This window comes from Actinopolymorpha sp. B9G3, assembly GCF_040120725.1.
Taxonomy (GTDB): domain Bacteria; phylum Actinomycetota; class Actinomycetes; order Propionibacteriales; family Actinopolymorphaceae; genus Thermasporomyces.
This window is the reverse complement of the sequence record NZ_JBEEAB010000005.1, coordinates 1-56,383: the sequence shown is the minus strand read 5'-3', so window position 1 is coordinate 56,383 and position 56,383 is coordinate 1. Positions and strand designations below refer to the sequence as shown.

Sequence of the window (56,383 nt, the reverse complement as noted above, 5' to 3'; positions counted from 1 at the left end):
CCCTGCATCGAGCAGGACCGAGGCGTAGAGGTTGAGTTCGCGTACATCGCGGGACGGATGCTTCGGCCTCCGTCGTCACGTAGCGTGAGGTGTGTGCTCCGCCGGTTGAAGACGTACCAGCTCGGCGTGGACCTCGTTGTCGCGGCGCTGTTCGCAGTGGTCGTCGCGTGGCCTGAGCTTGTGGTGGGGCGCACTGTGTCGTACAACGGGGTCGGCACAGCCATGGTCGTCGTGCTCATGGCCGCCGCGGTCGCGCTTCGTCGCCTTTCGCCGGGGATCGCGCTCGCGGTCGCGTGGGCCGGGGCGATCGTGCAGATGGGCTTCGGCCGGCCGCCGAGCCCCACCGACGTCGCGATCTTCGCCGTCCTCTACACGACTGCCGCCTACGGGTCCAGGGTCGTGTTCTGGCTCGGCTTCGCCTCAGCGATCACGGGCGCCGGCGTCATCACGGCGTACTTGTTCGGCGAACCGATCCTCACTGGCGAGCGGCGGTCGATCATCACGACCGCGGTGGCGTCCCTGTTCGCCGCGATGTTCGCACTCCTGCTGGCATGGACGGCCGGGGCGCTGGTGCGCACCGCGCTGCGTGCGCAGGAGAACCGCGTCGCGCAGCTGAGGGCCGAGGCGGAGGCCGTCGCCGAGCAGGAGCGCGTGCGCATCGCGCGCGACATGCACGACGTCGTCGCGCATTCGCTCGCTGTCGTCGTCGCCCAGGCTGATGGGGCGCGGTATGCCGCAGTATCCGACGCCTCGGTGGCGCGCAATGCCCTCGGCACGATCTCGACGACCGCACGCGCGGCGCTTGCCGACGTGCGGCTCCTCCTCACCCAGCTGCGGCACAGCCAGGCCGAGGGGCCGCAACCGACGCTTGCCGACCTCGAGCAGCTGTACGCGCAGCTGCGTGCGGCCGGCGTCGAGCTCCGGCTCGATGTCGACCCCGCGCCGCAGCGCAGACCGCCGGCGTCGATACAGCTCGCGGTGTACCGCATCCTGCAGGAGGCGCTCACCAACGCGCTGCAGCACGGCGGTACAGGACCGGTCGATGTGCGGCTCGCCTGGCACGCCAGTCACGTCGACTTCGAGGTCCACAACGCCCTGCGACCCGGTACGACGGCCACTCAGCCGCAGGAGCTGGAGAACCGCAGCGCCGGTGACCGGACGCGCGGGCACGGCGTCATCGGCATGCGGGAGCGCGCGCAGCTCGTCGGAGGGCGGCTGGACGCCATCACACAGGACGGCGCCTTCGTCGTGCGGGCAACCCTCCCGATCGGAGGCGGGTCGTGAACGCGATCAGCGCGATCAGGGTGGTGCTCGTCGACGATCAGGCGCTGTTCCGCGCCGGCATCCGGATGCTCGTCGACTCGCAGCCCGACCTCGAGGTCGTCGGGGAGGCGTCCCACGGCCGCGAGGCGATCGATGTCGTGCGCGTCGCGAAGCCCGACGTCGTGCTGATGGACATCCGGATGCCTGTGCTCGACGGCGTCGCCGCGACCGCCGAGCTCCTGCGCGAACCCGTTCCGGCCCGCATCGTCATGCTCACGACGTTCGACCTCGACGAGGCCGCGGCTCGCGCGATTCGGCAAGGTGCGAGCGGGTTTCTGCTGAAAGACGCCGACCCCGAATTCCTGCTCGCGGCGATCCGTACGGTGCACGCCGGATCGGCCGTCATCGCGGCATCGGCCACCCGTGAGCTGTTCGCGCACTTCGCGGATGCCGCACCGCGGCCCGTCCCGCGCGAGTACGGGGAGCTCACCAACCGGGAGCGCGAGATCTTCGCGCTCGCCGCCCGCGGCCTGTCCAACGCCGAGATCGCGGCGCGCGAGTTCCTGTCCGAGGCGACCGTCAAGACGCACATCAGCCGCATCCTCACCAAGCTCGGCCTGCGCGACCGCGTGCAGCTCGTCGTCTTCGCGTTCGAGCACGGACTTGCCTAGCCCGGTGGCGCAGAACGCACTCACGTGGCAGGCGAATCATCCTGAGGATGTACGCGAGTACCTCTGCCGGCAGACGCGCCGGGTGCCGGACGGCCCATAGCGTCGAAGGCATGGAACTGACATCGACCGGCTTCGGCCTCGCGTCCCGGGTACGGCATCTCACGAAGATCTACGGCTCCGGCGAGAGCGAGGTGCGCGCGCTCGACGACGTCAGCGTCGGCATCCGCCGCGGCGAGTTCACCGCCGTCATGGGACCGTCCGGATCGGGCAAGTCGACCCTCATGCACGTCATGGCCGGACTGGACGCCCCGACTCGTGGGCGCGCGTGGATCGGCGACACCGAGATCACGGACCTGTCCGATCTCGACCTGACGATCCTGCGTCGTCGCCGGGTCGGGTTCGTCTTCCAGACGTTCAACCTCGTCCCGACGCTCGACGCGCGGGCCAACATCCTGCTGCCGTTCGACCTCGACGGCCGCCGGCCCACGGCGCTCGAGGAAGCGCGCATCGACGGTCTCGTCAAGACTCTCGGCCTGCACGAGCGGCTGCACCATCGTCCGCACGAGCTCTCCGGAGGTCAGCAGCAGCGCGTCGCGATTGCCCGCGCCCTCGCAACGGCACCCGACCTCGTCTTCGCCGACGAGCCGACCGGCAACCTCGACTCGCGCTCGGGCCGCGAGGTGCTCGCGCTGCTGCGGGCCGCGTGCCGCGAGCACGGCCAGTCGATCGCGATGGTGACCCACGACGCGGTGGCCGCCTCGCACGCCGACCGCGTGCTGTTCCTCGGCGACGGCCGCATCGTCGCCGACAAGCCTCGCCAGACCGCCGAGGAGCTTTCGGCGTTCATGCTCGCGACCGAGCTCGGCACGGCCTCCGTCGCCGCGCCCGCTGCCTCCGGCGCGGCCGAGGGGGTGTCGGCATGAGCGCCGCGACGGCAGATGTCCAGAGCCCGCCGCGGCGGCGGGTGACCCCGCCGCTCCCGTGGCTGCGCGAGCGCGGCATGGGCGCGTCGATCCTCGTCGCGGCGATCTCGAGCGCGTTCGGCGTCCTGCTCATCTCGGCGACAGGGTTCATCGCCGCCATGCTGGAGGCGGACCCCTACATCGGCGACAGCGGGACGCTTGCCTTCGTCCTAAGCTTTCTGACGCTGATCCTGCTGGGTGTCGCCGTGTACGTCGCGGCGATCGTGACGGCCAACACGTTCTCGACCATCGTCGCCGGACGCACTCGGCGCATCGCGCTCCTCCGTTTGATCGGGGCGTCGGCGCGGGCGCAGCGCGCGGAGGTCGCGCGCCAGGGTCTCGTCGTCGGAGCGATCGGCGCGTTCGCGGGGCTCGTCGGCGGCACCGCGCTCGCGGCGGCAGGCGTCGCTCTCGGAACCGTGCAGCCGAGACTGGAGGGCGTCCAGTACGCGGTCGTCCAGCCTGCCCTCCTGGTCCCCGCCGCGGTCGTGACCCTCACGACGTGGGCTGCGGCCTGGGCGGGTTCGCGCCGCGTGCTCACGGTCACGCCGCTGGAGGCCCTCGGCGGGTCGGTCGAAAGCTCCCACGGCGATCTCGTACGCCGCAAGGGCCGCAACGCGGCGGCGATCGCGCTGTTCGTGACCGGCGGCGTGCTGCTCGCGGTGGGAATCCTCACCGGACTCTTCACGCCACTGGGCGTCGTGGTGGCATTCTTCGGCGGCATCCTGTCATTCACCGGACTCTCACTCTGCGCGACGCTCGTCATGCCCCCCGTGCTGCGACTCGTCGGCCGCGCGTTCGGCAGATCGGCAACGGCACGCCTGGCCGCCGAAAACGCGCTGCGCTACCCCGAACGGTCGAGCCGCATGGCGATCGGCGTCGTCATGGGCGTCACGCTCGTGACCATGTTCGCTGTCGCGACCGACTCGGCCAAAGGCGTGCTGGCGGCGGCCGCGGGCGGCGAGCTGTCACCCGCGCTCGCGGCGCCGCTCGACACGTTCGCGGCCATCATGATGGCCCTGGTCGCCGTGTCGGCCGTCATCGCCGGCGTCGGACTCGTCAATCTCCTCACCCTCGGCGTCATCCAACGCCGGCGCGAGCTCGGCCTGCTGCGCGCACTCGGCCTCTCGGGCGGCCAGGTACGACGCGTCGTTCTCCTCGAAGCCGCGCACATCACCATCGCCGCGCTCGGCACGGGCCTCCTCCTCGGCATCGCGTACGGATGGGCCGGGGCGCAATCGCTCCTCGGATTCATCCGGGTCGACCCGGACCAGCCGTTCACCAGCAGCCTCGTCGCCCCAGCCCTACCACTCTGGCCGACGGTCACCATCATCGCGGCGACCGCAGTCCTGACCCTCATCGCCGCCGTCGTACCGACCCGAATCGCCACCGGCGTCACACCGGTCCAGGCGCTCGCCGAATAGAACACCAGCACCACGTCATCGGCCACCTCGACATCCCACCTGGCCGGACGGACCGCCGCGCAGTGTCAGCACTTCCCGTAAGCCCATTACCCATGGTCGCCCAGGCGCTGGGCTTCCACCACGAACCGCTACCCGGGCGGCACTCGAGGCTGCCCGCTCTGGAGCCGTCATGCCAGGATCGAACAGGAGTACTGACCCGGCCTCCCTTCCCCTCGCCTCTGCCAACGAGATGATCAGCGGAATCGGCATGACGCCGATCGAAGCAGTCCTGGTCGTGGGCGCACTCGCGCTGGTGTTGGCCCGCTGGCTGCCGCCTCGATTCCGGCGCCGAGTCGCGACCGGCGCCGCAGCGGTGTCGTCGGCGTCGGCGGTAGTGCTCGCGGTAGTCGGCCTTCGCTGGCAGATGGTCCCGGTGCTGGTGGCGGTCGTGGTAGTGCTGCCGTTCACGGCCCGGACCATGAGGGGGAAGCCCGGCGGTCGGCGGGTCCGCTGGTGGCTGGCCGGACCGGGTTCGGCGGCCTGCGTCCTGGCGATCGTCGCCGGCGTGGGCGCGGCGATCGCCTTCCCCATCCCGGACTTCCCCACGCCGACCGGCAGGTACGCGGTCGGCACCGCCGTCGTCGAATGGACCGATCCCGATCGGCCCGAGACGTGGACGACCGATGCCGACGATGTGCGCGCGCTGCAGGCCCAGATCTGGTACCCGGCCGAGGCGAGCCCGGACGAGGTGGAGCGAGCGCCCTACCTGGGCCGCTCGGAGGCCGAGGCGAACGCCGTCGCCGAGGGCGTCGGAGCCTTTCTCGGGATCCCCCGGTTCGTCTTCGACGGCCAGGTGATGGCCCGCACCAACTCGGTGCCCGACGCGCCGGTCGCCTCCGGCAACAGACGGTTGCCGGTGGTGCTGTTCGCACCGGGCGGGGGCATGGGACGTTTCACGAACACCGCCTGGGCCGAGGAGTTGGCCAGCCACGGCTACGTGGTCGCCGCGCTCGACCACCCCTACGTCTCGGCCGCGGTCAGGTTCGCCGGCGGCCGGACGGTTCGCTGGGCGGAGCAGTCTTTCAGCTCCGACGCCGAAGCCCGCCGGTTGAGCGAGGAGTTGGCGGCGGTGAAGGCCCGCGATCTCAATTCGGCCCTCACCCACCTCGGCCGCCTCGACAGCGGCGACGTGGAGAGCATCCTCGCCGGTCGGCTGGACACCGACCGGGCCGCGGTCGTCGGCATGTCAGCCGGCGTGGGCGGCGCTTTCCAAGCTGCCCGCACCGACGAGCGCTTCTCCGCGGTGATCGCCCTCGACGGCCGTCCGTACGACGGCAATCCCGGGCCCTATGACCAACCAGTGCTGGCGCTGACCAACCAGCTCGGACTGGACGACAATCCCACCTATCTCCCCGAGCTGGGGCGGGCGCTCGAGCGCAGCACGACGACCAGCTACCTGCTCACCATCCCCGGCACCACCCACCCGACCTTCACCGACGCGCCCCTGTGGATGCCGCCGGTACCGTCGCTGGTCGGCTCCCTCGGGCGCACCGAAGGCAACCGCATCATGACCGAGGTGACGATCGGCTTCCTCGACGCCGAGCTTCGCGACCAACCGACGGACCTTCCCGGCCTCTTCTCCGAGCATGGCTTCGCCGAGCACGGCGAGCTGACCGTCTACGACGCCGATGAGTAACGGTGGCACCACGGGAGCGAGCCGGGCTCGTCGTCGCCGCATCCTCGTTGTCTCGCTCGCTGTCGTCGGGGTGCTTCTGATAGCTGGCCAGCGACTCTGCCAGCCTCCTGTCCGGGTGCGAGGCCTGATGCCTCATGTCAAGATGCCCGCGTGCGGTGAGTCGTTGGCTCATCTGAAGGTGCCCGCGTCTGGGCGGGCATCTTGGTCTTGCTGAGGTAAATGTGGTTACTGGACGGCGTGCGGACCGGCGGCCCGCCCCGCCCCATGATCAAGGGGTTCCGAGCATGGCGGTGATCGAAGACGTTCGGGCGCTGGGCGCCGGGTTGGAGCGCTCTTACCAGGTGTACGTACGCAGCAGGTTGAAGTTCCGCGTCGGGCAGATCGTCTATGTGGCGTTCTCCCTCGACGAGAGCGTGATGGGCTTCGCGTACCCCAAGGAGGAGCGGGCCGCCCTCGTCGCGAGCGAGCCGCACAAGTTCCAGATGCCATCGGCGTCGGACATGCGCTTCAACTGGGTCCACGCTGAGCTGGCGGCACTGGACCCGACCGAGGCCCGCGAGCTGGTCCTCGACGCTTGGCGCATGGTCGTCCCCCACAAGCTCTCCCGCGCCTACGACCTCACCCATCCCAACGGCCCGGGCTGAGCCCGCACTCCGTGTGGGCGGGCGCGGTTGTTCGCCACGCCGATAAGAACACCCCCGAGGACTCGCTTGAGCGGGGCGGGGGCGAGCAGCAGCCCAGCGGCGACAGACCGGGGCACCGCGCCGAGGCGACGTCGAGGTCACCGGAACGTCTGGTCAGGGCGGCGACCACCCGCGCCCACTCCTCGTGGTGGGCCTGGGTGATCGCCTCCTCGACGTCGCTCACGCTCATTCCGGGGTCCCCGCGAAATCGTGGAGCGAAGCGGAGCGATTTCGTGGGGTGTTCACAGGAACGGCCGCACCTCGATCTTCCGATCGCAGACCTTCGACGCCTCGCTGGCGAGCTCGAGCGCCACATCCAGATCGGGGGCCTCCCACACCCAGACGCCGGCGAGGTACTCCTTCGACTCCACAAAAGGCCCGTCGCTGAACACCGCCTGCTCGCCCCGGTTGTCGATGACCGTGGCCGCGTCGGTGTCGGCGAGTCCGCCTGCGAAAACCCAGTAGCCCTCGGCGATCAGTCGTTCGTTGAACGCGCTGATTGCAGGCTGCCTGTCCGTGCTGCCGGGATTGCTCTTGTCATCGATCACGGAAACCAGGTACTGCATCTGAAGATCATCTCCTGTGGTGTCAATACAGCGTGGTTCGGTGGTCAGGGACTTCAGGCCGTTGCATACCGCGAGCGCCCGGCCGGTCGGTAGACCTGGATCGTCACGCCCGCCACGAGGTCATCGCGGAGAACGGTCGTGCCCTCCCAACGCGGGGCGGTGAGCGCGGTCGAGGCAACGTACTTGGGGGGCCTCGTTCAAGGCCACGCCGATGGGATGTGCGCGCATCTGGTCCGACGCGGCGCCGTTTCCCTGCATCACTCCGTCGATGGCGACCTGAGTCATGGTCGTCAGCTTCATGATCGCCGTTCCCTTTGCCTTGGCGCGCCGCCCCTGTGGGCGGCCTCACCCTGCTACGAACACCACCGCCCCGATCCGACACCCCTATACCGGACTTCTTTGAAGAGTTTCCGGGACGCCGGTCGTCATCGATCCGACAGCACGACAGTGTCGCGGCGACAGCGCTCCACCTCCTCAAGCGCCGGGCTCGATGGTCTGGAGGAGGAAACAAGATCCTCAGAGTGGATCTCCTGGTACGACGACCAGCTCGCCGCACTGCACAACGGCACCCCTTAGGACCGGACGACGTGCGGCTATGCACGACAGAGAGGCGCGCCGCGAGGCGCCGGCTACCGGGGAAGGATGTCGGTCGCGGGCGTTACTGTCACCGCTATGAGGCTGGAGATGATGATCGCCGAGGACGTCGAGCTCCGGTTGGTGACCGAAACCGACCCGGTGATGATGGCCGAGCTGGGTGGTCCACGCCCGCCAGAGGCCATCGAGCGCGCGCACACGAAGTCCGTCGCAATGGCCGCCGAGGGACGGTGCTGGCCGCTCAAAGTGATGCTGGACGGTTCGTCCTCGGCTGTCGGCTGGGTCGGGGTCTTTGAGTCCTCGCATGAGGGCGAGGAGATCGTCGAGATCGGGTGGATGGTCCTTCCCGAGTTCCAGAATCGAGGAATTGCCAGTCAGGCCGTGCGTTCCGTACTCGAGAAGGCGCGGCGAGAGCGGAAGTTCGGCCGGATCCATGCCTTCCCTGCAGTGAAGAATGCAGCGTCCACCAAGGTGTGTGAGAAGAACGGGTTCGCGAACCTCGGAGCGTGCGACCTCGATTTCGCGGGGCGCACGCTGCACTGTCACCACTGGTGGATCGATCTGTCCTGAGGCCAGGTCTCGCCTCGATAGCCAAGTCGTTCGTAGAACGGCGCCCACGTGTGCAGTCCGGCCGGCTTTCCAGGTATCTCACCCACTCCGCAGCCCACGCCCTGGCGGTGGGCTCGCCATCTGTTATGCCGACGCCGCGAGGTTCTTCTTCGTCTTCGCCAGGTCCACGAGGCCGTACGCAGCGAACAGCGGCTTGAGCGGTGCCCACTCCCCGAACCGGTAATCCGCTGACCGAACCATCCGGGATGCGAGGTCCGGCCGCTGGCGCTGAAGATAGAGTCGCGCCTTCTGCGCGTGGAGCGGATGGGAAACGAACTTGATGCGGTCGACGTCGCCGATGAGGGGAATGACGTTCTCGACGTTCTGCCACGTCGTACGCGACCGTTCCTCGACGACGACATCACCGGTGAATCCGCACTGCTCGGTTGCGTAACGAGCCATCACCGCCGCCTCGTGAGGTCCGCCGCAGAACACGAGTCGAGACGATGAGGCATGAGGATCGATCGAACGCAGACCCGCACGCACCCGCCAGCGGTTCAGCGCATTCGCGTTCTCGCTACTCGGATTGCGGTACCCCAGCACGACGATCGCCTCCGCTCCAGCCCGACCGGGACCCGTCAGACTGCGAGACGCCCGCCAGTGCACCACCTCCGCCCACAAGATCGCGACACCCGCGACGCCAATGACCGAGAGCAGAACGATCACATGTCCTCCCAGAATGGCCGCCGAAGAGCGACAACCATGCCGCGAGTATCTCGAGCACCCAGCCCGGCGGCGAGCCCGGCCTCGCGGCACATCTGTTGCGCGGAAGTCGAGCCTTGGCCAGGATGGGTGGCCACGGGCCCCGCCCGAGCCATGGAGGAAGTCGAATGAGCTACATCCCCGACGGTCGTGGCGCGCTGGCGCCCGGCCTGGCGATGCCTGACGTACCGGTGGCGATCGAGTTCTACCAGGCCGCATTCGGCGCGACCGTGGCCTCGACCTACACCGACGATCGCGGCGCGGTTCTCCATGCGGAGCTCGACATCGACGGGTCGCGACTGATCCTGGGTCCAGACAGCAAGACCAGTACGGTGGCCGACGATCACCCGAACATCTGCCTGTCGCTCTACGTTCCCGATGTCGATGCCACCGTCGAGCAGGCGTTGGCGGCGGGCGCGACGCTGAAGTCGGCACCTGGCGACCGGGCCTATGGAGTACGGGAAGCAGGACTTTTCGACCCGTTCGGCGTTCTCTGGTGGGTGTCCACCCCCCTTGCGGTCGGGTGAGGATGGCTACGCGTACATACGCGAGCGATCGACGAGAAGTGGTGTTACTGGATTCCGAACGCTGGCAGATCGTACGACCGGCGTACCCCCTCACCGAGGCACATGTGGCGTTGCGCCTCCGGAGCGGCAGTCCGAACGACCAACCGACGCCGGACGTCGCCGCCGATCTCGCTCATGTCTATCGGGCTGCGCAGGCTGGTCTCCATGCTGTCCTCGGGTGCGACGGGTTCGGGTTGAGTTTCGCCTGGTCGTGGGTCCCGTACGGGAGCGGCATCGGAGAGCCGGTCCCGGAGTCGGGCCAGCCCACCGTCCACGTCTTCGGCCGCAGCCGCGTAGAGCGAGTGAAGCCTGTCCGGGTGATGGCACTGCCTCTGCACGAACGCCCTGCGCCGATGTCGCCTGCAGAGCAGGAGGATCTGGACCGACGACTGAGCCCTGCGTTCGCGACGGCAGAACCGATACCACCGCCCGGTCCCGAGGTCGACCCCGCGACCTGCGACGGCTGCGTCCCATCCGTCGAACGAGAGCAGGAACTCTGGCGGGCCGATGGTGTTCGTGTCCTCAGGCCTCGCGCTCCGCTGGTGGAGGCAAGTGTGCTGGTGATGCCGCTCCGCCACGTCGTGAGTCCGGCAGCACTTCATCCGCAGGAGATCATGTCGTACGCAGAAAGGCTCCGAGAGGTACGCGCCGGCTTCGCCCACCGGCACGGGTCAACCGGACTGAGCTGTTTCCTCAACGATGGGCCCCGTGCCGGCCAGGAAACCCCGCACGTGCATGTCCACGTCTTCGGTCGGGCTGTCGACGAACCGCAGAACCCGTTCGAGGTGCTCGCTCGCCGGATCGGCGCACGGGGGACGCTCACCCGGTGGGGGCTCGGTCGCTAGATTCGGCGCTCATGGTCATCTCGCACGGCTCGTACGAACTCGACGACAGTCCTGAGCGGATCGATGTCGAGGGTTTGTGGGCGTTCCTGTCCACCGACGCCTACTGGGGCCGGTGGCGTACCCGCGAGGACGTCGAACGCCAACTCGCTTCCGCCTGGCGGGTGGTCGGTGCCTATACGCCGACGAACGCCCGAATGGTCGGTTTCGCACGGGCGATCTCCGACGGCGTGGCGTTCGCCTACCTGGCTGACGTCTACGTCCTGCCCGAGGTACGCGGCGACGGCCTCGGCAAGGAACTCGTGCGGACCATGATCGACCGTGGCCCGGGTGCACACTTCCGATGGGCGCTGCACACCGACGACGCCCACGGCCTCTATGCCCAGTTCGGCTTCAGCCCTCCTGACCAGAGGTATCTCGAGCGCCCCGACCGCCGCGTCGCGTCCCTCCCAGACTGACCGCGTTGCCCGGTCCGCGCTCGGCAGGGTAGGGTCACTGCCGTGCGATGGAGCTATTGGTTTAGCGAGCCGGCCCTGGATGGGCGCGGCAGCGACGCCATGCGCTGATCTTCAACCATCCAGAGCCGGCAGAGGCAGCGGTCCGCGAGGGCCCTGCCTCTTTTTGTTGCCCACCAGGCGAGCCGGCCCCAACGCCCAGACGGGGACGGCCCCCAGCCGAAAGGACGCCCTTCCCGTGTCGTCGACATCCGATCCCGCCCCACGCTCCGCAGCCGATCTGACCGATCCGGCCGATCCGGCCAATCCGGCCAATCCCACTCCAGCCAGTCCGGCCAATCCCGCTCCAGCCAGTCCGGCCAATCCCGCCGAAACCGCGGCCGGCGAGGCGGTGCGCGATCTTCGAATCAGCCAGTCCAGGCCGCTCCTCTCCCCCGCCCTGCTCCGCGACGAACTTCCACTGGACCGGGCCGGCTCGGCCGTGGTCGTCCGTGGTCGCCGGGAGGTCACCCGGATCCTGTCCGGTGACGACGACCGGCTGCTCGTCGTCGTAGGCCCCTGCTCGGTCCATGACCCCGCGGCCGCACTCGACTACGCGCGACGCCTCGCGGCCCTCACCACCGAACTCGCCGACGACCTCTGCGTCGTGATGCGGGTCTACTTCGAGAAGCCGCGGACGACCCTGGGCTGGAAGGGCCTCATCAACGACCCGGACCTCGATGGAAGCTACAACGTCAACAAGGGCTTGCGTACGGCCCGCAAGGTGCTTCTCGACGTGTTGTCGCTCGGTCTGCCGGCGGGGTGCGAGTTCCTCGACCCGATCATCCCGCAGTACATCGCCGACACGGTGAGCTGGGGCGCCATCGGTGCCAGGACGTCAGAGAGCCAGGTCCACCGCCACCTCGCGAGCGGGCTCTCCATGCCGGTGGGCTTCAAGAACTCCACCGGCGGCGACGTGCAAGGCGCGGTTGACGCGGCGGGAGCCGCGGGAGTCAGCCATGTCTTCACCGGAGTCACCGACGACGGCGTCGCGGCCATTCTCACCACACATGGGAATCCGGACTGTCACGTGATCCTGCGCGGCGGCCAGACCGGCCCCAACTACGACGCGGCGAACGTGGCCGATGCGCTGCTCCGGCTGGAGAAGGCGGGCCTTCCCGAACGCCTGGTCATCGACGCGAGCCACGGCAACAGTGGCAAGGACCACCTGCGCCAGCCGGTCGTCGCCAAGGCGGTCGCGGACCAGGTGGCCACCGGTCAGCACGGCATCGTCGGGATGATGCTGGAGAGCTTCCTCGAACCAGGCCGGCAGGACCTTCTCGAAGGCGACGCCGACCAGCTGACCTACGGCAAGAGCATCACCGATGCGTGCATGAGCTGGCAGGTGACCGAGGGCGTGCTTCGTGAACTCGCATCGTCGGTACGAAAGAGGCGAGCTGAAGGAAGCTGACCTCCGCCACCACAGATACCACCCACCCCGTGGGTGTCCGCCACCTTGTCGGTGGCGCGCGGCAGACTGCGCCACGACACCGAACTCCGACGGGGAGGAGACCTCGACGTGGGAAGGAACAGCCGCGACCGTAGGGCCGCCAAGCAGCGCGCGAGGCGGCGTCGATCCGGACGGGCCAGTGGTGAGGGGACGTCGCCGTTCGGCGACCCGTTGTGCGACTGTCCCCACTGCCGCGCCGACCTGCGGCCGGACGAGTTCGGGGCTGCTGGGCTCGGATCCGTGCGTGCGATGTCTCCTGGAGCAACGCCGACGCCTGAGGAGATCGAGCGGTGGGTGCTTGCCGCTGCCTACTCCGGCCGCGACAACGCGGAGATCTCCCGCCGAGTGGCGACGGACCTCGCCGCTCCCGGCGTAGAGGCCCGCCTGGTCGACACCGTGATCGGGTCCTGTCTGCTTCGCGGCGTTCGCGGGATGTGGGAGGGCGGCTGGCAACCTCGCGACGCCGCCGAGCTTGCCAGCCGCCGGCTCGACCCCCTGCAGCGTGACTACCTCACCGACGTGATCCTCGGCGAGACCCAGCGTTATGCCGAGTCCACGATCGATCCACGCTGGCGCGCCCAGCTCGACGAGTTGGGCGGGTCGCTGTGGTGGCGATCCGACCAGCCGCATCTCGACCAGTGGCGCACCCGTCAGGGCCGCGACCGTTCCACCGCCCTGCAGACGGCGATGACCGTGCTGGGCTTCTGCCTGACGCTGCCACGCACCACGAAGATCCTTCCCCTTCCAGGGGAGGCGTCCGTACGCTCCGAACGACCAGGGCGCGGCGAGGTCGACGACAAGGTCCTCGCCCGCATCCGGGCACTACTGGCCAAGGCCGAGTCGACGGAGTTCCCGGACGAAGCGGAAGCCTTGTCCAGCAAGGCGCAGGAGCTGATGACGAAGTTCTCGCTCGACCGGGCACTGCTCGACGCCGACGTCGACGGCGCCGGGCGAACGCCCGGCACTGGCAGTGCGAGCGCCCGGCGGATCTGGCTGGACGCACCGTATGTCAGCGCCAAGTCGTTGCTCGTCCACGTGGTCGCCACGGCAAACCGATCGCGCACCGTGGTCGAGGACAAGACCGGCTACGTCATCGTCGTCGGCGAGGAGGTCGACCTGGAGCTGGTCGAGATCCTCACGACGTCGCTGCTGTTGCAGGCCAACCGAGCGATGCTCGCTCATGGCAGCCAGGTGAGCAGGTTCGGCCGGTCGAGCACGCGTTCGTGGCGCCAGTCGTTCCTCGTGTCCTACTCCTCGCGCATCGGCGAGCGGTTGAACGAAGCGAATGCCGCCAGCCAGGCGACGGTCGATGCCGGGTCATCCGGCCGGCTCCTGCCTGTCCTCGCCGCCCGGGAACAGGAGGTCGAGGCCTTGTTCGGCGAGCTGTTCCCCCGCACCAGGGCGCGTTCGGTGTCGGTCTCCAACGCCGCCGGGTGGGCCGCCGGCAAGGTGGCCGCCGACCTCGCCAGCCTCGACGGTCGCTCCTCCCTCACCGGGTAGCCGGCGGCGGCCGAGCCGACTCCTTCACTGCCAGAAGACGCGGTCGACGACCGCCCGGGCCCGGCGCGTGACCCGCCGGTAGTCCTCGAGGAAGCGGCCAGCTTCGAGCGGCGCGTATCCCAGGACCCGGGAGACGGCCGCGAGGTCCCGGGGGTCGCGCGGCAGGGAGTCTGACGGCTGGTCCCGGACCAGCAGCACCGCGTTGCGGGCGCGGGTGGCGAGCCGCCAGGCCGACACGAGCGCCTCGGCGTCGGAGTTGTCGATCAGCTCGGCCGACGCGGCGGCCCGCAGCGCCTGGACGGTCCGAGTCGTCCGCAGCTCCGGCAGGCGGCCGGCGTGCCGCAACTGCAGCAGCTGTGCCGTCCACTCGACATCGGCCAGACCGCCGCGTCCGAGCTTGGTGTGGGTGGTCGGGTCGGCGCCACGTGGCAGGCGTTCGGCATCGACCCGAGCCTTGATCCGGAGGATCTCACGAGCGTCGCTTTCGGGGAGCCCAGCCGCTGGCCAGCGGATCGCGTCGATCAGCTCCACGAAGCGTCGGCGCAGTTCGGGGTCGCCGCAGATCGGCTCGGCACGCAGCAGTGCCTGCGCCTCCCAGACGTGGGACCAGCGGCGGTAGTACGCCGCGTACGACGGGAGCGTCCGCACCATCGGTCCCTGTCGTCCCTCTGGCCGCAGGTCGGCGTCCACGACCAGGGGCGGATCCGGTGCCGGCGACGCGAGCAGTCGGCGCAGCTCGGTGACAACGGCGGTCGCGGCTTCGGCGGCCTCCTGCTCGTCGGCGCCGGCGAGCGGCTCGTGGACGAACATCACGTCGGCGTCGCTGCCATAGCTCATCTCGTGGCCACCGAACCGGCCCATCGCGATCACAGCGAGCCGGGTCGGCAGCGACCTTCGGCGTTCGGCCTCGACCGCGCGGACCGCGACGGTCAGCCCGCCGACCAGGGTGGCCGTCGCGATGTCGGTGAGTGCTTCGCCCACGCCGTCGACATCGATCAGCCCGAGGACGTCGGCGGCGGCGATCCGGAAGAGCTCTCGTCGACGCACGTTACGCACGGCGCCGATCCCTGCCATGGGGTCGTCGTGGCGCCCGGCCGCCGCGAGGGTCTCCGTCTCGATCTGTTCCCGGCTTCGCGGGCGGAGGCTCTCGTCGTCGCCGAGCATGGCGACGGCCTCCGGCGCCCTGCGCAGGAGGTCGACGACGAACCTGCTCGTCGCGAGCACCCTGGCCATGCGTTCTGCCGTGATGCCCTCGTCGCGCAGCAGCCGCAGGTACCACGGGGTGGTGCCCAACGCGTCGGAGACCTGCCGGAACGCCAGCAGGCCCGCGTCGGGATCCGGTGCGTCGGCGAACCAGTGGAGCATCACCGGCAGCAGGGTGCGCTGGATCGAGGCCCGTCGGGACACCCCGGCGGTCAGGGCCTCGAGATGACGCAGCGCGGCTGCCGGATCGGAGAAGCCGAGCGCGGTGAGCCTGACGCGCGCGGCTTGCGGGGTGAGCCGGGCCTCTTCGCCGGGGATCCGTGCGACAGCGGCCAGCAGCGGCCGGTAGAAGAGCTTCTCGTGCAGGCGGTGTACCTCGCGCTTGTGCTGCTTCCAGACCCGGGTGAGCTCCGCGACCGGCTCGGCGAAGTAGCCCAACGAACGCCCGAGGGCGCGCAGCTCCCGCTCGTCCGCGGGCAGCAGGTGGGTACGCCGGAGCCGGGTCAGCTGGACGCGGTGTTCCAACGTACGCAGGAAGCGGTACGCATCGGCCAGGGCGGCACCGTCACCGCGTCCTACGTACCCGCCTTGGGTGAGAGCTTCGAGCGCGCACAGCGTGGACGGGCTGTGCAGAGTGGGATCCGCGCGGCCATGGACGAGCTGCAGCAGTTGGACGGCGAACTCCACGTCCCGCAGGCCACCCGGCCCGAGTTTGAGCTGACGGTCGAGCTCGGCCGCCGGGATGTGGTCGACGACCCGACGCCGCATCGCCTGGACGTCCTCGACGAAGCCTGGCCGGTCCGCGGCGCGCCACACCAGCGGCGTCACCGCGTCGATGTAGGACGCGCCCAGGTCCCGGTCACCCGCGACGGTCCGCGCCTTCAGCAGGGCCTGGAACTCCCAGGTCTTCGCCCACCGCTCGTAGTAGGCCAGGTGGCTCGCGACAGTGCGAACCAGCGGTCCGCTGCGGCCCTCGGGGCGAAGTGCCGCATCGACCGGCCAGAGCGTTCCTTCGGCCGTGTGGTCGGAGCAGATCTGGATGAGTTGGGACGCGAGCTGGGTGGCGGTACGCAGGGCGCCCACCTCCCCGTCCGGGCCAGGACCCGCGGGTCCCGGCGACGCCGGCTCGGCGACGAACAACACGTCGACATCGCTTGCGTAGTTGAGTTCGTGGCCGCCGCACTTGCCCATACCGATCACCGCCAACCGGCACGGCGCGGCACCCTCGGGCAGCCGGGCGCGCGCGATCGCGAGAGCCGCCTCCAGCGCGGCAGCGGCAAGGTCGGCAAGCTCGGCGGCCACATCGTCGACCGAGACCGTCATGGCCAGATCCCTGGCCGCGAGGCGCAGCAGCAGCCGGCGATACCCCACCCGCAGGGCGTCGGGGGCGGCCGGTCCGGCTTCGGCGGCAACCGGTTCGGCCGCGAACGGGTCGGCTCCGACGGCCTCCAGAAGTGCCACGCGCAACGCCGTCGCGGTCGGTCGGACCAGGTTCAGTTCGGGATCGGCGAGCTCACGCCAGTGCGCGGGATGTCGCAGGAGATGCTCTCCCAGCCCGCTGCTTGCGCCGAGAACCTCGGCGAGTCGGCCCCGGAGCACGTGGTTGGACAGAAGTGCGCGGTCGGTCAGGAGGTGGCCTTCGAGCTCCGCCCGGTCCGGCGCGGCGTCGAGGAGTGCCGCGAGAAAGGAGAACGCCTGGTCGGGGTCGGCCGCTCTGGCGGCGGCCTCGAGAAGCGGGTCGAACCTGGGACCCAGCTCCCCCAGCGTCTCCCGGATGCGGTCAGGCTCCCCGAATCCCAGCCGGACGAGCTGTCCCGTGGTCCACACGTGCGCCTGTGGCGTCACCCCGCAACCTCCCTCTGCCGCCGCTGCGGCCCGGCCCCGCGTCCGCCCCTACCCGGCACGCACCCCAACCTAGATGACCATCTCGTGTCCTGACCGCCGACACCGGCGCCCGCGGGAGTCTCGGCATGCCGGGTCGGCGGCCGGCGACAGCCTGGGACGTGGCCCGAGGCGGCAACAGCTTCCACCGGTGGACCCGCCGGTGTAACTTCCCTTCGTACTGCGAGCATGCGTCGGCAGGACACATGCGAAGCGTCAGGATCCCGGGAGGAGCAGCCCATGGGTCGGATCATCCGTGCGATCTCCGCGCTGGGAGCGGTCGGGGCGATGGGCGCCCTCCTCGCCAGTTCGGTCGGGCCGACCCCGACCGCCACGGCGGAGCCGAAGCCGATCGCGCAGTGGCGCAGCTACTGGGTCGACTCGTTCCGGCCGAGCATCTACACGCCGGAGAACGTCGACAAACTGGTCGCCGACGCCGAGGCTCTCGGAGCCAACGCCCTGATCGTTCAGGTCGGCCGGTGGATGGACTGCTTCTGCAACCGGTCCGCCTTCCCGCGTACCCACGTGGCGATCGACCCGGCCTTCGACCCGTTGGACGACGTGATCGAGAAGGCACACGCCGCTGGCATCGAGGTCCACGCCTGGGTCAACGCCACCCCGATGTGGAACGCAGCGACTCCGCCACCGTCGCCCGACCACGTGTTCCACACCCACGGTGAGACCGCAACCGGTGCCGACCGCTGGCTCAACAAGCGGGTCGACGGAGCCGAGCGGGTCAACACGATGAACGTCATGGACCCCGCCAACCCCGCCGCCGCCGATTACGTGGTGGACGGGATCGCCAGCATCGTCGACGAGTACGACATCGACGGGATCAACCTCGACTACATCCGCTACCCCGACTACAACTCCACGACCGAGACGAGCGACTGGGGCTACTCCGACGTCTCGCTGCAGCGGTTCCGCGACGCCACCGGACGCACGGACACGCCGGCCCCGGCCGACCTCCAGTGGAGCGAGTGGCGCCGCGCGCAGGTCACGGCTCTGGTCCGCAAGATCTACCTGTCGATGTACGAACGAAAGCCCCTCGCCCGGCTCTCCGTCAACGGCATCACCTACGGCTTCGGCCCACAGTCGGTCGGCGGCTGGGAACGCACCCGCACCTACGCGGAGGTCATGCAGGACTGGAAGGGCTGGCTCGACGAGGGGATCATCGACACCACCGTCGCCATGAACTACAAGCGCGAACACCTGCCCGACCAGCAGCAGATGTTCCGCGAGTGGAACGAGGTCCTCGCCGACTGGCAGGCGGGCCGGCACAACGTCGTCGGTCCGGCGGTCTACCTCAACAGCGTGCCCGACAGCGTGCGCCAGGCGCGGGCGGCCCTCATACCCACCGCCACCGGCAACAGCGTCGTGGGGTGGAGCGGCTACTCCTACGCGGTCCCCAGTGCGGCCGCCAACACTGATCCGTCCCTCGCCGACGCCGAGCGCGCCGCACTCGCCTCGGCGTTCACGCAGCAGGACCCGACCGGTGCGGACGAGCCAGTCTTCGCCCGCCCGGCCAAGGTCCCCTCGATGCCGTGGAAGACCCGGCCCGAGACGGGTCACGTCACCGGAGAACTCGTCGGCCAGGACGGCATGCCGCTGGACCAGCGAACCGTCAGCGTGCACGACCTGCGTACCGGCAAGAAGGTGGCGTCGGGGCTCACCGACGGCAGCGGGTGGTTCGGCATCGTCGACGTGCCACCCGGTAGCTGGCAGGTCAGGGCTGACGTGCCCGGATCCCACGACGTACGAACCGTCGTCCACGTCCGGAAGGGCCGCGTGACGACCGCGGCGTTCGCGCCGAGCTAGCTGGACTTCCGGCCGCCGCGGAGCGCATGAGTCCCGCTGGATGTACCGCGGCGTGGCACGCAAGCCCTGACGTCCACCGGATCAGGCGGGGAACGGCCGGGCGGCTCTCCCAGCGCGCAGCGCCAGCGCCCACCAGACGATCTGGTCGAGCATGGCCTTGGCCGCCGCGTTGCACCCGGCGAGGTCGCGCAGTTCGCCGGAGGGGTCCAACAGTTCCTCGACGTTGTGGAAGCTCACGGAGTCCCGCACGGTGGCGGCGTTGACCTCCGCGAAGACCTGACGCAACTGTTCGACGGCGCGGAGCCCTCCGCTCATGCCGCCGTAGGACACGAACGCCACGGGCTTGCCGCTCCACTCGAGGTAGGGGAAGTCGATCGCCTGCTTCAACGAGGCCGGATACCCGTGGTTGTACTCCGGAGTCACCACCACATAGGCGTCGGCGGCCGCGATCCGCGCGATGAACGCCTTCTCCACCTCGCCGAGCGACTGAGGATAGACCGAGGGGAACTCGACGTCGGCCAGATCGATCAGGTCGGTGACCATGTCGTCGCGCGGCTCGACCTGCGACACGAACCACCGGGCGAGGTGGTGGCCGATCCGTCCCTCCCGAGTACTCCCCACCATGACAACGAGGTTGAACGAGGGCTCCGGCACGGGACGACCTTCCTGGTCCAGGACCTGCGATCCTGCAACGTATGCGAACCGGACGCTAGGGGGTGTCTGATGGATCACACACCCCTAGAGGACTGGGAGCATCCGGTCGCGTTCGAACGCCGTGACCTGCTGGCGGTACTCCTCCCACTCCGTCCGCTTGTTGCGGAGGAAGAAGTCGAAGACGTGCTCCCCCAACGTCTCAGCGACGAGTTCACTACCCTCCATCACCCGGATCGCCTCGTCGAGGCTCTGCGGCAGCGGGTCGATCCCCAGCGCACGACGCTCGCCTTCGGTGAGCGACCACACGTCATCCTCTGACCCCGGTGGCAGGTCGTAACCCTGCTCGACGCCCCTGAGCCCGGCCGCCAGGATCACGGCGTACGCCAGATAAGGGTTGGCCGCGGAGTCGAGCGAACGGAACTCGATCCGCGTCGACTGTCCCTTCGCCGGCTTGTACATCGGAACCCGCACCAACGCCGAGCGGTTGTTGTGCCCCCAACAGATGTACGCGGGTGCCTCACCGCCACCCCAGAGCCGCTTGTACGAATTGACCCACTGGTCGGTGACGGCGGTGATCTCGCTGGCATGGCGGAGCAGGCCCGCGATGAACGACCGGGCCACCTTCGACTGGTGGTACTCCGCACCTGACTCGAAGAAGGCGTTCCGGTCGCCCTCGAACAGCGACATGTGCGTGTGCATCCCCGATCCCGGCCACTGCGAGAACGGCTTGGGCATGAACGACGCGTACAGGCCCTGGCTGAGCGCGACCTCCTTGACCACCACCCGGAACGTCATGATGTTGTCGGCGGTCGCCAGCGCGTCGGCGTAGCGCAGGTCGATCTCCTGCTGTCCGGGCGCGCCCTCGTGGTGGCTGAACTCCACCGAGATCCCCATCGCCTCCAGCATCGTGATCGCCTCGCGCCGGAAGTCCTGGCTCATCCCGTGGGCGGTGTGGTCGAAGTAACCGCTGCGGTCGACGGGCACCGGCGGGCGGCCCTTCTCAGGGGTGTCCTTGAAGAGGAAGAACTCGATCTCGGGGTGGGTGTAGAAGGTGAAGCCCAGATCGGCCGCCTTGCCGAGGGCCCGCTTGAGGACGTAGCGCGGATCGGCGTACGACGGTGAACCGTCCGGCATCAGGATGTCGCAGAACATCCGCGCCGTGCTGGGCGAGCTCCCCCGCCACGGCAGGATCTGGAACGTCGCCGGGTCGGGTTTGGCGAGCATGTCAGCTTCGTAGACACGGGCGAAGCCCTCGATCGCGGAACCGTCGAAGCCGATCCCCTCCGCGAACGCGCCCTCGAGCTCGGCCGGTGCGACCGCCACGGACTTGAGGAAGCCGAGGACGTCGGTGAACCACAGCCGGACGAACCGAACGTCGCGTTCCTCGAGAGTGCGGAGGACGAATTCCTGCTGCTTGTCCATAGCTCATCCATCCCTGCGACTCGTTCACTGGCGTCGGGCAGCGGTATGTCCCGCTGACCATCAGTATCACTCCGGGGTTACCGGCGCATTGCCCGCCCGGGCCTCACACGTGGCCGGCCCCCGCCGACGCCACATCTTGATCACTGCCGGCGGAACCGGGACGCCCGTGAGGGTGAGGCGTCCGGTTTGTCCAGCGTCGATCCCACTCGGTCCCCGCGACGCGCGACCGGATCGGGAACGCCCACGGGCGCAGAGTCGGCCGGCAGACGCCGACCGACTACCCTCGGAGCGTGGCACAAATCCGCCTCGCACTGGCACAGCTGAACGTCACGGTAGGTGACATCGCCGGCAACGCCGATGCCATCCTGCGGTGGGCCCAGCATGCCGCCGACCGGGGTTCGCACATCGTCGCGTTCCCCGAGATGGCTCTGACCGGCTACCCCGTCGAGGACCTTGCTCTCCGCTCGTCGTTCGTGGATGCCTCCCGCGCCGCCATGGAGGATCTCGCCGCCAAACTCGCCGCCGCCGGCCTCGGCCAGCTCGTCGTCGTCTGCGGATATCTGGACAAGGGCGCGGGATCGCCGGACCAGATCGGGCGGCCCAAGGGCTCGCCGCACAACGCCGCCGCCGTCCTCCACGGCGGCAAGATCGTCACCCGCGCGATCAAGCACCACCTGCCCAACTACGGCGTCTTCGACGAGTACCGCTACTTCGTGCCCGGCGAGAGCCTCCAGGTCGTCACGGTGCACGGCATCGACGTCGCGATCGCGATCTGTGAGGACCTCTGGCAGGACGGCGGACCAGTCCGCGCGGCCCGCGCCGCCGGAGCCGGCCTGCTGCTCACGATCAACGCCTCGCCGTACGAACTGGCCAAGGACGACGAGCGGCTCACCTTCGTCACCCGGCGTGCCCGCGAGGCCATGTGCCCGCTCGCGTACGTCAACATGGTCGGTGGGCAGGACGAGCTGGTCTTCGACGGCGACTCGATCGTGGTCGACGAGACGGGCACGGTCCTGACCAGGGCGCCGCAGTTCACCGAGGGGCTGCTCACGGTCGACCTCGACCTCGCGACGACGACCCAGGGCGCGCAGGAGTACGCCGGCATCCGGATCGAACGTACGGTCATCTCCGACACACCGCTCATGAGCTACCCGCCTAGCCGTTCCGGCATCGCGCCGCGGCTCGACGAGGAGGCCGAGATCTACACGGCGGTCGTCACGGGCCTGCGCGACTACGTCCACAAGAACGGCTACCAGAGCGTCGTCCTGGGCCTGTCCGGCGGGATCGACTCCGCCCTGGCCGCCACGATCGCCTGCGACGCCCTGCGCCCGGAGAACGTCCACGGGATCTCCAACCCCAGCAAGTACTCCAGCGATCATTCCAAGGACGACGCCGCCGACCTCGCCGAGCGCACCGGGCTCGACTACCGCGAGATCCCGATCGAGCCGATAGTCGCGGCGTTCCTCGACAACGTCGAGCTGACAGGGGTGGCGGAGGAGAACCTCCAGGCCCGGATCCGGGGCATGATCTGGATGGGAGTCGCCAACCAGGAAGGGCACCTGGTCATCGCGACCGGAAACAAGAGCGAGCTGGCGGTCGGCTACTCCACGATGTACGGCGACGCGGTCGGTGCCTTCGCGCCCCTGAAGGACGTCCCGAAGACGTGGGTCTGGCGGCTGGCCCGTTGGCGCAACCAGGTCGCCCGGGACATCGGCGAGACACCGCCGATCCCGACCAGCAGCATCAACAAGGAGCCGTCTGCGGAGCTACGCCCAGGCCAGCGTGACACCGACTCCCTTCCCCCGTACGAACTTCTCGACGACATGCTGGACGATTACGTCGAGCAGGACGCCAGTGCGGCCGACCTCGTGACGGCAGGCTTCGAGCCGGAACTGGTCGAGAAGGTGATCCGGATGGTCGACGCCGCCGAGTTCAAGCGTCGGCAGTACCCGCCGGGCCCGAAGATCTCGTTCAAGGCGTTCGGTCGTGACCGCCGACTGCCGATCACCGACGGCTGGCGGGAGACGACACAGCCTGGTCGCGTGACGGAAACCGCGGCTCCGCCGGAACGCACGGCACCACCCGGTGAGGGCCCGCGGGAGGCATGACGTCGAAGTCCTCCGGCGCGGGCGACACCGGCCCTCCGGCTCAGTGGCCGCGTCGTGACGGACAGGCCGTCGCCCTGGTGCTGGGGGCGACCCTTTCGGTCCAGTTCGGCGGTGCGCTCGCCGTCATCCTGATCATGCAGGTGGGGGCGGTCGGTGCGGTCACGCTACGGATGTTGCTGGCGGCGGTACTCGTCGTCGGGCTCGTGCGTCCCCGCCTGTCCGGCCGCACTCGACGGGACGTGGCGGTCGGCGTCGGCCTCGGACTGGTCCTCGCGGCGATGAACGTCTGCTTCTACGAAGCCGCGGCCCGCCTGCCCCTCGGCGCCGCGGTGACTTTGGAGTTCCTGGGTCCTCTCGGGCTCGCCGTCGTGATGTCCCGGCGGCTACGCGACTTCCTCTGGGTCGGACTCGCCGGGATCGGCGTCGTACTCCTGAGCGAGGGCGGGCTGGAGGAGCTGAACGCGGTGGGAGCCGCGTTCGGCCTGGGCGCCGGGGTGTGCTGGGCGGCTTACATCCTGCTGGGCGCCGAGGCCGGCAGGCGGTTCCGCGGCACCGACGGCCTGGCGTTCGCACTCGTCGTCGCCAGCATCGCCATCCTTCCCCTCGCGGCGGTCACCACCGGCCCCACTCTCCTCGCCCCGCCCACCCTCCTCCTGGGCGCCTGCGTCGCCCTGCTGTGCACCGCGGTGCCCTACACCCTCGAGCTCACGGCTTTGCGCAGGCTCTCACCGCGGACCTTCGGCGTGCTGATGAGCCTCGAGCCCGCCGTCGCGACCGTCGCGGGCTTCCTGATTCTCGACCAGCGGCTCACCCCGTGGCAGCTCGCCGCAGTGGGGATGGTCGTCGTGGCGAGCGCCGGCGCCATGCGTACGGCCCGACTGGGTGCGCAGGGTACGGCCGGTGATCAGCGCCGGCCAGCGCGTACGAGCATGTTGAGTGGAGCCACGGGGTCTACCCGCACCCACGACTGATCCGAGCCGCCACTGCCCGCCGCTGGAGGAGCCATGACTCTCACCACCGCACCGACGCCCACCAGCCGACCTCTGGTCGGGTCGATGCTCGATCTTCGGCGTGACTCGCTGGGCACGTACGTGCGCGCCTTCCAGGAGTGCGGCGATGTGGTGCGCTTCGTCGTCGGCCCGCCCGGCCTTCGGTTGGTGGTCCACGGCGTGTTCTCCCCCGACGGTGCGCGACAGGTTCTCTCGGATGCGGCCCTGTTCCGCAAGGACAACAGGTTCTACCTCGAGGTGCGCGAGTCGTTCGGCAACGGCCTGCTGACCAGCCAGGACACCGACTACGCACGCCAACGCCGGCTCATCCAGCCGCTGTTCACGCGGCGCCGGGTCGACCTGTACGCAGCTGCCATGTGCGAGGAGGTCGGCGCGGCAGTCGAGGCCTGGCGGGGCGCCACCGGCCAGGTGGTCGACGTGATCGAGGAGTCCACCCGGCTAACGCTCCGGGTCGTGGCGCGCATCCTCTTCGGTGCCGACGTCGACGACGCCATCGAGACCGTTCGTCGATCCTTCCCGGTGATCGGCGAATACACCCGACGTCGCGGTCTCTCACCGATCCACATCCCACGGCAGTGGTCGACTTCCTCGAACCGCCGCGCGGCGGCGGCCCTGCGCGAGCTGTACGGCGTCTGTGACCGCATCATCGATGAGCGCCGCGGCGCCGGTACGGCCAGCACCGGCAAGGGGACCGCCGAGGGCGCCGAGGGTACTGACCTGCTCTCGCTGCTGGCGCGCGCCACCGACGAGGACGGCGACAGCCTCGCGGCGAGTGAGATCCGCGATCAGGTCCTCATCTTCCTGCTGGCCGGGCACGAGACCACCGCGACGTCGCTGGGCTTTGCGCTGCACCTGCTGGCCCGTCATCCGGACGAGCAGGCCCGGGCCCGGGAGGAGGTCGACCAGCTGCTCGGTGGTCGAGTTCCCGAGGCCAGGGACCTCGACGTGCTCCCCTACACCACGCAGGTACTGAAGGAGGCGATGCGCCTCTATCCCGCGGCACCGGCGACGGGTCGTCTGGCGGTCACCGAGACCGAGATCGGTGGCTTCGCGATCCCCGCGGGCGGACAGGTCTTCGTCAGTCCATGGGTCACCCACCGGCATCCGGCGTACTTGGACGAGCCCGAGGTCTTCGACCCTGACCGGTTCACGCCGGAGGCGGAGGCGGCACGTCCGCGCTACGCCTGGTTCCCGTTCGGCGGCGGACCCCGGGCTTGCATCGGTCAGCACTTCTCGATGCTGGAGTCGGTGCTGGCCCTCGCCCTCGTGCTCCAGGCGTACGAACTCACCGCGATCGACACCGAGGTGCCCCTCGCCGCGGGAATCACTCTCCGGGCGGCCGGCCCGGTCCGCTGCCGCCTCATCCCCCGGTGAGGACGGAGGCGATGGCGCGACTCATCGCGGTGGCCGGCGCCTCCCCGGCATCGGCAAGTCCACTGTGTCTGCCAGTACGGCGACCGGTGAACCCGTCAGGCCGTCCACCCGAAGAGGACCTCACCGAGCGAGACGACGGCCAACCAGAACACCACCCCGACGAAGGGCAGCGCCAGCACCACCAGCGGCCGGCGCCGAACCCACCGCACGGCACAGAGCCCGAGCACGAGCCAGCAGGCGACGAGCACGACCACCGCCCAGATCGGGGCCACGAGCCCGCTCACGACGTAGAGGTAGAGCACGGGGAACAACAGGACGATGCCGACCCAGCCAGCCAACCGGACCAGTGACTTCATGCACCCATGGTGCCCGTCAGGCGCTCGTCGTGACTACTCCCCGGGCTTCAGCCCCATCGGGACCGCAGGCGCGGCAGGACGTCGCGGGCGAAACCCTCCAGGAAGCGTGCCTGGTCGTTGCCCGGGCCGTGGAAGACGAGTTCGCTGAAGCCGAGATCGACATACGGCGCGATCTTGTCCACAACCTCGTCAGGGTCGTCGGAGACGATGAACCGCTTCGTGGCGATCAGCGGGTCGGCATCGGCCAGGCGTTCCATCTCCACCGGGTCCTCGACGCCCTGCTTCTGCTCCGGCGTCAGTCCGAGCGCCGCCCACCACGCACAGGCCTCTTCGGCGACCCGGCGGTCGGCGTCGTAGGACACCTTGATCTCGATCTGGTTCGGGAGCTTCGCTGGATCGCGTCCAGCCGCCTCCGCACCTTCGCGCACCTTGCCGAGCACCGTCTCGTAGAGCTCCGGTGACTTGCCACTGGTCTGGATGACACCATCGCCGATTCGCCCCGCCAGTCGGCCGGCGAGCGGTCCGGACGCCGCGACGTAGATGGGCAGCGGATCGTCCGGGCGTTCGTAGATGGTCGCCTTGGAGGTCGTGTAGTAGTCGCCGGCGAAGTCCACGCGTTCCTGCGTCCAGAGGGTACGAATCAAGGTGACGGCCTCCCGCAACCTCGCCCGTCGCTCCTTGCCGCCAGGCCACGCCGCGCCCGTGGCCGGTACCTCGTTCATCGCCTCGCCGGTACCGACGCCGAGGAAGACCCGGCCGGGTGCGAACTGGTCGATGGTGGCGAAGCCCTGCGCCACCACGGACGGGTGGTAGCGAAGGATCGGCGTGAGCACACTCGTGCCCATCGTGATCCGCTCCGATGCGTACGCCAGTGCACCGAGCCAGCTGAAGACAAGGGGCGCGTGCCCGGTGGTGTGTCGCCACGGTTGGAAGTGGTCCGACACCGCCACGATGTCGAAGCCGAGCCGCTCGGCGAGTAGTGCGTAGTCGAGTAGTTCGCGGGTGCCGAACTGCTCGGCCGATGCCTTGTAGCCGTACCTCACTGGTTGCTCCTCTCCGCACGACGCCCGCCGTACGAGTCCAGCAAACCAGTCGGCACCAAACTGTCCCCCTCGCGGGGCCCATGTGGCACGGTGGTGTGCGATGGATCTCCAGCAGGCACGAGCACTCCGCGAGCTTCTCGACGGGAGCGGTTGGCTCGAACGTACCGCCGAGTTCGGACGCGCACTTCGGACCACCACGAAATCCCCCGGTGGGCTCTTGCTGTTCGGCCCACCAGAGGACGAACCCTGGCACCTCACCGCACACCTCGACGACGAGTCGCGGTATGCCGCCCTCCCTGAGATCGCGCCCACCCTGGTGCGGTGGAACCCACCACCAGGCGCGCCGGCACATCTCGCCATCGGGCTGGACCGCTTGAGCGACGCACGCCGAGGCGAGTCGCTCCTCGTCGTCGCTGCGTCGGTGCCGGATCCACTGCTCGAACGCGTCGATGACGTACGCCGCAAGGGCGCGAACATCTTCGCCCTCGACACAGGTCAGCCAGAACTCGCCGCCCTCGCGCACGATGTTCTCGCAGTAGACACAGATGCCCTGCCGGCCGTGTCCTTCGACAGTGCACAACACCTGCTGAGCATCGCGGCCACCGAACCGACGCCCGGTCGACGCCGCACCCTGCGCGCACGACTCGGTCGCCTTCTCGACACCATCGTGGGCCCGGGCGCATAGCGTCTGCGGGAGGACGACTTCGGCGAACGCCTATCTGCTTTACATATTCGGTGTTTGGACGCCAATGCTTCCCATCAACTCTGGGTTTGCGAAATCACGATGCATGGAACTCGACCGCATTTCTGAGCGGTTCTCGCACAGATCAATAAATTCCCCCGCCGTTCGTGGTTTACGGGAGCCGTTAATGCGCAAGATCCACTGAGACGGCCGGAGTGAATGTCCTGGCCAAGTTGGCAGCAACGGTCCGGTTGAAGGCCGGAGGCCCCTGCAAGGGAGGCAGTGCGGTGCCCACAGCAAGAACAGCGGCGACCAAGACCGCAAACAAGAGAACGGCCGCGGCCAGGAAGACGGGGAAGATAGCTACCCGGGCCACAGCGGCAGGAAAGTCGGCGGCAAAGACCGTCCGGAAGCAGACGGTGGCTGCGGCAAGGAAGGCCACCGGGAGCACGGCGAAGCGCGGGGGTCGCAAGACAACGACTCGGCGGACGACGGCGAAGCGCACCACCGCCAAGCGCACCACCGCGAAGCGGGCCACCGCGAAGCGGGCCACCGCGAAGCGCGCCACCGCGAAGCGGGCCACGGCCAAGCGGGCCACCGCGAAGCGGGCCACCGCGAAGCGGGCCACGGCCAAGCGGGCCACCGCGAAGCGCACTACCGCCAAGCGGGCGACGGCCAAGCGGGCCACCGCGAAGCGCGCCACCGCGAAGCGGGCGACGGCCAAGCGGGCCACCGCGAAGCGCACTACCGCCAAGCGGGGCATGGCCAAGCGGGCCACCGCGAAGCGGACCACCGCGAAGCGGGCGACGGCCAAGCGGGCCACCGCCAAGCGCGGCGCCGCCAAGCGGACAACCGCGAAGCGCACTACCGCCAAGCGGGCCACCGCCAAGCGGGCCACCGCGAAGCGCACGACGGCCAAGCGTACGGCCAAGAAAACCGCGACAAAGCGGGCGCCGGCGCGCAAGGCCGCCAAGAAGCGCGCACCGGCCAAGAAGGCCACTCGGAAGCGGGCCGGCATGAAGCGGACCACCACGAGGAGGACCGCCGGGACTCGGAAGATGGCCGGACGCAGGATGACCCGGGCAGCGACCACACCGAGCGCCACGCAGACAGCGACCGCCCGGACGGGCAGCCGTGCGCCGCGCCGCCAGTCCGCGGGATGATCCAAACCGGGTAGATCGACCGAAAACGAAAAAGCAGTGTCAGCCGTGGGGACGTGCGCAGAATGCGCCGTCCCCACAGCCGACTCCAGTCACGGCCAACAACCGGATGCCGCCACCCAGACCCGTCACAGCCGAGCCAGCACTCGTTGCGACGGGAGACGGATGGGCCCGATCAGCGCTCGTCGTCGACGTCGTCGTTCCAGCGTGGGTCGGTGTCCCACTGCTCGTTGCGCTCGGCCACCTTGGACAGGGCCCCCTGCGCCTCCGCCTCGCTGGGGTAGGGACCGAGCCGATCAGCGGCGCGGCATCCTTCCCGAGGCTCGACCCGGTGGTGCCGTAGACAGAAATACCACTCGGCAGGTTCCACGCTCATGAGGGAAGCTTTCCCCAGCGAAGCGGCTCCGGCAACTCCGCACCGTCGTTCGCACCCGGCGGACATGGTGAAGAACCTCCCGACGGGCGTCGTAGACTCCCGGAACCATGGCCCCACTGGTTCCCGCCGAGATCTCCCCGCGCCGCAAGGTCCCCCAGGACATCGGCCGACCTGAGTACGTCGACAAGGCCGCGCCACGCCGGTTCACCGGCTCGGAGGTCAAGGACGCCGACACCGTAGAGCGGATGCGGGTCGCCGGGCGGATCGCGGCGCAGGCGCTCCAGGAGGTCGGGAAGCACGTCGCCCCGGGCGTCACCACCGATGAACTCGACCAGGTGGGCCACGAGTTTCTGTGTGACGCTGGCGCCTATCCCTCGACGCTCGGTTATCAGGGATTCCCCAAGTCGCTCTGCACCTCGGTCAATGAGGTCATCTGCCACGGCATTCCTGACGCGCGCCAACTCGAAGACGGCGACATCGTCAATATCGACATCACCGCGTTCATTGGCGGCGTGCACGGCGACACCAATGCCACCTTTCTCGTCGGCGACGTCGGAGAAGACGTACGCCAGTTGGTCTCACGCACCCATGAGGCCATGATGCGAGGAATCAAGGCCGTCGCACCCGGCCGCCAGGTCAACGTCATTGGACGGGTGATCGAGTCCTATGCCAAGCGGTTCGGCTACGGGGTCGTACAGGAGTTCACCGGCCACGGCATCGGCACGGCGTTCCACTCGGGACTGATCATTCCGCACTACGACGAGCCACGCTTCGACACCACGATCGAGGCCGGCATGACGTTCACGATCGAGCCGATGCTCACCCTCGGCACGCACGAATGGGACATGTGGGAGGACGGCTGGACCGTGCTCACCAAGGATCGCCGGTGGTCGGCGCAGTTCGAGCACACGCTGCTCGTCACGCCCACGGGCGCGGAGATCCTGACCACCGTCTGAGCGTCGCCGTATCGCCTGCCACGCCAGAGCACGGACGTCACCGGCGCGGCCGCTCCCAGAGCATGACGCGCGCGCCGGCCACCGAAGTCGTGCGTACGTGCCGGAGTCCGGTCACACCCGACGGTTTGCCCTCTTGCCACCGCGGCACGACGATCCACACCCGGCGCACGCCTGGCGGCAGACCACCGGCGACCCAGGTGAGGTCGCAATCGGAGCCTCGCAGGTAGTACGGAAGAGTGTGAACGGTCGTGAGGGTTTCGTACGCCGCATCGCCGGTACGGCAGTCAGCGGCGACGACTCGTGCGGCCGCGCGCAGGTCCGGTCCATGACCGTCGGGCGCACGCATCCTCTCCAGGGGAGCCCATGCCACCGCTGCAGCCACCGCGCCCACGACCGCGACCGTCCAGGCCGTCCGGTGCCGCAGCCCGGCGGCGGCGAGCAGCACGAGCGCGGGCGTCGAGGCGAGCAGATACCGCGGAAGGAACGCCGGTGTGATGGCGCCGACGCCGAACAGCAGCAGGGGCGGAGCGACGAGCCACACCAGCAGCGGCGCGGTGAGCGGGTTCAGTCGTACGCCGACCAGCGCAAGTGCCGCAAGCAGCACCAGGAATGGCCCGGAACCGGCCATGGCCACGAACGCATCCGCGAGGTCGCCCGGCCTCTGCGCGGGTATCCAGCCCACCGTCGCGCGCTGGCTGAACACCACCATCGCGAGCGCGGCCGGAAGGACCAACCCCACCGTGGCCGCGATGGCCCACCTCCGCCAGCCACCCGGTCCACCCTGTCCACCCGGTCCACCCGGTCCACCCGGTCCACCCGGTCCACCCGGTCCACCCGGTCCACCCGGTCCACCCGGTCCACCCGGTCCACCCGGTCCACCCGGTCCACCCGGTCCGCATGATCGCCGCCACGCCGCCACGAACACGGGGTGTGCGGCGACGATGAGGACGGCCGCCAGGTGCAGCAGGCCGAGCAGCGTCAGCGCGGCGGCGTAGGCGACCCACCAGCACCACCGATCCGTCCGTACTGCCCAGAGCAGCAACCAGACGGACAGGACGCCGACGGCCACGACGAGGGCGTAGGGGCGCGCCTCCTGGGCGTACCGCGACGCCATCGGCGACAACGCCGTCAGCACACCGGCGGTGATCCCGCTCGACGCCCCCCACCAGCGGCGCGCCAGGTCGGCGATCACACCTGCCGCGACCGCCATGGCCGCGGCGGACGGAAGACGTAGCCACCACTCCGCGTCGCCCACCGAGGTCCAGGCCGACATGGCGAGGTAGTAGGCGCCGAGACCGGCGTCGCGGTGTGCGAGAAAGCCGAGCAGACCGCCGAGGGATCGCCCGACCTCACTCGCCGTTGCCGCCTCGTCGAGCCAGAGCGCGGGAACACCGAGCGCCCACAGGTAGACCACGAACGCGAAAACCGAAGGGAGCACCGCCACGGCGACGGCGCGACGCTTCGTCATGACCGGATCCAGCCGACCAACGTCACGTCGACAAGGAACGCGCCAGTCAGGACCCCTGGTTGAGCTCCTCGACGATCAGCTCCGCATCGCGACGAGCCATGTCGAGCCGGGGAATCCACCAGTCGTCGAGCAGCAGATCCCAGATGCCATGGCCGTAGTCGGTCTCGCGTACGACGAATCGCTCTCTCACCGCTCCCGCCTCCCGCTGCCCTCCACCACAGGATATCGAACACGTGTTCGATCTCCAAGGGCGTCAGTCGTTCCGCTGCGTTCGGGTGTGCTGGGCGACCATACGGGACAGCTCGCGCGCCGCCGTCCGCCCGTGCTGACCGTCGGCGGACTGGATCGCCATCGCCTGCACCGTCGTACCGTCGTCGACGTCCAACTGCACCCACGGATCGCCCGAGCGGAGATTGACCGACAGGACCTGCGCCCACTCCAACTGGCGAGTGCGCAGGACGTTGACGATCGTGAGGCCGGCATCGTCGGCGCGCACCTTTAACCGGGCCAGCCGGTACAACCCCGCGAGGAGGGCGAGCAGAACCAGGCCGAGGGTGAGGGACTGCAGGATGTTGATCTGTGCCCGGGCCGCCGCCGGCAACCCGACCCACATGCCCAGAGCGGCGGCGACAAGGACAACCCCCATCGCGGCGGCCACCACGGGCACGAAGCGTGGGCGCCACGTGTGCGGCAGTGCGGGAAGGCTGTCGGGCACCGGCGTACTCGGCCCGTCGGGACCACCGGGTGGCGTGGAGGTCATCGTGGTGGCCGCATCTCACAGCCGGCAGGCGTGCAGGTCGGTGACGAGGATGGCGCGGGCGCCCATCTCCCACAGCTCGTCCATCAGCCGCTGGGCCTCGACGCGCGGCACGAGCACCCGCACGGCGACCCAGCCCGCTCGATGAAGCGGTGAGACCGTCGGCCCCTCCAGACCGGGTGCGATCGCGACGGCCCGCTCCATGGCGTCGGCCTCGAGGTCGTAGTCCATCAGGACGTAGTCGCGGGCGACCAGAACTCCCTGAAGCCGGCGGATGAGCAGCTCGAGCTCGGTCGGGTCGGCCACTCCGTCCCGCTTGACGAGAATGGCTTCGGACGTGAGGATCGGCTCGCCGAAGACCTCGAGGCCGGCGTTGCGCAACGTGCTTCCGGTCTCGACGACATCGGCGATGACGTCGGCCACGCCGAGGCTGATGGCCGTCTCGACCGCGCCCTCGAGTTTGATCACCTTGGCGGTCACACCGCGCTCGGCGAGGAAGTTCCGCATCAGTCCGGTCAGTGACGTGGCGACCCGGAGCCCTTCGAGGTCCTCGATCGAGGACGCCGTTCCGGGTCGGGCGGCGAGCCGGACCGTCGAACGGGCGAAGCCCAGCTGTAGGACCTCTTCGCCCGGTGCGCCGGAATCGATCAGATAGTCACGCCCGGTGATCCCGAGGTCGAGGGTGCCCTGTCCGACGAAGACCGGGATGTCACTGGGACGCAGGTAGTAGAACTCGATGCCGTTGTCGGCATCGGTGAGCACCAGCTCGCGGGAACCCCCGCGCTGGCGGTAGCCCGCCTCGCGCAGCATCTCCGCGGCGGGTTCGGCGATTCTCGATCCCTTGTTGGGAACGGCGACACGCAGCATTGTCTGGCTCTCTTCCTCAGGTGCCCGGGGTAGGGACGAACGGACGCGTCGGCGAGGGCGAGCCAACCTGTCGCGGCCGGCTCACCCTAGAGATGGGCGTAGACGTCGTCGAGGTCGAGATCACAGGCGATCATGAGCACCTGGGCGTGGTAGAGCAGCTGCGAGATCTCCTCAGCGGCCCGCTCCCGGCCTTCGTGCTCGGCCGCCATCCACGCCTCGGCCGCCTCCTCGACGAGCTTCTTGCCGATCGCGTGGACGCCGGCGTCGAGAGCGGCGACGGTGCCCGATCCCTCGGGGCGGGCCACCGCCTTCGCCGCCAGCTCGGCGTACAGCTCGTCGAACGTCTTCATCCTCAGGTCCTGTGGTCGATACGGCGACACCCTGGCCGCCGGTCCCCCAGCCTAGGAGTCACCGGTGAACGGCTGGCGTCGAGGGTCGCCTGACCGCTGAGGCCACGCGACCAGCGACCGTGCGCTCCAGGCTCAGCCGTCGAGGCGAGTGGCGTGGCCCTCGACGACCAGCGGACCGTCGAAGGTGAGGACCTCGTTGGCCACGCGACCGTGCTGGTTCCGGAAGTTGATCACCAGCGTGTTGACCCCGGCGTAGCTGGCGATCACCTCGAAATGGAGGTCAGGCTGGGCCCGGAGGCCGACGGACCAGTATTCGCGCAGCGCCGCTTTGCCCCGGATGACACCACCCGAGGCGGGTATCCATTCCGCGGCGTTGGGCGAGGTGAAGACCACGTGGTCGGCGAAGTGCTCGAGGACGGCGTCGAGGTCGTGGGCGTTCCAGTCCTTGACCCACCGGTCGACGAACGCCCGGATTTCAGTGCGGTCCATGGAACGCCAACCTAGACGAGGCCGGAACGAACGGCGTAGAGGGCGGCCTGGGTGCGGTCGGCGAGGCCGAGCTTGGCGAGGATCGACGACACGTGGGTCTTCACGGTCTTCTCCGACAGGACGAGGGCGCGGGCGATCTCGCGGTTGGACCTGCCACGGGCGATCTCGGCGAGCACTTCGCGTTCGCGGTCGGTGAGGGCGCCGGCGCGTTCGTCGCCCGCGTCACCTCGGAGCAGAGCCGCGGCGACCTCTGGTTCGAGCAGCACCTGTCCGGCGTGCACCGCACGGATCGCCTGCGCCAGCGCGTCGGGATCGACGTCCTTGAAGAGGTAGCCCGCCGCACCCGCCCGCAGGGCCGGCACGACCTTGGCCGGTTCCGTGAACGAGGTGAGCACGAGAACCCGGGCCGGGTGCCCCCGGTCGCGCAGCATCCGCAAGGCCTCCACACCGTCGACCGACGGGAGCTGCAGGTCCAGCAGCATCACGTCGGGCGCGAGCGCCTCAGCCTGTTCGACCGCTTCCTGACCGTCGGCCGCCTCCCCCACGACCTCGATGTCGTCGAGGATGTCGAGGAACGTCCGCAGGCCGTGCCGGACGACCTGGTGATCGTCGACGACGAGGACCCTGATCGGCCCTGCTTCGGTGTCCGAAGGCGTACCCACGCCGTCGGCCACAGGCTCGGCGTCAGGCCCCCTCATGGGCTCACTCACGGGTCACCTCGAGGGTCACGGTCGTCCCCGCCCCGAGACGCGACTCGACCCGGAGCCTCCCACCCGCCCGCCGCGCCCGCTCCCGCATCGACGCGAGGCCCAGGTGATGCCCGCCCTGCCGCGCGGGGTCGTCGACGAATCCCTTGCCGTCATCGGCGACGGTCAGGACGACGCCGGTCTCGGGGGTCCGCAGGTCGATCGTCACGGCCCTGGGTTCGGCGTGCCGCAAGGCGTTGTGCAGCGCCTCCTGCGTCACCCGGAACACGACGTCCTCCACCTGCTCCGGCAGCTGGCAGCGGCCGTCGCAGTCGGAGGTGAAGCCGATCTCGACTGGGTGCGCCCTGCCGATCACGGCGATGTGCTTGCGCAGGGCCGGCACGAGACCGTCCTCGCGGACCGCCGGGGGGCGGAGCTCTGTGACGACGGCGCGCAGCTCGTCGAGCGCGGAACCCGCCAGCTCCTTCACCCTGGCGAACTCCACCCGGGAGCGGTCGAGATCCCCCTTCAGCGCAAGGGCCTCGGCCGCACCCACGGTCAGGCGGAGGCTGAACAGTTTCTGCGCCACCGCGTCGTGGAGGTCCTGGGCGATCCGGGACCGCTCCTCCACCAGCGTCAGCTCCCGGTCGCGTTCGAACATCCGCGCCCGGGTGAGCGCGATCGCCGCGTGCGCGGCGAGGATCGTCAGCAGGCGTTCGTCGTCCGCGGTGAACTCGGGCACATCCGGGCCGTTGGCGACGTAGACCGCGCCGAGGATGTCTCCTCGGTCGACGATGGGTACGCCGAGAAATCCGCGCATGTCGGGATGTGCGCCGGGCCACCCGGAGAAACGGCCATCGGTCTGGACGTCGACGACGCGGTAGGGGTGGGCGTCGTGCATCAGGACGCCGAGCAGGCCGTGTGCGCGCGGTACCGGGCCGATCGCCGCCCACTGCTCACTGCTCACGCCGGACGTGTAGAACTCGGCGAACCGGCCCTGCCCGTCGGGAAGCCCCAGTGCCGCGTACTCCGCCCCGACGAGGCTGCGCGCCGACTCGACGATCATCTGCAGGACCTCGTGCGTGGCCGTCTGCCCGGTGACGGCGAGGAGCGCGCGGGACAGCGCGTCGAGGTCGTCGCGGCATTCCGGCGGCACAGGCGTGGACACGGCTGACACGCTACCCGTCTCTGACCCGCTGGCGGACCGGCCGCAGGTCGTAGGTCTCACGACGTAGGCCACGGGTTGTAGGCCGCATGGAGTAGGGCGAACGGCGTACTCCGGTCCCATCGGCGGCCCGATGGCGGGCGTTCGCCGCCGCCCTAGCGTCGGTTCCAGTGAAGGGAGCACCTCATGTGGAACGACGTGATGATCCAGAGCCTCGCCACCGCTCGCGCCGAAGATCTGCTGCGCCAGGCCGAACAGCGCCGCCTCGCCCGGCTGGCCCACCACGCGCGGCGGAGGGCGGCAGAAGCCGGCCGGCACCGGGCCGAGCCGGCCATCCGACCGACCGCGGCGGCCGCGGCGACCACGCCGGCGGCCCAGGGCTGCTAGGGGTGGCGACCGCGTTCTCCGAACCGACCCGCACACCCTGTCCAGGAAGGGAGTCCCCATGTCTGTCGCCCTCATCACCGGAGCGTCCCGCGGTCTCGGCCTCGCCCTTGCCGGCGGGCTCGCCGACCGGGGCTGGTCCCTCGTGATCGACGCCCGCAACCCCGACCCCCTGGCCGACGCCGCCCGGGAGCTCACCGCCCGTGCCGGGTCGGCGGGCACGGTCACCAGCCTCGCGGGTTCGGTCACCGACCCCGGGCACCGGGCCGAGCTGGTCGAGGCCGCCGCGCTGCTCGGTGGCCCCGACCTGGTCGTGAACAACGCCGGCGTACTCGGGCCGAGCCCGCTACCCGCCGTGGCGGACCTCGGCCTCGCCGCGTATCGCGAGATCCTCGAGGTGGGCACGGTCGCGCCGCTGGCGCTGACCCAGCTCGCCCTGCCCCACCTCGCGGCCAGGGGCGGTGCGATCCTCAACGTCACCAGCGATGCCGCCGTCGAGGGGTACGCCGGATGGGGTGGCTACGGCTCGGCCAAGGCCGCACTCGAACAGTGGTCCAACGTCCTCGCCGCCGAGCTCGCCGAAGGCCAGCACGACGTGCGGCTCTGGTGGGTCGACCCCGGTGACCTGCGTACCCAGATGCACCAGGACGCGTTCCCGGGCGAGGACATCTCCGACCGGCCACTGCCCGACACCGTTGTTCCGGCGTTCGTCCGGCTGATCACCGAACGCCCACCCAGCGGTCGTTTCCGGGCGACGGACCTGCTCGACGGGCTCGCCGCATGACATCGGTAGCCGAAGCCAAGACCGCCGATGGTGGCGCGCCCGTCGACCGTGCCGGTCCTCCGTCGATCGACTTCTCGCTGCCGGCCGCCCTCGAGGCGCACGAGCCGCCCGAGGCGCGCGGCCTCACCCGTGACGGCGTACGCCTGCTGGTGGGTCGGAGCCCGCGCGACGGTCAGGGCGCCGGCGGCGTGAGCCACCATGCGTTCCGCGAGCTGCCCGACCTGCTCTCCCCCGGCGACGTCCTTGTGGTCAACAGATCGGGGACGTTGCCAGCTGCGGTGGACCTGCCGGACGACAGGGGTACGCAGCGGGCCGTGCACTTCTCGACCCTCGCACCGGACGGATCCTGGCTGGTGGAGCTGCGCCGTGGCGCCGACCCCGACCCGGGCGGGCAACCGGGTGACCGGCTGGCCCTGCCCGGTGGCATCGACCTGGTGCTGCGGGACCGCCACGTGTCCCGCCGGCTGTGGCACGCGGTGCTCACAGTGACGGACATACCCCGCTATCTCGCGGCGTACGGTCGACCGATCAGGTACGGCTACGTCGCGGAGCAGTGGCCGCTCGAGGACTATCAGACGACCTTCGCGACCATCCCCGGCAGTGCGGAGATGCCGAGCGCTGGCAGGCCGTTCACTCCGGAGATCGTGACCCGGCTCGTCGCCAGGGGCGTTCTCGTCGTACCCGTCACGCTGCACACCGGCGTCGCCTCGGCAGAGGCCCACGAACCTCCGTACGCCGAATGGTTCGACGTCCCCGACGTGACGGCGCGGGTGGTGAGCGACGCGACACACCGTGGCGCCCGCGTGGTCGCGGTGGGGACGACGGTCGTCCGCGCGCTGGAGTCCGCGCCACCGGGATCCGGCACGATCGCTGCCGCCCACGGATGGACCGACGTGGTGGTCACCCCGGCACGCGGCGTACGGGTCGTGTCCGGCCTGCTGACCGGTTTCCACGAACCGCGGGCGTCACACCTGCAGATGCTCGAGGCGATCGCCGGCACTGAGCTGGTACGGGCCTGCTACGCCGCCGCGCTCGACGGCGGTTACCTGTGGCACGAGTTCGGCGACGTCAACCTCTTGATATGACACATGGGACGACCTCGATGCCCGCATCGACCTGCACACCGACACTGTGATGTACGACGGCCGCCCCTGGGTCCAGGCCGGAAGGGCCCAGGCGTGGCCGCATCCCGGTCGACTTCCAGATGCCCTGCTCAGCTGCCCTCAGACGAAGGTTCCAGCGCACGAGCTCACGCCGTTCCGGTTCTCAGCGCTTGCCTTCATCTCGTCGAGCTCGACCGCTGCCGGTAGATGAGGGAGTACCTCCAGAAGAGACGACGTCGGATGACCGCTCCAGGCAGAAGCCGTACCGCTTCAGTTCTGATCTCCGGCAACGTCATCTGCGCATCCATCGACGGCGCCGGTCCGGAGCCCGCCGCCCGGCTGCCAAGGCGGGCCTTCGCCCGGACCGCCGCTTTGGCAGCCAGGTTCGCCGGGGCCGCGACCAGGTCGGGCAGGTAGTCGGCTCGTGTCGCATAGCGGCAAAGGCCCAGGATGGCCAGTACGCCCCCCGGGGCCAACGCATCACGCAGTTTCGTGATCGTCTCCGCGAACGGCATGTGATGGATGCTGGCGATACCGGAGATGAAGTCATAACGCGCAGTGCCCAGGTCGTAGTCGGCAACATCTGCCTCGGCGTAGTGGACGTTGGGTGTGTCGTGGGACAGCGCACGCGCCTGGTCGATCACCTCGGGCGCGCGATCGATGGCTTCAACCGTCTGCGCAGCTGAGCCAATCGCCTGGCGAACAAGCCGGTTCCGCATCCGATGTCGAGCGCTCGATCGCATTGCCGTGGTACCTGGCGCAGCAGATACCGGTGATAGAAGTCGTTGTGGCTGAAGTCAGGCCGTGCGTTCGGGTCAGTCATGCAGATGACGCTCCCTTTCGGCAGTCGTACCGGTGCGAAGACGACGCGCAGAAGTGCCGCAACCCATGGCTAGTCCAACCGCCCGGCCCAGCTGAGCAGAGCCAGATGCTTAGCCAGTGGTCCGAACCGAGTGGCGGGGGACGAAGGGCTCCGTCGACCATGCCACGGCGTAGGGGGATCGACATGGCCGGATCCGGCCGGCGAAAATGTCGTGCGAGCACGGACCGGACGCGCCTAGCGTCCCCGGCATGGACGAATACGCGGCCCTGGAGGCCTGGAAGACTGTCGTCGGTGCGACCCGAGTCGAGCCGATGGACAGGGTCCACAACCCGATATGGAAGGTCACAGGCGAGGACGGCCGGCAGTGGGTGCTCAAGCACCTACCGGAGTGGCCACCCGGAGTGGGCCCGGTCGAGGAGTACCGGGTGCTGTGTTACCTGCAGGCCGGCGGACTGCCCGTAGCCGTGCCAGTCGTCACCGACGACGGGCTGATCGCCTACAACGCCGACAACCTCAGCACCGACCCGAACGAGAAGCAACCAACCGGCCCGCACGCGTACGCACTCCTTCCCCTGCTCCCCAACGACCCCGAGCTGCACGAGTCGCCGGAGCTCGCGCACACGATCGGCACCGGCATCGGCCAGCTCGACCGCATGCTCGCCGACTGCCCATGGCACGTCACGTCCTTCACCGACGACCCCGCACCGGACATCCTCGGCGATGACTACGCCAAGCTGCCGCCCGAGCTGCGCGAGCTGGTCGATCCCCTGCGAGACCAGCTCTGGGCCGCGCTCACCGACCTACCCACCCAGCTCACCCACGGCGACTGCAACGTCGGCAACATCCTCGTCCACAACGGCGAGGTCACCGGCTACATCGACCTCGACCACCTGCCACACAGCCCACGGGTCCGCGACCTCGGCGTCTACCTCGCCAGCCGACTACTGGACCAGATCATCGACGGCGATCCCGATGCCATGGCCGCCGTGCTGCGGCACTACGTCGCCGGCTACCACTCAACCCACCCGTTGACCGAACGCGAGCAGGCCGCCGTCATACCGCTGCTACTCACGACCCTGGTCGGCGGCGCCGACTGGTGCCTACACGGCTGGGTGCCCGATCCCACTGGCTACCAACGCAATCTGCGGGCGATCGAATGGATCACCTCGCGCTACGACCAACTGGTCAGCGCAGCCGCACCCTGATGACCGGTTCGACTGACGATCCGAACGACGGCGAACCTCACCGTGGACTCAATCCAGTCCGTAGCGATCGAGCGCTGCTCGAAGCTGGTTGAGCGTCTCGATTCTCCAGTAGTCCCGGTTGGGGTACTGGTCGTTTCGGTTCCAGCGCATCGTCGTGACGCCTGCCCACATGAGGAGGCGGAAGTGGTGAACGAGGTCCTGGTTGGCTCCGGGATAGTGTTCTGCAACTTCATCGGGGACATAGGCGAGGTCGTACTCGACCGGCCCACGTTGGCACGTCCCGAGGTCGATGAAGAGCGGCCCTCTCCTGGTGCTGAGCACGTTTGCCGGATGCGGCTCACCGTGCAACAGCTGCTCGCCCGAACCCCAACGGCTGATCGCTGCGCTCACGCGGCTGAGTGTGTCGCTGACCAGTTCGCGGTCACGGTCGCGAAGTTCTGGAGTCTGCTCTGGATCGCCAACTCCCTCTGCCCAACCGGCGATTCGAGCGGTGATGTGTGGTGCCGCCAGATCGATCTTGCGCAAGCCGGCATGGAGGCGGACGAGTGCGTGCGCGTAGTCCGCCGGCGCGAGGTCTGTGGACATGCCGGGCTGCTCGTGCGCCGCGCCACCTTGCCGGTCAGCAACGACGGGCTCGTAGTAGGTCCATAGCGTGAGAGCGAAGGCGTCACGCAGATAGACGCCGGGCTCCACCCGAGGCTCGAGCTCACCTATCGGGCTGTCGGTTTCGGCGAGACGGCGAGCAACCTCTGCTTCGAACTCCATGCCCGCTTGTCCCTGACCGTCGTGAAGGGACAGCGGTGCTACACGAGCAAGAACATCGCAAGGAATCAGGCGCACAGCGATGCGGTCCGAGTTGTGAACGACGACCGCATCGCCGACTTGCAGACCAAGCGCGGAGGCAGTCGCCCCGGCGGCCTCAACCGCGCGCCGGACTTCGGATGGTTCCACGGTCTTCCTCGTCGTCCTCGTAAAGCGTCATGGTCGATGCTCGCGCTCGATCGCCGAGACACCTTATACGCGGCAACCCCACAAGGCACAGGTCGTCCCTCGCGAGGCTCCTCGGTGACAACCCATTACTCCATGGAACGCCGCCTTCTGGCCTTCCCGGGGAGCGGACGGCACGCGTACCTTCCGCGGGACCGTTCGACAATGCTGGTCGTCGAGTTTGAGGGGCAGCATTGTCGGGGTGCGCTCGTCTTCAGAGGTCACGGGCCAGCCTGATTTGTTGTCGTTATTGATCGACCGGGCCAAGATGACTCCATGATCTTTGCGATCCGACTTGTCCAGCTGATTGATTATGACGATCTACGGCCGCTGATCGACCCTCACGATCCCGAGCCGAAGGCAAGGCAGGTATTCGCCCGACTCGTCGGAGCCGACAGCTGGGCAATCATTGGGGCCTATCGCGACGATCGGGCGGTCGGATACGTTGCCGCGCAGGACTACGGACCACACCTCAGGCACGGTGACTTCCACCGGATCGTCCGGATGCACGACCTGATCGTGACTGAATCTCAGCGCGGGCGCGGCGCAGGTACTCAACTACTGAACGCGGCAATAGAGTGGGCGAGAGGTCGTGCCCGCTACGTTGAGTGGCCGGCGCACGAAACTCGCGCGGCGCCTTTCTACACCAAGCTTGGATACACAGGACTGGCTTGCCCGCAGCCGGACTACCCGACGTTCACAGTTGATCTGCATCCTGAGCAACAATGACACCTTGGCGTCGCCCTGGCGCTCGTGGCCGCCTCCTGCCGACGGCCGGCCCCGCCTGAGGCGTGCGCTGGGTCTGACCTACGCGGACGCCATGCGCGGGGCGCTAAGCTCCACGCATGGCGGTCGCGGCGCCCCGACAGTCGTATCTCATTTGGTTCAGCCAGCGCGTGGGCAGCACCATGTTGACCCAAGCGCTGGAGGACACCGGCATCGCCGGGCGTCCGCGTGAGTGGCTCGAGGACCCGGCGGGTCACGGGCTGCCGGCCAAATATGGCGTCTGCGATGCCGTGCAGCTGCGCGACTTTTTGTGGCGTGAGGCTGCCACGCCCAACGGCGTGATGGGTGCCAAATACGGCATGAGCGCGCGCCCGCACCGGGAACTGACTGCTCTGTTCGCGAGTGCAATCCCGGGCGTGGTCGATCCCGATGGACGCAAGGCCTGGGCGACGGTTTTTCCCGACTGCACACACGTGTTCATGACCCGGCGGAACAAGCTACGCCTGGCGGTCTCGTGGCTGCGCGCGATCCGATCACAGGAGTGGCACCGGCCCAACCGCGCCGACACCGTGGTGGGCGAGGCGCCGCCACGTACCAGTGCCGCCGATGTGATTGACCGTTACGATCACGACGCGCTGGAGTTCCTGCTCATTGGCGCCAACCAGCGCGAGGCCGACATGCAGGATCAGTTCGACCGCTGGGGCGTGGTCCCGTACACCGTGGTCTACGAAGATCTGGTCGCCGACTACCAAGCGACGGTGCGCAACCTGCTCGACTTTCTCGAGATCCCTGGGCGCGCCGACATCACCATCCCGCGCCCGGCATTCGACCGCCTGGCCGACGAGGCCTCCGAAGCTTGGTACCAGCGCTTTCGCCGCGGGCGCGCGCCGAGCGCATGATTCGTGAACCACCTGGAGGCCGAAGCTCCCGGGCGAGAATTCGAAGGGCGGCCCCAGCGGCAAAGGAGCTGCCCCGATTCCGCAGGACGACAGCCGGCGGACGACTGAACGCGCTGTCGTTTCTGTCCAAGACGGCCGCCAGGGCCGCGACCTAGCATGACCACCCAGCAGCTCGCCCGATCCTAAGGAGACAGCACAATGCGTGACCTGGTCTACACCGGCTTCATGTCGCTCGACGGCGTCGTGGACTCGCCCGGCGGTGGGCCGGGTGAGGAGCACCGCAGCGGCGGCTGGGTGTTCAAGGACCTCGAGTTCGTCCCAGAAGCCTGGTCGCTGAAGGCCGAGGAGCTCGCCGACACGACGGCGCTGATGTTCGGCCGCCGCAGCTACGAGGCGTTCTCGCGCACCTGGCCCGGCTCGGAGGACCACGCCGCCTACAAGGAACTGCCCAAGTATGTAGTGTCGACCACGCTGTCCGACGACGCCCTCGTCGACGGGTGGGGATCCACTGCGATCCTGCGCTCGACCGAGGACGTCGCCGCGCTCAAGGAGGGCGAGGGCGGCGCGATCTTCATCCATGGGAGCGCGGAGCTGGCCCGGCGGCTGTCGGACGCGGGCCTGATCGACCAGTACAACCTGCTCGTCTTCCCCGTCCTGCTCGGTGCCGGGAAGAGCCTGTTCGGCCGGGCCGACCGCGACAAGCAGATGCTGACGCTGCGAGAGTCGGAGAGCTACTCGAACGGGATCCTGAAGCTGGTCTACGACGTCAAGCGCTGATCCAGGTCAAGGGCGATCGCGCCGCCGGCGCTCTCGCGCAGCTGCCCAGTAGTGCGTCCGACATAGGAACGCAGCGCCCGGGCCAGGTGCGGCTCGTCGAAATAGCCGAGCTTGACGACGACATGCGCGGCCGGTTCGCCAGCCGCCAGCAGCTCCGCCGCCGTGCGGGCCCGCTCGATCTGCCGGACGGCACCCCGCGTCAGCCCGGTCGCGGCGCGGAACCGGCGTTCGACCGTGCGCCCCGAGACGTCCGGGCGGTGACCCAGCAGCACCTCGGCGACGAGCGGGTCACGAAACACGATCCCGGCCCGGACGAAACGCTCAACCAGGGCCTCGGCGTCGTCGGGCCTGGGCGTCTCCCAGCGCGCGCCATCCAGCCGGAACGTCCGGCGCGTGGTGTCGGGGAGCGCGACGCCGCCGTCGACCAGCGCAGACGTCGGCACGGCCCGCATCGAGGTGCCGACGGCGAACTCGATGCCCGTGAAGGTCGCACCCTCCGGCACCGGCGCGGTGCCAGTCCGGGTCTCGGGACCGGTGATGCCCGCATACGCCCAGCCGTCCTGCTCCCAGAACACCAGACCCCAGCGCACCCCTGCGACGGACGTCATCGCCGTAACCTGTTCGCTTGCGCAGGTCCACACGGTGTCGACCCACGGCGAATCGGACCGGCGCGTCTCGAACCGCAGTCCCACGGGCGAAGAATACGCCGCCGGTCAGACACCTAGCTTCGCGAGGCGTCTCTCTCCTCGGTCGGCTCGTACGCCCCACCTCAGGCGGGTGGACAGTGGCCCCATCACGTCCACGATCCGGGGCCTCTCGACCGAAGTGCCGTCGGCACTGCGAACGGGCTGGCGCCACCGGCTTCGGCGACGTCAACTCCCGCCCCTCAGACCCGTCCTCTGCCCTGAACCCGCCCGCGAGGTAGGCCAAGGAGCGTACGAATCCGTTCGCCACTCATGCCGCCACCCTCCTGACGGCTGGACCATTCGAAGTCGTCGAGCAGGGCCGTGAGTTCCGCGAGAGCGGCGCCGCCCTCGGCCGCTGCCTCCCGAGGCGTGCGGCCATCGAGCGCGGGGATGGCGTCGTCGAGCCACTTCTCTTCGTACTGCCGGATGACCTCGGCCATGACCTGCTCCATCTCCCCGGGAGAGGCAGGTGCGGTTGCGGCACCGAGGCCGGCCGGTGGGGCGGCGGATCCGATCAGCTCTTCCATCGGGACGCTCGACTCGGAGCGGTGGCGAGCATCGGGAGCGGCCGCGAGGAGGACTTGCTGGAGTTCTCGGAGGCGTTCGAGGGAGTTTGCCTCGACAGTCCAGCGGGTTCCGGCCCGACGTACCGACCCGCGGACTACGTCGTCCACGATGGCAACGAGACGGTCCGGTCCTTCCTCGGACAAATCCTTCGCGAGGGCGGCCCACGCCTCGTCGCCACCGTCCACGTCGTACGTCGCGGAGCACTGGGTCAGCTCGTGTCCGTCCCCGTTGCGCAGCTCAGGTGGCGGTTGCGGCGCGAAGAACCGCATGACTGCCGACGGGTCGACGTCGCCGTCCAGAAGCCCGAGCATCGCGCGACGGCGGGAGCGGTGGACCCGCAGAGGATCGGTGAAGAGGGCCAACCGGCTTCCGTCGTCGAGCAGCCGGGCAAGGACGAGATCCAGCGGCTCGGCGCTCCGGGAGAATGCCCGGTCAGGCAGCACCACCGGATCGCCGTCGGGCAGGTGCCGCACGGTGGCGTCGCGACCCGGTCGGGACGACACCACCTCGTAGAGCCGGAGTGGGCTCTGCTCCCAGCGGGTGAGCAGCTCGCGTTCGTCGTCGCGCAGCCATGGTCCACGTTCGGCGAGGAACTCGGCCAGGTAGCCGCGCTCGAACAACGCCAACTCGACGCCGAACATCACCGGGACACGCGGACACAGATCCATCAGCGCCACAATCTGCTCGAAGTGCCTGCCCCGCTCGGCATAGGTGACCAGCAGGCCGTAGAGCAGGGCGGCCCGAGTCGTGAGGGGATGGATCTCCTTACGCAGGCAACACATCTTGTACTTCCGTCCGGACCCGCAGGGGCACGGCCGGTTGCGAGACGTCGAGGCGGCGGGGAGCGCGGTCAGCGGGCGTAGCCACCTGCGCATGCCGTCGTCGGAGGAGAATCCGGCCGTACGCAGCAGACCGTCGGCACGGAGTGCGTCCCCCTTGCAGGCGGCGTACTCCGCGGCGTCGCAGAGCGCGGGCCCGAGGTCGGGCCGTTCCTGAAGGACCTCCTCGACCAGCTCCGCCGCCTCGTCGGGCCGACCGGTCCCCTCCGCCGACCGCGCCGCCAACAGGAGTGCCGCAGCCCGCTGCGCCGGACCTGAGGCCGCGCGGCGGATCGCCGTCAGCCGATCGGCGTCGAGCGGCCTCGTCTCAACGTCGTCAGCGATCTTGGCCAGGACCAGCTCGGAGTCGGCCAGGTGCCGGAGGAAGCTGGTGAAGTCGTCGCCTGCCCCCCACATGCGCAGCGCCGCACGTGCGCGGGCGTAACGCACCACGTCGGCAGGATCCATGCCAGCGGTGAGCCGCGGGTCCCACGGCATACCGGCGGGGCCGACGCGACCACCGACCACCTCGAGTTGTCCGGCGTGCAGCATCCTGGTCAACGGGGGCAACGGCTCGGCGAACGTTTCCGGCCGTTCGAGGAGGAGCGTGGCGAGTACCTCGTCGATCCGTGCGCCTGGGGCGAAGTCGATCTCGCCGAGCCGGGGAAGGTCGTTCAGGGATTCGACAGCCGCTCCAGCGAAGCCCGCGGCGACCGTCGCCGCCGACCGGCGCAGCTCGGGGCTGACGGGCTCCTCCACGCTGGCGGTGGACATCTCGACAATGCCGTCGCGCAACCGGAGAGCGAGCAGGTCTCCCTCCTCGAACCCGCTCAGCCAGCCGTCGGGACCTGCCAACACCGGAGTCTCGTCCGGCCCGTCGCCGATCCAGTCGATGGACAGGGATCCACCCCCTCGCAGGGGTAGATCGTCCTCCTCGGCCAACCGCTCCCACAAAGCCAGGTCGCCGTTGGCGTAAAGGCGACCGGCTTCGACGTCGTCGCGGGTCAGGATGTGGGTGAAGACCGCGCCGTCGGCCAAGGTCATCAGGTTGACCCACCCGTCGGGCGATTCGTACGCCAACGCACTGTCGAGCAGCACGTCCTCGACGTCCGCCGCGTCCAGGCGTACGGCTTCCACCAGATCGGACTCGCTGATCGGGCCAGACGCGGACAGCTCACGCAGGACGGCGGACCACTCCGCCGGCGGTTCAGTCGGGCGAAGTTCGTGGACGCTCATGCCCGGCCATTCTCCTCTCACCCGGAAGACCGAGGTTCAGCTGGGTGGTGCATCGTACGGTTGGCGTTGCAGTACGGGGATCTCCCGCGTACGAAAGGATGACCATGGCAAGGATCTGCGTCACCGGAGCCAGCGGCAAGGCCGGCCAGGCCACCACCAGGGACCTTCTCGCGCACGGCCACGAAGTGGTCGCCACCGACCTCGCACCCGCCCCGGCCGACCTCGGAACCTCGTTCCTGCGCGCTGATCTGACCGACTACGGACAGGTCGTCGAGCTGCTGCAGGGCGTCGACGCGGTGGTCCACCTGGGCAACATCCCGGCGCCGGGCCGCCACACCCCGGCGACGACCTTCAACGCCAACTCGGCCATGAACGGCAACGTGTTCCTCGCGGCGGCACAGCTGGGCCTGCGGCGGGTGGTGTGGGCGTCCAGCGAGACGACGCTCGGCCTCCCCTTCGGTGACGTACCGCCGCGCTACGCACCCGTCGACGAGGACCACTTCCCCCACCCCACCTCGACGTACGCCCTGTCGAAAGTGGTGGGCGAGACCATCGCGGCGCAGATCTCGGGATGGTCGGGAATCCCCTTCGTCGGGCTGCGCCTGTCGAACATCTTCCTGCCGGAAAACTACGCGCGGGTTCGGTCGTTCTGGGCCGATCCGCACGCGCGGAAGTGGAACCTGTGGGGCTACGTCGACGTCCGCGACGTCGCCCAGGCATGCCGGCTCGGCCTCGACGCGCCGGTCGAGGGCAGCGCGAACTTCATCATCGCCGCGGTCGACACGATCATGGACCGGCCGTCCGCCGACCTCCTGCGCGAGGTGTTCCCCGAGGTGAAGGTCTCCCGCGACGTCGCCGGCTTCGAGACGCTGTTGGCGATCGACCGTGCCCGCGAGGCACTCGGCTTCGCCCCGCAGTACTCCTGGCGCGACCACGTAGACGTCCCGACCGCGTGACAACCAGCTCGAGCACGAGGGGTGTGCCGTCATGAGCCTTCTCCAGACCGCGAGCAGGGTGTTGTTCATCGGCGACAGCATCACCGACGCCGGTCGCGACCGAGGCGATCCCCGTGACCTCGGCGGCGGCTATCCGCGAGTCGTCGCACAGACGTACGCCGAAAACTCCGAGGGCGGTCCGGTCACCTTCCTCAACCGTGGCATCAGCGGTAACCGGGTGCGCGACCTGCGGGAGCGGTGGCAGGCCGACTGCCTCGACCTGAAGCCGGACGTCGTCTCGATCATGATCGGCGTCAACGACACCTGGCGGCGCTACGACAGCGGCGATCCGACGTCGGTCGATGCGTTCGAGCGCGACTATCGCGCGATCCTGCAAGCCACGGTTGACAACAGCCGTGCGGCGCTCGTTCTCGTGGAGCCGTTCCTGCTGCCGGTCAGACCCGGGCAGGACAGCTGGCGGGAGGATCTCGATCCGAAGATCGCCGTCGTACGCAGGCTCGCGGCGGACCACGACGCCGCCCTCGTCCCGCTGGACTCCGTGCTGACGCACGCGGCCACCACCCGGGCCGCCGACGAACTCGCAGCCGACGGCGTCCACCCGACTCCAGCCGGCCACGCCCTCATCGCACGAACCTGGCTGGAGACGGTGAACGCTTAGCCTCAGACGCCCATCGCGTGGTAGCCGCCGTCGACGTGGACGATCTCGCCGGTCGTCTTGCCGAAGAAGTCCGACAGCAGCGCCACACACGCCCGCCCGGTCGCCTCGCGGTCGAGGTCGGGATCCCAGCCGAGCGGAGCGCGCTCGCCCCAGATGCCCTCGACCTGCTCGATACCGGGGATGCCCTTGGCGGCGATGGTCTTGGTGTATCCGGCCGACACCAGGTTGACCCGGATGCCCTTCGGCCCGAGGTCCCGGGCGAGGTAGCGGGCACAGGACTCCAGGCCCGCCTTGGCCACGCCCATCCAGTCGTACGCCGGCCACGCCACGGTCGCGTCGAACGTCAGCCCGACCACCGACGAGCCCGCCCCCATCAACGGCAGCGCCGCCGTGGTGAGCGACTTCAGGGAGTACGCCGAGACGTGGAACGCCGTGGCGGCGTCCGCGTAGGAGGTGTTGAGGAAGTTGCCGCCCAACGCCTCCTGGGGCGCGAATGCGATCGAGTGGACCACTCCGTCGAGTCCGTCCACATGCGTACGCAGGGAGTCGGCCAGGCCGGCCAGGTGTTCGTCGTTCGTCACGTCGAGTTCGATGATCGCGGGCTCGACCGGCAGCCGCTTGGCGATCCGCCGGGTGATCGCGAGCGCCCGACCGAAGTTGGTGATGACGACCTGCGCGCCCTGCTCCTGCGCGACCTTCGCGACCGCGAAGCCCAGTGACGTGTCCATCGTCACGCCCGCGACGAGAATCCGCTTACCTTCGAGAATCCCACCCATTACTCAGCTCCCCATCCCTGTGCGGCTCGTCCTTCGGCTCAGCGCCATTCCTCTGCGGTTCAGTGGCCCATGCCCAGGCCGCCGTCGACCGGGATGACCGCTCCGGTGATGTAGGCGGCCTCGTCACTCGCGACCCAGCGGATCACCTTGGCCACCTCCTCGGTGGTCGTGGGGCGACCCAACGGGATCTGCGTGACGTACTTCTTTTGTAGCTCTTCGGACAGCACCTCGGTGAGCGCGGTCTCGACAAAACCGGGCGCGACAACGTTGGCGGTGATGCCTCTCGACCCGAGTTCGCGGGCGATGGAGCGGGCCATGCCGACCATGCCGGACTTGCTGGCCGCATAGTTGACCTGGCCGGCGGAACCGAGCAGACCGACGACTGACGACACGAAGACGATCCGGCCGCGGCGCAGCCTGAGCATGCCCTTGGCCGCCCGCTTGGCGCACCGGAACGCACCGGTCAGGTTGGTCTCGATCACGCTCGACCAGTCGTCCTCGCTCATCCGGAGCAGGAGGGTGTCGCGGGTGATGCCGGCGTTGGCGATCAGGACCTCGACAGGACCCTGCTTCTCCTCGACCTCCGCGAACGCCTGCTCCACCGTGTCCGGCTCGGTCATCTCGGCCTTCACCGCGAGGAATCCCGCCGGTGGCTCGCCACCGCGATAGGTCAACGCGACGTCATCGCCCGCCTCACGGAACGCCTGCGCGACCGCGAGTCCGATGCCCCGGGTTCCTCCGGTGACGAGTACTGAGCGACCCACGTCTGCCTCCCGTGGCGTGTGGATGGTGGTGAGCGATTTCCGCGTTCTGGCACGCTAGCAGCCGCCAGGTCGATCACTGACCGCAGGCGGCCGGGCGCGTCCCGTTCCGGCAGAATGCCCGTCATGGCCAGTCCAGCCGAGTGGGAGCAGGCCGCGCGGGCGGCACTTCCCGCCGACGTCTACGACTACATCGCGACCGGCTCCGGCGTCGAGGAGACCCTCGCCGGCAACGACCGGGCGTGGCACGAGGTCGCGCTGCGTCCGCGGGTGCTACGCGACGTGTCCGACGTGGAAACCGCGACGAGCGTCCTCGGGACGCCGGTTGCCTCGCCGGTTCTTGTCGCACCGACCGGCTACCACCGGCTCGCGCATCCCGACGGTGAGGTGGCGACGGCCAAGGGCACGGCCGAGGCAGGGTCGCTCTTCGTCCTGTCGACCAGGGCGACAGCGTCACTGGACGAGGTGGCGGCGGTGGCGGGGCCGTGGTGGATGCAGCACTACCTGCTTCGGGACCGCGACCTCACCGCCGAGATCGTGCGCGGTGCCGTGGACGCGGGAGCCCGGGCGCTGGTGCTGACCGCCGACACGCCGTACGTCGCGACGAAGGCGCGCGTCGGCGCCGTCCCAGTCGGTCCGTCCGTGCCACGGCTCGTACCCGCGATGGAGACCCGCGACGACGAAGGAACCTGGCAGGATCCCGCGGTGACGTTCAAGGACATCGGTTGGTTGCGCGAGCTTTCCGGCGGATTGCCCGTCGTCGTCAAGGGCGTCCTGCGCGGTGACGACGCCCGCGCGTGCGTCGACGCGGGCGCGGCGGCGGTGTGGGTGTCCAACCACGGGGCGCGCCAGCTCGACGGCGCGATCCCGACGGCCGTGGCACTGCCGCAGGTCCGGGCGGCCGTCGGCGAGGCGTGCGAGGTCTACGTCGACGGCGGCATCCGTACAGGCCGCGACGTCGTCCGCGCGCTCGCCCTCGGTGCCACCGCCGCCTTCGTCGGCCGGCCCGCGCTGTGGGCACTCGGCACGGGCGGCGCCGACGGCGTACGCGAGCTGCTGACATCGCTGCAGGCGGAGGTCGCCGAAACCCTCGCCCTGTGCGGGTGCCGCTCGGTCTCCGACGTCAACGCCGACCTGGCCGCCGTTCCTCCGGGCCGCGCGATGCGTGGATAGCGTTGCGTACGTGATCGCTCTCGCGAACGCCCGCGTCGTCATGCTTCGTCGCGTGTTGGACCCCGGCTGGCTGACCATCCAGAACGGCCGGATCGTGGGCGTCGGATCCGGCGACCCGCCCGCCGTCGACGATGCCGTGCACGATCTCACCGGCCGTTATGTCCTGCCGGGTTTCGTCGACCTGCACATGCATGGTGGCGGTGGCGCCCAGATCACCACCGATGACCGCGACGAGATCCTGGCCGCGGTCGCCTTCCATCGCCGCCACGGCACGACGCGGACCTTGGCCAGCCTGGTCACCGACGAGCTGGACCGGATGGCCGCTTCCGTACGCACCATCGCCGAGATCATCCGAGGCGGCGCCGATCCCGGAATCGTGGGTGTCCATCTGGAGGGCCCGTTCCTGAACCGCGACAAACGCGGATCGCACCATGCCGACCACCTCCTCCCGCCCCACCTACCGGCGTTGCGGCACCTGCTCGCGGCGGGCGACGGCACCGTGCGGGTCGTGACGCTCGCACCGGAACTTCCCGGTGGCATGGAGCTGCTGCGCGAGCTCGTCACGACCGGCGTCATCGCCGCGGTCGGACACACCGAGGCCGACTTCGACCAGGCACGCGCGGCGTTCGCCGCGGGTGCACGACTCGCGACCCACCTGTTCAACGCGATGCGCCACTTCCACCACCGCGATCCGGGTCCGGCCGGTGCGGCACTCGCCAACGAGGCGGTCACCTGCGAGCTGATCAACGACGGGTTCCACGTCCACGACGACGCCGTACGCATCGCGGTGGACGCCGCGGGCCCGCAGCGGATCGCGTTCATCACCGACGCCACACCGGCGGCCGGCATGACCGACGGAGAGTTCCGTCTCGGGCCGGTGCCTGTCTTCGCCCGCGACGGCAAGGTCACCCTGTCCGACGGCTCACTCGCCGGCAGCACGCTCACCATGGACGCGGCCCTCCGTCACGCCGTCACGTGCGTGGGCCTCCCGATCACCGACGCCGCGATCGCCACGGCGACGACACCGGCCACACTGCTGGGGATCGCGGACCACACCGGCACCATCGCGCCGGGCAAGGACGCCGACCTGGTGGTCCTGTCCGACCGCCTCGAGGTGGAGACCGTGATGGCCCGAGGGACGCCGGTCCACGGAGCCCTTCCGTAGGAGCACGGAGCCCTTCCGTAGCACCGGTGTCAGCGGTATGCCATGGACTGCAGGTCGTACAGCTCGGCGTACAACCCGTCCTGGGCCATCAGCTCGGCATGGCTCCCCTGCTCCAGCACCCTCCCGCCGTCGAGCACGACGATGAGGTCGGCCATGCGTACGGTCGAGAAGCGGTGCGAGACCAGCAGCGTCACGGTGCCCCGACTCTCCCCGCTGCGCGCGGCGGCTGCGAACCGTTCGAACAACGCGTGCTCGGTCTGCGCGTCCAGCGCCGCCGTCGGCTCGTCGAAGACCACCAGAAGCGGGTCGGTACGCATGAGCCCGCGGCCAAGGGCGAGGCGCTGCCACTGGCCGCCGGACAGGTCGACGCCGCCGTCCCATGCCTTGCCCAGTTGGGTGTCCAGGCCGTTCGGCAGGACGTCCAGCACCGGCGTCGCGCCGGCGCGGTCAAGAGCGGCGGACACCGCGGAGCGGTCGTCGATCCGCTCCAGGTCGCCGACACCCACCGACTCACCGGCGAGGAACTCGAACGCGACATAGTCCTGGAACGCCGTACCGATCCGGGCGCGCCACTTCGCCTGGTCGAACCGGTCCAGAGGTGTGCCGTCGAGGAGGATCTGACCGCTGTCAGCTTGGTAGAAGCCGCACAGCAACTTGATCAGGCTGGTCTTTCCCGCGCCGTTCTCGCCGACGAGGGCGACCACCTTGCCGGCGGGCAGTGTCAAGGTCACCTTGTCAGCGACCGGGCGCTCGGTGCCGGGATAGCGGAACGACACGTCGCGGAACTCGATGCCGCGTTCGAGCCGAGGCGGCACCACGACCGGATCGGGGACAGTTCGCCGGTCGTCGTCGACGTAGTCCTCGAGCCAGGTGAGCCGCCTGGCGATCTTCAGGACGTGGAGGAAGTGGGTCCCGTAGGACACCGCCGTGTCGACGATGCCGCCGATCTGCGTAGCGAGACCGACGGCCAGTACGACGTCGCCCGGTGTGGCCCGCCCGTCGATCGCGAGGAGTAGGACGAGCGTCACCGCACCGACGTACGCCGATGCCGTGACCACCGCGTCGAACGACTGCAGGCGCGCTCCCCGCCAGTCCGCCCGGTCACGTTCGACCAGGACCTCCTCGGATGCGGCATGGTGCCGACGCAGCAGCTCCCCCGCCAGCCCGAACACCCGCAGCTCCTTGCCGCTCCCCGGAGCGGTCGCCACCTCGAACAGGTGCCGGCGCAGGCGTTCCGGTTCGGTCGTTGCCTCCTGTGCCGCCACCTGCAGGTCCCGTCCCCGCTTGGCGAGCAGGAACGAGACGACGCCTACCGCCGGCAGACCCAGCAGGGCGGGATGGATCTGCGCGAGCAGGATCGCCGTCAGGATGAGCGCCGCCGCGACACGGACCACACCGGCCGTGCCGTTCACCATGAGAGCGAGGCTGCCCCGCTCCTCCCGGATCCGCTGCACCTGGTCGAGATACTCCGGTTGCTCGTGGTGGGCGAGCCCGTCCGCCCCGCCCACCAGTTCCATGAGCCTCCGGTCCGCATAGGCGGCCGAGCGCTCGATCACGGCGAAAACACAGTCGCAGTAGTAGAAGACGAGGACGAGTCCGCCCGCGACGACGAGAGCCAGAAAGGCCGCCGCGACCATGGCGTCGGTGAGGTCCCTGGCGACCGCCGCGTCGATGAGCAGCTTGACGAGGTAGGCGGCCACAGGCGGGGTCGACGCCATCAGGGCACCGGTGATCAGCTGGAACGTCGCGTGCCACGGCGCGGCCCTGAAACCGATCGCGAGACTGATGCGGTACGCCCGCCATGCCTCACGCATCACGGCCTCCTTCCCCGGCGACGGCGAGTTCGTCGGTGAACCGGGCCGCCTGCAGTGTGAACATGTGGGCGTACCGACCGCCCTGGGCCATCAGCTGTTCGTGCGTACCGTCCTCGTCGATGGCTCCGTCGGCGAGGACGACGATCCGGTCCGCCCTTCGTACCGTCGAGAAGCGGTGGGAGATCAGGATCGTCGTGAGTCCTTCGGTGAGTTCGAGGAAGCGGTCGTAGAGCTCGGCTTCGGCCCGAACGTCCAGCGCGGCGGTCGGTTCGTCGAGGATCAGGACGCGGGCGCCGGCCTCCACGGCGAACATCGCCCGGGCGAGTGCGACCCGCTGCCACTGGCCGCCCGACAGGTCGGTGCCGCCGGTGTATTCGCGGGAGAGCACGGTGTCCCAGCCGAGGGGCAGACCTTCGATCACGTCGAGCAGCCCGGCCTTGCGTGCGGCACTGCGGAGCCGGTCGAGGTCGCCTGCGAGTTCCGGCGCACCCATGCCGATGTTGTCGCGGACGGGCAGGTGGTAGCGGGCGAAGTCCTGGAACAGCACGGCGACCTGGCGGCGCCACGCGGCCGGGTCGAGATCGCGCAGATCGGTGCCGTCGACGCTGATCCGGCCGGATGTCGGAGCGTAGAGCCCGCAGAGGAGCTTGACGAGGGACGTCTTGCCGGCGCCGTTCTCACCGACGATCGCGAGCGACCGGTGCGCGGCGAGGGTGAGCGTGAGACCGGCGAGCGCCCGGCGTTCGCTGCGCGGGTACTGGAACGTCACCCCTTCGAAGCGCACGTCGCGGGTCGGGAAGTCCCGGTCGCCCGCCGGTCCGGCGATGGCGCGCGCCGCCGCCGGCGCGTCGGTCCGCAGGCGTTCGTCCAGTTCCAACAGCCGTGGTACGACGACAGCGGCAAACGACAGGTGCGCGTTGCCGTCGTTGAACGCGGCGTAGGCGTTCGCCCCGTTCAGCGCCTGCGCGTAGACGGCGAGGGCTCCCAGGGCCAGGTCGCCCCGAGTCGCCGCCCAGGCGAGCAGGCCGTAGGAGGCGAGGTTGAGCACGAGCACGGCTCCGGTCGATCCGAAGAGCGCCCGTGGGTGGGGCTTGCGGGCGTTCCACACCGGCTCGATCGCGGTCCGCCAGGTCGACTCGAACCGACTGATGAGCCAGTCGAGCATCCCCCAGACCCGAACCTCCTTCCCGGCCGGCGGCTCCAGCGCGAGGTCGCGAAGGTACTCGGCACGCCGTAGCGCGCTGCTCTGGCCATAGGTGATCTGGCCCACCCTGACGTACTCCCGCTGCATCACGTAGACGAGCACCGGCCACGCCACGAGCCAGATCAGACCGAGCCACCAGTGGAAGAAGGCGAGCACCACGGTCGAGCCCAGCGCCTGCAACCACGACGGCAACAGCCAGCCCAGCGCCTCGATCGCCATGCTCGGCCGGGTGGGGTCCATGCCGAGACCGCGGACCTTGCGGACGTCGGCGAGGACGTCAGGGTCCTCCAGATGCGCGATCCCGTGGGGCCGCCCGACCGCCATGATCACCTTCTCCTGGAGCAGCCGGTCGAGCCCCCGGCCGAGAGTCGCGGTGAGGGCGGCCAGCACCGGTTGACAGACCCGCAGCACCACGACGATGACGGCGAGGGCCACCAGCAGCCGGATCGTTGTCGTGCCCGCGGGGCTGTCGAGGCCGCCTCGCACAGCGGCGGGAATCGAGCCGACGACGAGACCGGTGAGCACGGCCAGGGCGATCGGTAGGACGGAGGAGAGAGCGACACCGACCGCGAAGAGGACCGTCCTGCCCCGTCCGACCTGGGGCAGCAGCCTCAGGACCGCGATGATGCCGAGCACCGCAGGCGGCAGGTGTATCCGCCTTCGCAACGTTTGATGGCCTTTGACGGAGAACATGACGCCACTATGACGTCATTGCGACATCATGGCAAGGCAAATGTGAGCCGAGCCCAGGGCCGTTGGCGGGGAATGATCACGCATACGCGATCATTCCCCACGAAAACACGGCCGATTCGGCGTGCGTCGCGGGGAATCGGCGTGGGTCGTCCATGTGCGGAGGGCAGGGCAGGACCCGCGCGAACGTGGCCGGCACCAGCCGCCCTGTGTCCGATGACCGGCCAGCGAGCGACAACTAGGGCGTGTCCCGTAGATCTTGGGTTGGTGGGTCGCGGAGCCAGATTCTGATCGATGCGATGTCGATTGTGCCGCGCCAGATGTAGTCGCGTTTGTCGTATCGGGTGGCAACGGCGCGATAGCCC

The 56,383-nt window shown here is 69.3% G+C and carries 54 protein-coding genes; 30 read left to right on the top strand and 24 right to left on the bottom strand.

What is annotated here, in order from left to right:
- The first annotated feature begins 93 nt into the window (after window positions 1-93).
- From ABNF93_RS10885 to ABNF93_RS10860, 6 genes are all read left to right on the top strand, one after another.
- A complete protein-coding gene (locus ABNF93_RS10885; RefSeq protein WP_349327814.1) occupies window positions 94-1,284 on the top strand; it encodes a sensor histidine kinase in 1,191 nt (396 codons plus the stop codon).
- Complete coding sequence (locus ABNF93_RS10880) at window positions 1,281-1,934, top strand: response regulator (RefSeq protein WP_349327813.1); 654 nt, start codon at window positions 1,281-1,283, stop codon at window positions 1,932-1,934. Before ABNF93_RS10885 ends, ABNF93_RS10880 begins: the two co-directional genes overlap by 4 nt.
- A gap of 110 nt (window positions 1,935-2,044) precedes the next feature.
- The gene (locus ABNF93_RS10875) at window positions 2,045-2,857 is read left to right on the top strand and encodes an ABC transporter ATP-binding protein (protein ID WP_349327812.1); all 813 of its coding nucleotides are present in this window, start codon (window positions 2,045-2,047) and stop codon (window positions 2,855-2,857) included.
- Entirely contained in the window at window positions 2,854-4,320 is a 1,467-nt protein-coding gene (locus ABNF93_RS10870) for an ABC transporter permease (protein ID WP_349327811.1), read from the top strand. The genes ABNF93_RS10875 and ABNF93_RS10870 overlap by 4 nt, the downstream gene beginning before the upstream one ends.
- A 247-nt stretch (window positions 4,321-4,567) precedes the next feature.
- The gene (locus ABNF93_RS10865) at window positions 4,568-5,995 is read left to right on the top strand and encodes an alpha/beta hydrolase family protein (RefSeq protein WP_349327810.1); all 1,428 of its coding nucleotides are present in this window, start codon (window positions 4,568-4,570) and stop codon (window positions 5,993-5,995) included.
- Between the two features lie 284 nt (window positions 5,996-6,279).
- Window positions 6,280-6,639 carry an MmcQ/YjbR family DNA-binding protein gene (locus ABNF93_RS10860; RefSeq protein ID WP_349327809.1) on the top strand — a complete coding sequence of 120 codons (360 nt, stop codon included), beginning with the start codon at window positions 6,280-6,282 and terminating at the stop codon, window positions 6,637-6,639.
- 281 nt (window positions 6,640-6,920) lie between these two features.
- On the opposite strand, the gene ABNF93_RS10855 is transcribed toward ABNF93_RS10860, so the two are convergent.
- A complete protein-coding gene (locus tag ABNF93_RS10855) occupies window positions 6,921-7,244 on the bottom strand; it encodes a YciI family protein (RefSeq protein ID WP_349327808.1) in 324 nt (107 codons plus the stop codon).
- A 672-nt stretch (window positions 7,245-7,916) separates the two neighbouring features.
- Here ABNF93_RS10855 and ABNF93_RS10850 point away from each other — a divergent pair.
- Window positions 7,917-8,408 (top strand): GNAT family N-acetyltransferase, encoded by a 492-nt coding sequence (locus ABNF93_RS10850; protein WP_349327807.1) that lies wholly within the window; start codon window positions 7,917-7,919, stop codon window positions 8,406-8,408.
- Between the two features lie 123 nt (window positions 8,409-8,531).
- On the opposite strand, the gene ABNF93_RS10845 is transcribed toward ABNF93_RS10850, so the two are convergent.
- Window positions 8,532-9,113, bottom strand: a complete 582-nt coding sequence (locus tag ABNF93_RS10845; protein WP_349327806.1) for a YdcF family protein — start codon at window positions 9,111-9,113, stop codon at window positions 8,532-8,534.
- A 164-nt stretch (window positions 9,114-9,277) separates the two neighbouring features.
- On the opposite strand from ABNF93_RS10845, the gene ABNF93_RS10840 reads away from it, so the two are divergent.
- The 5 genes from ABNF93_RS10840 (at window position 9,278) to ABNF93_RS10820 (ending at window position 14,001) form a co-directional block, all read left to right on the top strand.
- Entirely contained in the window at window positions 9,278-9,676 is a 399-nt protein-coding gene (locus ABNF93_RS10840) for a VOC family protein (RefSeq protein ID WP_349327805.1), read from the top strand.
- A gap of 41 nt (window positions 9,677-9,717) precedes the next feature.
- Complete coding sequence (locus ABNF93_RS10835; protein ID WP_349327804.1) at window positions 9,718-10,560, top strand: HIT family protein; 843 nt, start codon at window positions 9,718-9,720, stop codon at window positions 10,558-10,560.
- Window positions 10,561-10,571: 11 nt separating this feature from the next.
- A complete protein-coding gene (locus ABNF93_RS10830) occupies window positions 10,572-11,015 on the top strand; it encodes a GNAT family N-acetyltransferase (RefSeq protein ID WP_349327803.1) in 444 nt (147 codons plus the stop codon).
- 235 nt (window positions 11,016-11,250) lie between these two features.
- Window positions 11,251-12,462 carry a 3-deoxy-7-phosphoheptulonate synthase gene (locus ABNF93_RS10825; RefSeq protein WP_349327802.1) on the top strand — a complete coding sequence of 404 codons (1,212 nt, stop codon included), beginning with the start codon at window positions 11,251-11,253 and terminating at the stop codon, window positions 12,460-12,462.
- A gap of 108 nt (window positions 12,463-12,570) precedes the next feature.
- On the top strand, window positions 12,571-14,001 hold the full coding sequence (locus tag ABNF93_RS10820) for a DUF2786 domain-containing protein (protein WP_349327801.1): 1,431 nt from the start codon (window positions 12,571-12,573) through the stop codon (window positions 13,999-14,001).
- A 24-nt stretch (window positions 14,002-14,025) separates the two neighbouring features.
- Here ABNF93_RS10820 and ABNF93_RS10815 read toward each other — a convergent pair whose 3' ends face one another.
- On the bottom strand, window positions 14,026-17,049 hold the full coding sequence (locus ABNF93_RS10815) for a bifunctional [glutamine synthetase] adenylyltransferase/[glutamine synthetase]-adenylyl-L-tyrosine phosphorylase (RefSeq protein WP_349327800.1): 3,024 nt from the start codon (window positions 17,047-17,049) through the stop codon (window positions 14,026-14,028).
- 276 nt (window positions 17,050-17,325) lie between these two features.
- On the opposite strand from ABNF93_RS10815, the gene ABNF93_RS10810 reads away from it, so the two are divergent.
- Window positions 17,326-18,903 carry a family 10 glycosylhydrolase gene (locus ABNF93_RS10810; protein WP_349327799.1) on the top strand — a complete coding sequence of 526 codons (1,578 nt, stop codon included), beginning with the start codon at window positions 17,326-17,328 and terminating at the stop codon, window positions 18,901-18,903.
- An 81-nt stretch (window positions 18,904-18,984) separates the two neighbouring features.
- On the opposite strand, the gene ABNF93_RS10805 is transcribed toward ABNF93_RS10810, so the two are convergent.
- On the bottom strand, window positions 18,985-19,557 hold the full coding sequence (locus ABNF93_RS10805) for an NADPH-dependent FMN reductase (protein ID WP_349327798.1): 573 nt from the start codon (window positions 19,555-19,557) through the stop codon (window positions 18,985-18,987).
- An 84-nt stretch (window positions 19,558-19,641) separates the two neighbouring features.
- Window positions 19,642-20,979, bottom strand: a complete 1,338-nt coding sequence (locus tag ABNF93_RS10800; RefSeq protein WP_349327797.1) for a glutamine synthetase family protein — start codon at window positions 20,977-20,979, stop codon at window positions 19,642-19,644.
- Between the two features lie 290 nt (window positions 20,980-21,269).
- On the opposite strand from ABNF93_RS10800, the gene ABNF93_RS10795 reads away from it, so the two are divergent.
- From ABNF93_RS10795 to ABNF93_RS10785, 3 genes are read left to right on the top strand one after another with little or no spacing between them, the layout of a single operon-like run.
- Window positions 21,270-23,087 (top strand): NAD+ synthase, encoded by a 1,818-nt coding sequence (locus ABNF93_RS10795; RefSeq protein ID WP_349327796.1) that lies wholly within the window; start codon window positions 21,270-21,272, stop codon window positions 23,085-23,087.
- Complete coding sequence (locus ABNF93_RS10790) at window positions 23,084-24,058, top strand: EamA family transporter (RefSeq protein ID WP_349327795.1); 975 nt, start codon at window positions 23,084-23,086, stop codon at window positions 24,056-24,058. Before ABNF93_RS10795 ends, ABNF93_RS10790 begins: the two co-directional genes overlap by 4 nt.
- 33 nt (window positions 24,059-24,091) lie before the next feature.
- A complete protein-coding gene (locus ABNF93_RS10785; RefSeq protein WP_349327794.1) occupies window positions 24,092-25,471 on the top strand; it encodes a cytochrome P450 in 1,380 nt (459 codons plus the stop codon).
- A gap of 95 nt (window positions 25,472-25,566) precedes the next feature.
- Here the strand turns inward: ABNF93_RS10785 and ABNF93_RS10780 are convergent, their stop codons facing one another.
- Both ABNF93_RS10780 and ABNF93_RS10775 read right to left on the bottom strand, forming a co-directional pair.
- A complete protein-coding gene (locus ABNF93_RS10780; protein ID WP_349327793.1) occupies window positions 25,567-25,827 on the bottom strand; it encodes a hypothetical protein in 261 nt (86 codons plus the stop codon).
- Window positions 25,828-25,874: 47 nt separating this feature from the next.
- Window positions 25,875-26,870, bottom strand: coding sequence for a TIGR03557 family F420-dependent LLM class oxidoreductase (locus ABNF93_RS10775; RefSeq protein ID WP_349327792.1), 996 nt, complete (start codon window positions 26,868-26,870; stop codon window positions 25,875-25,877).
- A 100-nt stretch (window positions 26,871-26,970) separates the two neighbouring features.
- On the opposite strand from ABNF93_RS10775, the gene ABNF93_RS10770 reads away from it, so the two are divergent.
- On the top strand, window positions 26,971-27,555 hold the full coding sequence (locus ABNF93_RS10770; RefSeq protein WP_349327791.1) for a hypothetical protein: 585 nt from the start codon (window positions 26,971-26,973) through the stop codon (window positions 27,553-27,555).
- Window positions 27,556-27,767: 212 nt separating this feature from the next.
- Complete coding sequence (locus tag ABNF93_RS34900) at window positions 27,768-28,715, top strand: histone H1-like repetitive region-containing protein (RefSeq protein WP_502877574.1); 948 nt, start codon at window positions 27,768-27,770, stop codon at window positions 28,713-28,715.
- A 172-nt stretch (window positions 28,716-28,887) separates the two neighbouring features.
- Here ABNF93_RS34900 and ABNF93_RS10760 read toward each other — a convergent pair whose 3' ends face one another.
- Window positions 28,888-29,088 carry a hypothetical protein gene (locus tag ABNF93_RS10760; protein ID WP_349327789.1) on the bottom strand — a complete coding sequence of 67 codons (201 nt, stop codon included), beginning with the start codon at window positions 29,086-29,088 and terminating at the stop codon, window positions 28,888-28,890.
- A 107-nt stretch (window positions 29,089-29,195) separates the two neighbouring features.
- Between ABNF93_RS10760 and map the strand changes: the two genes are divergently transcribed.
- Entirely contained in the window at window positions 29,196-30,044 is an 849-nt protein-coding gene (map, locus tag ABNF93_RS10755; protein ID WP_349327788.1) for a type I methionyl aminopeptidase, read from the top strand.
- A gap of 37 nt (window positions 30,045-30,081) precedes the next feature.
- Here map and ABNF93_RS10750 read toward each other — a convergent pair whose 3' ends face one another.
- The 8 genes from ABNF93_RS10750 to ABNF93_RS10715 all read right to left on the bottom strand — a co-directional run bounded on the left by ABNF93_RS10750 (window position 30,082) and on the right by ABNF93_RS10715 (window position 35,829).
- Window positions 30,082-31,512 carry a glycosyltransferase family 39 protein gene (locus tag ABNF93_RS10750; RefSeq protein WP_349327787.1) on the bottom strand — a complete coding sequence of 477 codons (1,431 nt, stop codon included), beginning with the start codon at window positions 31,510-31,512 and terminating at the stop codon, window positions 30,082-30,084.
- Window positions 31,513-31,558: 46 nt separating this feature from the next.
- The gene (locus ABNF93_RS10745; RefSeq protein WP_349327786.1) at window positions 31,559-31,702 is read right to left on the bottom strand and encodes a hypothetical protein; all 144 of its coding nucleotides are present in this window, start codon (window positions 31,700-31,702) and stop codon (window positions 31,559-31,561) included.
- Window positions 31,703-31,765: 63 nt separating this feature from the next.
- Window positions 31,766-32,272, bottom strand: coding sequence for a PH domain-containing protein (locus tag ABNF93_RS10740; RefSeq protein ID WP_349327785.1), 507 nt, complete (start codon window positions 32,270-32,272; stop codon window positions 31,766-31,768).
- A 15-nt stretch (window positions 32,273-32,287) separates the two neighbouring features.
- Window positions 32,288-33,136: an ATP phosphoribosyltransferase gene (hisG, locus tag ABNF93_RS10735; protein WP_349327784.1), complete on the bottom strand. Its 849-nt coding sequence runs from the start codon at window positions 33,134-33,136 to the stop codon at window positions 32,288-32,290.
- 86 nt (window positions 33,137-33,222) lie between these two features.
- A complete protein-coding gene (locus ABNF93_RS10730; protein WP_349327783.1) occupies window positions 33,223-33,486 on the bottom strand; it encodes a phosphoribosyl-ATP diphosphatase in 264 nt (87 codons plus the stop codon).
- A gap of 132 nt (window positions 33,487-33,618) precedes the next feature.
- Window positions 33,619-33,975 (bottom strand): YybH family protein, encoded by a 357-nt coding sequence (locus ABNF93_RS10725; RefSeq protein WP_349327782.1) that lies wholly within the window; start codon window positions 33,973-33,975, stop codon window positions 33,619-33,621.
- An 11-nt stretch (window positions 33,976-33,986) separates the two neighbouring features.
- Window positions 33,987-34,685 (bottom strand): response regulator, encoded by a 699-nt coding sequence (locus ABNF93_RS10720; protein ID WP_349327781.1) that lies wholly within the window; start codon window positions 34,683-34,685, stop codon window positions 33,987-33,989.
- A complete protein-coding gene (locus tag ABNF93_RS10715) occupies window positions 34,678-35,829 on the bottom strand; it encodes a GAF domain-containing sensor histidine kinase (RefSeq protein ID WP_349327780.1) in 1,152 nt (383 codons plus the stop codon). The genes ABNF93_RS10720 and ABNF93_RS10715 overlap by 8 nt, the downstream gene beginning before the upstream one ends.
- A gap of 183 nt (window positions 35,830-36,012) precedes the next feature.
- Here ABNF93_RS10715 and ABNF93_RS10710 point away from each other — a divergent pair, with 183 nt between their 5' ends.
- The 3 genes from ABNF93_RS10710 to ABNF93_RS10700 are packed head-to-tail and all read left to right on the top strand — an operon-like array spanning window position 36,013 to window position 38,079.
- The gene (locus ABNF93_RS10710; protein WP_349327779.1) at window positions 36,013-36,213 is read left to right on the top strand and encodes a hypothetical protein; all 201 of its coding nucleotides are present in this window, start codon (window positions 36,013-36,015) and stop codon (window positions 36,211-36,213) included.
- 58 nt (window positions 36,214-36,271) lie between these two features.
- Window positions 36,272-36,994, top strand: a complete 723-nt coding sequence (locus ABNF93_RS10705) for an SDR family NAD(P)-dependent oxidoreductase (RefSeq protein WP_349327778.1) — start codon at window positions 36,272-36,274, stop codon at window positions 36,992-36,994.
- Window positions 36,991-38,079, top strand: a complete 1,089-nt coding sequence (locus tag ABNF93_RS10700) for an S-adenosylmethionine:tRNA ribosyltransferase-isomerase (RefSeq protein WP_349327777.1) — start codon at window positions 36,991-36,993, stop codon at window positions 38,077-38,079. Before ABNF93_RS10705 ends, ABNF93_RS10700 begins: the two co-directional genes overlap by 4 nt.
- Window positions 38,080-38,273: 194 nt before the next feature.
- Here the strand turns inward: ABNF93_RS10700 and ABNF93_RS10695 are convergent, their stop codons facing one another.
- Entirely contained in the window at window positions 38,274-38,816 is a 543-nt protein-coding gene (locus ABNF93_RS10695) for a class I SAM-dependent methyltransferase (RefSeq protein ID WP_349327776.1), read from the bottom strand.
- Window positions 38,817-39,168: 352 nt separating this feature from the next.
- Between ABNF93_RS10695 and ABNF93_RS10690 the strand changes: the two genes are divergently transcribed.
- A complete protein-coding gene (locus ABNF93_RS10690; RefSeq protein ID WP_349327775.1) occupies window positions 39,169-40,125 on the top strand; it encodes a phosphotransferase enzyme family protein in 957 nt (318 codons plus the stop codon).
- A gap of 48 nt (window positions 40,126-40,173) precedes the next feature.
- Here ABNF93_RS10690 and ABNF93_RS10685 read toward each other — a convergent pair whose 3' ends face one another.
- On the bottom strand, window positions 40,174-40,890 hold the full coding sequence (locus ABNF93_RS10685; RefSeq protein WP_349327774.1) for a phosphotransferase: 717 nt from the start codon (window positions 40,888-40,890) through the stop codon (window positions 40,174-40,176).
- A 498-nt stretch (window positions 40,891-41,388) separates the two neighbouring features.
- Here ABNF93_RS10685 and ABNF93_RS10680 point away from each other — a divergent pair, with 498 nt between their 5' ends.
- From ABNF93_RS10680 to ABNF93_RS10670, 3 genes are all read left to right on the top strand, one after another.
- The gene (locus ABNF93_RS10680) at window positions 41,389-41,841 is read left to right on the top strand and encodes a GNAT family N-acetyltransferase (RefSeq protein WP_349327773.1); all 453 of its coding nucleotides are present in this window, start codon (window positions 41,389-41,391) and stop codon (window positions 41,839-41,841) included.
- A 116-nt stretch (window positions 41,842-41,957) separates the two neighbouring features.
- On the top strand, window positions 41,958-42,737 hold the full coding sequence (locus ABNF93_RS10675) for a Stf0 family sulfotransferase (protein ID WP_349327772.1): 780 nt from the start codon (window positions 41,958-41,960) through the stop codon (window positions 42,735-42,737).
- Window positions 42,738-42,935: 198 nt separating this feature from the next.
- A complete protein-coding gene (locus tag ABNF93_RS10670; protein WP_349327771.1) occupies window positions 42,936-43,514 on the top strand; it encodes a dihydrofolate reductase family protein in 579 nt (192 codons plus the stop codon).
- On the opposite strand, the gene ABNF93_RS10665 is transcribed toward ABNF93_RS10670, so the two are convergent.
- Both ABNF93_RS10665 and ABNF93_RS10660 read right to left on the bottom strand, forming a co-directional pair.
- Complete coding sequence (locus tag ABNF93_RS10665) at window positions 43,496-44,122, bottom strand: helix-turn-helix domain-containing protein (protein ID WP_349327770.1); 627 nt, start codon at window positions 44,120-44,122, stop codon at window positions 43,496-43,498. The two genes, ABNF93_RS10670 and ABNF93_RS10665, sit on opposite strands and share 19 nt — an antisense overlap.
- A 278-nt stretch (window positions 44,123-44,400) precedes the next feature.
- On the bottom strand, window positions 44,401-46,821 hold the full coding sequence (locus ABNF93_RS10660; protein WP_349327769.1) for a YecA family protein: 2,421 nt from the start codon (window positions 46,819-46,821) through the stop codon (window positions 44,401-44,403).
- A gap of 104 nt (window positions 46,822-46,925) precedes the next feature.
- Between ABNF93_RS10660 and ABNF93_RS10655 the strand changes: the two genes are divergently transcribed.
- The gene (locus tag ABNF93_RS10655) at window positions 46,926-47,777 is read left to right on the top strand and encodes an NAD-dependent epimerase/dehydratase family protein (protein WP_349327768.1); all 852 of its coding nucleotides are present in this window, start codon (window positions 46,926-46,928) and stop codon (window positions 47,775-47,777) included.
- 31 nt (window positions 47,778-47,808) lie between these two features.
- On the top strand, window positions 47,809-48,435 hold the full coding sequence (locus ABNF93_RS10650; protein WP_349327767.1) for an SGNH/GDSL hydrolase family protein: 627 nt from the start codon (window positions 47,809-47,811) through the stop codon (window positions 48,433-48,435).
- A 2-nt stretch (window positions 48,436-48,437) separates the two neighbouring features.
- Here ABNF93_RS10650 and fabI read toward each other — a convergent pair whose 3' ends face one another.
- Window positions 48,438-49,211 carry an enoyl-ACP reductase FabI gene (fabI, locus tag ABNF93_RS10645; RefSeq protein WP_349327766.1) on the bottom strand — a complete coding sequence of 258 codons (774 nt, stop codon included), beginning with the start codon at window positions 49,209-49,211 and terminating at the stop codon, window positions 48,438-48,440.
- A 59-nt stretch (window positions 49,212-49,270) separates the two neighbouring features.
- Window positions 49,271-49,975 (bottom strand): 3-oxoacyl-ACP reductase FabG, encoded by a 705-nt coding sequence (gene fabG / locus ABNF93_RS10640; protein ID WP_349327765.1) that lies wholly within the window; start codon window positions 49,973-49,975, stop codon window positions 49,271-49,273.
- A 123-nt stretch (window positions 49,976-50,098) separates the two neighbouring features.
- Here fabG and ABNF93_RS10635 point away from each other — a divergent pair, with 123 nt between their 5' ends.
- Window positions 50,099-51,145, top strand: a complete 1,047-nt coding sequence (locus ABNF93_RS10635) for an alpha-hydroxy acid oxidase (protein WP_349327764.1) — start codon at window positions 50,099-50,101, stop codon at window positions 51,143-51,145.
- Between the two features lie 10 nt (window positions 51,146-51,155).
- On the top strand, window positions 51,156-52,310 hold the full coding sequence (gene nagA, locus ABNF93_RS10630) for an N-acetylglucosamine-6-phosphate deacetylase (RefSeq protein ID WP_349327763.1): 1,155 nt from the start codon (window positions 51,156-51,158) through the stop codon (window positions 52,308-52,310).
- 29 nt (window positions 52,311-52,339) lie between these two features.
- Here nagA and ABNF93_RS10625 read toward each other — a convergent pair whose 3' ends face one another.
- Window positions 52,340-54,124 carry an ABC transporter ATP-binding protein gene (locus tag ABNF93_RS10625; RefSeq protein ID WP_349327762.1) on the bottom strand — a complete coding sequence of 595 codons (1,785 nt, stop codon included), beginning with the start codon at window positions 54,122-54,124 and terminating at the stop codon, window positions 52,340-52,342.
- Window positions 54,117-56,021: an ABC transporter ATP-binding protein gene (locus tag ABNF93_RS10620; protein ID WP_349327761.1), complete on the bottom strand. Its 1,905-nt coding sequence runs from the start codon at window positions 56,019-56,021 to the stop codon at window positions 54,117-54,119. The genes ABNF93_RS10625 and ABNF93_RS10620 overlap by 8 nt, the downstream gene beginning before the upstream one ends.
- Window positions 56,022-56,383: the final 362 nt, after the last annotated feature.

Excerpts from the sequence above, each read along its gene's own strand:
- ABNF93_RS10875 (WP_349327812.1), top strand. The coding sequence starts at position 2,045 with ATGGAACTGACATCGACCGGCTTCGGCCTCGCGTCCCGGGTACGGCAT.
- ABNF93_RS10870 (WP_349327811.1), top strand. The coding sequence starts at position 2,854 with ATGAGCGCCGCGACGGCAGATGTCCAGAGCCCGCCGCGGCGGCGGGTG.
- ABNF93_RS10865 (WP_349327810.1), top strand. The coding sequence starts at position 4,568 with ATGACGCCGATCGAAGCAGTCCTGGTCGTGGGCGCACTCGCGCTGGTG.
- ABNF93_RS10860 (WP_349327809.1), top strand. The coding sequence starts at position 6,280 with ATGGCGGTGATCGAAGACGTTCGGGCGCTGGGCGCCGGGTTGGAGCGC.
- ABNF93_RS10855 (WP_349327808.1), bottom strand. The coding sequence starts at position 7,244 with ATGCAGTACCTGGTTTCCGTGATCGATGACAAGAGCAATCCCGGCAGC.
- ABNF93_RS10850 (WP_349327807.1), top strand. The coding sequence starts at position 7,917 with ATGAGGCTGGAGATGATGATCGCCGAGGACGTCGAGCTCCGGTTGGTG.
- ABNF93_RS10840 (WP_349327805.1), top strand. The coding sequence starts at position 9,278 with ATGAGCTACATCCCCGACGGTCGTGGCGCGCTGGCGCCCGGCCTGGCG.
- ABNF93_RS10830 (WP_349327803.1), top strand. The coding sequence starts at position 10,572 with ATGGTCATCTCGCACGGCTCGTACGAACTCGACGACAGTCCTGAGCGG.
- ABNF93_RS10810 (WP_349327799.1), top strand. The coding sequence starts at position 17,326 with ATGGGTCGGATCATCCGTGCGATCTCCGCGCTGGGAGCGGTCGGGGCG.
- ABNF93_RS10800 (WP_349327797.1), bottom strand. The coding sequence starts at position 20,979 with ATGGACAAGCAGCAGGAATTCGTCCTCCGCACTCTCGAGGAACGCGAC.
- ABNF93_RS10790 (WP_349327795.1), top strand. The coding sequence starts at position 23,084 with ATGACGTCGAAGTCCTCCGGCGCGGGCGACACCGGCCCTCCGGCTCAG.
- ABNF93_RS10785 (WP_349327794.1), top strand. The coding sequence starts at position 24,092 with ATGACTCTCACCACCGCACCGACGCCCACCAGCCGACCTCTGGTCGGG.
- ABNF93_RS10780 (WP_349327793.1), bottom strand. The coding sequence starts at position 25,827 with ATGAAGTCACTGGTCCGGTTGGCTGGCTGGGTCGGCATCGTCCTGTTG.
- ABNF93_RS10770 (WP_349327791.1), top strand. The coding sequence starts at position 26,971 with ATGGATCTCCAGCAGGCACGAGCACTCCGCGAGCTTCTCGACGGGAGC.
- ABNF93_RS10760 (WP_349327789.1), bottom strand. The coding sequence starts at position 29,088 with ATGAGCGTGGAACCTGCCGAGTGGTATTTCTGTCTACGGCACCACCGG.
- map (WP_349327788.1), top strand. The coding sequence starts at position 29,196 with ATGGCCCCACTGGTTCCCGCCGAGATCTCCCCGCGCCGCAAGGTCCCC.
- ABNF93_RS10750 (WP_349327787.1), bottom strand. The coding sequence starts at position 31,512 with ATGACGAAGCGTCGCGCCGTCGCCGTGGCGGTGCTCCCTTCGGTTTTC.
- ABNF93_RS10740 (WP_349327785.1), bottom strand. The coding sequence starts at position 32,272 with ATGACCTCCACGCCACCCGGTGGTCCCGACGGGCCGAGTACGCCGGTG.
- hisG (WP_349327784.1), bottom strand. The coding sequence starts at position 33,136 with ATGCTGCGTGTCGCCGTTCCCAACAAGGGATCGAGAATCGCCGAACCC.
- ABNF93_RS10730 (WP_349327783.1), bottom strand. The coding sequence starts at position 33,486 with ATGAAGACGTTCGACGAGCTGTACGCCGAGCTGGCGGCGAAGGCGGTG.
- ABNF93_RS10725 (WP_349327782.1), bottom strand. The coding sequence starts at position 33,975 with ATGGACCGCACTGAAATCCGGGCGTTCGTCGACCGGTGGGTCAAGGAC.
- ABNF93_RS10710 (WP_349327779.1), top strand. The coding sequence starts at position 36,013 with ATGTGGAACGACGTGATGATCCAGAGCCTCGCCACCGCTCGCGCCGAA.
- ABNF93_RS10705 (WP_349327778.1), top strand. The coding sequence starts at position 36,272 with ATGTCTGTCGCCCTCATCACCGGAGCGTCCCGCGGTCTCGGCCTCGCC.
- ABNF93_RS10700 (WP_349327777.1), top strand. The coding sequence starts at position 36,991 with ATGACATCGGTAGCCGAAGCCAAGACCGCCGATGGTGGCGCGCCCGTC.
- ABNF93_RS10695 (WP_349327776.1), bottom strand. The coding sequence starts at position 38,816 with ATGCGGAACCGGCTTGTTCGCCAGGCGATTGGCTCAGCTGCGCAGACG.
- ABNF93_RS10690 (WP_349327775.1), top strand. The coding sequence starts at position 39,169 with ATGGACGAATACGCGGCCCTGGAGGCCTGGAAGACTGTCGTCGGTGCG.
- ABNF93_RS10685 (WP_349327774.1), bottom strand. The coding sequence starts at position 40,890 with ATGGAGTTCGAAGCAGAGGTTGCTCGCCGTCTCGCCGAAACCGACAGC.
- ABNF93_RS10680 (WP_349327773.1), top strand. The coding sequence starts at position 41,389 with ATGATCTTTGCGATCCGACTTGTCCAGCTGATTGATTATGACGATCTA.
- ABNF93_RS10675 (WP_349327772.1), top strand. The coding sequence starts at position 41,958 with ATGGCGGTCGCGGCGCCCCGACAGTCGTATCTCATTTGGTTCAGCCAG.
- ABNF93_RS10670 (WP_349327771.1), top strand. The coding sequence starts at position 42,936 with ATGCGTGACCTGGTCTACACCGGCTTCATGTCGCTCGACGGCGTCGTG.
- ABNF93_RS10665 (WP_349327770.1), bottom strand. The coding sequence starts at position 44,122 with ATGACGTCCGTCGCAGGGGTGCGCTGGGGTCTGGTGTTCTGGGAGCAG.
- ABNF93_RS10660 (WP_349327769.1), bottom strand. The coding sequence starts at position 46,821 with ATGAGCGTCCACGAACTTCGCCCGACTGAACCGCCGGCGGAGTGGTCC.
- ABNF93_RS10655 (WP_349327768.1), top strand. The coding sequence starts at position 46,926 with ATGGCAAGGATCTGCGTCACCGGAGCCAGCGGCAAGGCCGGCCAGGCC.
- ABNF93_RS10650 (WP_349327767.1), top strand. The coding sequence starts at position 47,809 with ATGAGCCTTCTCCAGACCGCGAGCAGGGTGTTGTTCATCGGCGACAGC.
- fabI (WP_349327766.1), bottom strand. The coding sequence starts at position 49,211 with ATGGGTGGGATTCTCGAAGGTAAGCGGATTCTCGTCGCGGGCGTGACG.
- ABNF93_RS10635 (WP_349327764.1), top strand. The coding sequence starts at position 50,099 with ATGGCCAGTCCAGCCGAGTGGGAGCAGGCCGCGCGGGCGGCACTTCCC.
- ABNF93_RS10625 (WP_349327762.1), bottom strand. The coding sequence starts at position 54,124 with ATGCGTGAGGCATGGCGGGCGTACCGCATCAGTCTCGCGATCGGTTTC.
- ABNF93_RS10620 (WP_349327761.1), bottom strand. The coding sequence starts at position 56,021 with ATGTTCTCCGTCAAAGGCCATCAAACGTTGCGAAGGCGGATACACCTG.